The sequence below is a fragment of the Streptomyces sp. NPDC043738 genome, from assembly GCF_056436545.1.
Genome location: NZ_JBWKCJ010000016.1, coordinates 130,331 through 188,001 on the forward strand (window position 1 = coordinate 130,331; position 57,671 = coordinate 188,001).

At 72.8% G+C, this 57,671-nt stretch carries 47 protein-coding genes (2 of these 47 running past the window's edge); 24 read left to right on the forward strand and 23 right to left on the reverse strand.

Annotation, left to right across the window (positions count from 1 at the left end; translation table 11 throughout):
- The 7 genes from cysC to AC0680_RS21790 all read left to right on the forward strand — a co-directional run.
- Positions 1–215, forward strand: partial view of an adenylyl-sulfate kinase gene (gene cysC / locus AC0680_RS21760; RefSeq protein WP_384486513.1) — the 3' end only. The gene continues 319 nt to the left of window position 1, outside the view; the window shows 215 of its 534 coding nt (coding positions 320–534); its start codon lies beyond the left edge, outside the window; it ends in the stop codon at positions 213–215.
- Positions 212–1,162 carry a sulfate adenylyltransferase subunit CysD gene (cysD, locus tag AC0680_RS21765; protein ID WP_478631159.1) on the forward strand — a complete coding sequence of 317 codons (951 nt, stop codon included), beginning with the start codon at positions 212–214 and terminating at the stop codon, positions 1,160–1,162. Before cysC ends, cysD begins: the two co-directional genes overlap by 4 nt.
- Before the next feature lie 2 nt (positions 1,163–1,164).
- Complete coding sequence (locus AC0680_RS21770) at positions 1,165–2,508, forward strand: sulfate adenylyltransferase subunit 1 (RefSeq protein ID WP_478631160.1); 1,344 nt, start codon at positions 1,165–1,167, stop codon at positions 2,506–2,508.
- A 224-nt stretch (positions 2,509–2,732) separates the two neighbouring features.
- Positions 2,733–3,836 (forward strand): aliphatic sulfonate ABC transporter substrate-binding protein, encoded by a 1,104-nt coding sequence (locus tag AC0680_RS21775; protein ID WP_478631163.1) that lies wholly within the window; start codon positions 2,733–2,735, stop codon positions 3,834–3,836.
- A gap of 37 nt (positions 3,837–3,873) precedes the next feature.
- The gene (locus AC0680_RS21780) at positions 3,874–4,701 is read left to right on the forward strand and encodes an ABC transporter ATP-binding protein (RefSeq protein ID WP_478631165.1); all 828 of its coding nucleotides are present in this window, start codon (positions 3,874–3,876) and stop codon (positions 4,699–4,701) included.
- Complete coding sequence (locus tag AC0680_RS21785) at positions 4,688–5,638, forward strand: ABC transporter permease (protein WP_478631167.1); 951 nt, start codon at positions 4,688–4,690, stop codon at positions 5,636–5,638. Before AC0680_RS21780 ends, AC0680_RS21785 begins: the two co-directional genes overlap by 14 nt.
- A 5-nt stretch (positions 5,639–5,643) precedes the next feature.
- Entirely contained in the window at positions 5,644–6,423 is a 780-nt protein-coding gene (locus AC0680_RS21790) for a sirohydrochlorin chelatase (RefSeq protein WP_478631169.1), read from the forward strand.
- A gap of 79 nt (positions 6,424–6,502) precedes the next feature.
- On the opposite strand, the gene AC0680_RS21795 is transcribed toward AC0680_RS21790, so the two are convergent.
- Entirely contained in the window at positions 6,503–7,432 is a 930-nt protein-coding gene (locus AC0680_RS21795; protein WP_478631171.1) for a LysR family transcriptional regulator, read from the reverse strand.
- Between the two features lie 161 nt (positions 7,433–7,593).
- Between AC0680_RS21795 and AC0680_RS21800 the strand changes: the two genes are divergently transcribed.
- Positions 7,594–8,838 carry an MFS transporter gene (locus AC0680_RS21800; RefSeq protein ID WP_478631173.1) on the forward strand — a complete coding sequence of 415 codons (1,245 nt, stop codon included), beginning with the start codon at positions 7,594–7,596 and terminating at the stop codon, positions 8,836–8,838.
- Between the two features lie 205 nt (positions 8,839–9,043).
- Positions 9,044–10,897, forward strand: coding sequence for a glycoside hydrolase family 35 protein (locus AC0680_RS21805; RefSeq protein ID WP_478631174.1), 1,854 nt, complete (start codon positions 9,044–9,046; stop codon positions 10,895–10,897).
- 17 nt (positions 10,898–10,914) lie between these two features.
- On the opposite strand, the gene AC0680_RS21810 is transcribed toward AC0680_RS21805, so the two are convergent.
- Positions 10,915–11,592, reverse strand: a complete 678-nt coding sequence (locus AC0680_RS21810) for a macro domain-containing protein (protein WP_478631177.1) — start codon at positions 11,590–11,592, stop codon at positions 10,915–10,917.
- 335 nt (positions 11,593–11,927) lie between these two features.
- Here AC0680_RS21810 and AC0680_RS21815 point away from each other — a divergent pair, with 335 nt between their 5' ends.
- Positions 11,928–13,544, forward strand: a complete 1,617-nt coding sequence (locus AC0680_RS21815; RefSeq protein ID WP_478631179.1) for an ADP-ribosyltransferase domain-containing protein — start codon at positions 11,928–11,930, stop codon at positions 13,542–13,544.
- 45 nt (positions 13,545–13,589) lie between these two features.
- Here AC0680_RS21815 and AC0680_RS21820 read toward each other — a convergent pair whose 3' ends face one another.
- The 7 genes from AC0680_RS21820 to AC0680_RS21850 form a co-directional block, all read right to left on the reverse strand.
- Complete coding sequence (locus tag AC0680_RS21820) at positions 13,590–14,681, reverse strand: glycosyltransferase family 2 protein (protein WP_478631181.1); 1,092 nt, start codon at positions 14,679–14,681, stop codon at positions 13,590–13,592.
- Positions 14,682–14,735: 54 nt separating this feature from the next.
- Entirely contained in the window at positions 14,736–16,223 is a 1,488-nt protein-coding gene (locus AC0680_RS21825) for an MFS transporter (protein ID WP_478631184.1), read from the reverse strand.
- Entirely contained in the window at positions 16,220–16,810 is a 591-nt protein-coding gene (locus AC0680_RS21830; protein WP_478631186.1) for a TetR/AcrR family transcriptional regulator, read from the reverse strand. Before AC0680_RS21830 ends, AC0680_RS21825 begins: the two co-directional genes overlap by 4 nt.
- Positions 16,811–17,017: 207 nt before the next feature.
- Complete coding sequence (locus AC0680_RS21835; protein WP_478631187.1) at positions 17,018–18,223, reverse strand: S8 family peptidase; 1,206 nt, start codon at positions 18,221–18,223, stop codon at positions 17,018–17,020.
- Positions 18,224–18,717: 494 nt separating this feature from the next.
- Positions 18,718–20,046, reverse strand: a complete 1,329-nt coding sequence (locus tag AC0680_RS21840; RefSeq protein WP_478631189.1) for an ABC transporter substrate-binding protein — start codon at positions 20,044–20,046, stop codon at positions 18,718–18,720.
- A complete protein-coding gene (locus AC0680_RS21845) occupies positions 20,046–20,876 on the reverse strand; it encodes a carbohydrate ABC transporter permease (RefSeq protein WP_478631191.1) in 831 nt (276 codons plus the stop codon). The genes AC0680_RS21840 and AC0680_RS21845 overlap by 1 nt, the downstream gene beginning before the upstream one ends.
- A gap of 101 nt (positions 20,877–20,977) precedes the next feature.
- On the reverse strand, positions 20,978–21,916 hold the full coding sequence (locus AC0680_RS21850; RefSeq protein ID WP_478631194.1) for a carbohydrate ABC transporter permease: 939 nt from the start codon (positions 21,914–21,916) through the stop codon (positions 20,978–20,980).
- Between the two features lie 227 nt (positions 21,917–22,143).
- Between AC0680_RS21850 and AC0680_RS21855 the strand changes: the two genes are divergently transcribed.
- On the forward strand, positions 22,144–23,034 hold the full coding sequence (locus tag AC0680_RS21855) for an aminoglycoside phosphotransferase family protein (RefSeq protein ID WP_478631195.1): 891 nt from the start codon (positions 22,144–22,146) through the stop codon (positions 23,032–23,034).
- A 115-nt stretch (positions 23,035–23,149) separates the two neighbouring features.
- Here AC0680_RS21855 and AC0680_RS21860 read toward each other — a convergent pair whose 3' ends face one another.
- Positions 23,150–23,875, reverse strand: a complete 726-nt coding sequence (locus AC0680_RS21860; protein ID WP_478631196.1) for an exonuclease domain-containing protein — start codon at positions 23,873–23,875, stop codon at positions 23,150–23,152.
- A 200-nt stretch (positions 23,876–24,075) separates the two neighbouring features.
- Here AC0680_RS21860 and AC0680_RS21865 point away from each other — a divergent pair, with 200 nt between their 5' ends.
- On the forward strand, positions 24,076–24,903 hold the full coding sequence (locus tag AC0680_RS21865) for an SDR family NAD(P)-dependent oxidoreductase (protein WP_478631198.1): 828 nt from the start codon (positions 24,076–24,078) through the stop codon (positions 24,901–24,903).
- Between the two features lie 37 nt (positions 24,904–24,940).
- On the opposite strand, the gene AC0680_RS21870 is transcribed toward AC0680_RS21865, so the two are convergent.
- The 4 genes from AC0680_RS21870 to AC0680_RS21885 all read right to left on the reverse strand — a co-directional run bounded on the left by AC0680_RS21870 (position 24,941) and on the right by AC0680_RS21885 (position 31,880).
- Complete coding sequence (locus AC0680_RS21870) at positions 24,941–28,312, reverse strand: AfsR/SARP family transcriptional regulator (RefSeq protein WP_478631200.1); 3,372 nt, start codon at positions 28,310–28,312, stop codon at positions 24,941–24,943.
- A gap of 20 nt (positions 28,313–28,332) precedes the next feature.
- Positions 28,333–29,583, reverse strand: coding sequence for an SAV2148 family HEPN domain-containing protein (locus AC0680_RS21875; RefSeq protein WP_384431645.1), 1,251 nt, complete (start codon positions 29,581–29,583; stop codon positions 28,333–28,335).
- Between the two features lie 100 nt (positions 29,584–29,683).
- Complete coding sequence (locus tag AC0680_RS21880; RefSeq protein ID WP_478631203.1) at positions 29,684–31,021, reverse strand: copper amine oxidase; 1,338 nt, start codon at positions 31,019–31,021, stop codon at positions 29,684–29,686.
- Positions 31,022–31,076: 55 nt separating this feature from the next.
- On the reverse strand, positions 31,077–31,880 hold the full coding sequence (locus tag AC0680_RS21885; RefSeq protein WP_478631205.1) for a Tat pathway signal sequence domain protein: 804 nt from the start codon (positions 31,878–31,880) through the stop codon (positions 31,077–31,079).
- A gap of 240 nt (positions 31,881–32,120) precedes the next feature.
- On the opposite strand from AC0680_RS21885, the gene glgX reads away from it, so the two are divergent.
- Positions 32,121–34,334, forward strand: coding sequence for a glycogen debranching protein GlgX (gene glgX, locus AC0680_RS21890; RefSeq protein WP_478631207.1), 2,214 nt, complete (start codon positions 32,121–32,123; stop codon positions 34,332–34,334).
- 267 nt (positions 34,335–34,601) lie between these two features.
- Positions 34,602–37,154 carry a malto-oligosyltrehalose synthase gene (gene treY / locus AC0680_RS21895; protein WP_478631210.1) on the forward strand — a complete coding sequence of 851 codons (2,553 nt, stop codon included), beginning with the start codon at positions 34,602–34,604 and terminating at the stop codon, positions 37,152–37,154.
- 7 nt (positions 37,155–37,161) lie between these two features.
- Here treY and AC0680_RS21900 read toward each other — a convergent pair whose 3' ends face one another.
- A complete protein-coding gene (locus tag AC0680_RS21900) occupies positions 37,162–38,070 on the reverse strand; it encodes a LysR family transcriptional regulator (RefSeq protein ID WP_478631212.1) in 909 nt (302 codons plus the stop codon).
- A gap of 120 nt (positions 38,071–38,190) precedes the next feature.
- Between AC0680_RS21900 and lpdA the strand changes: the two genes are divergently transcribed.
- Positions 38,191–39,627, forward strand: a complete 1,437-nt coding sequence (lpdA, locus tag AC0680_RS21905) for a dihydrolipoyl dehydrogenase (protein WP_478631214.1) — start codon at positions 38,191–38,193, stop codon at positions 39,625–39,627.
- A gap of 175 nt (positions 39,628–39,802) precedes the next feature.
- Complete coding sequence (otr(A), locus tag AC0680_RS21910; protein WP_478631216.1) at positions 39,803–41,734, forward strand: tetracycline resistance ribosomal protection protein Otr(A); 1,932 nt, start codon at positions 39,803–39,805, stop codon at positions 41,732–41,734.
- Here otr(A) and AC0680_RS21915 read toward each other — a convergent pair.
- Positions 41,731–42,276, reverse strand: a complete 546-nt coding sequence (locus AC0680_RS21915; RefSeq protein ID WP_478631218.1) for an FHA domain-containing protein — start codon at positions 42,274–42,276, stop codon at positions 41,731–41,733. The two genes, otr(A) and AC0680_RS21915, sit on opposite strands and share 4 nt — an antisense overlap.
- 199 nt (positions 42,277–42,475) lie before the next feature.
- On the opposite strand from AC0680_RS21915, the gene treZ reads away from it, so the two are divergent.
- The 4 genes from treZ (at position 42,476) to AC0680_RS21935 (ending at position 47,589) form a co-directional block, all read left to right on the forward strand.
- Complete coding sequence (gene treZ / locus AC0680_RS21920; RefSeq protein ID WP_478631220.1) at positions 42,476–44,248, forward strand: malto-oligosyltrehalose trehalohydrolase; 1,773 nt, start codon at positions 42,476–42,478, stop codon at positions 44,246–44,248.
- A gap of 27 nt (positions 44,249–44,275) precedes the next feature.
- Entirely contained in the window at positions 44,276–45,919 is a 1,644-nt protein-coding gene (locus tag AC0680_RS21925; RefSeq protein ID WP_478631223.1) for a PucR family transcriptional regulator, read from the forward strand.
- Between the two features lie 63 nt (positions 45,920–45,982).
- Entirely contained in the window at positions 45,983–46,933 is a 951-nt protein-coding gene (locus AC0680_RS21930) for a metallophosphoesterase family protein (protein ID WP_478631290.1), read from the forward strand.
- On the forward strand, positions 46,930–47,589 hold the full coding sequence (locus tag AC0680_RS21935) for a 4'-phosphopantetheinyl transferase family protein (RefSeq protein ID WP_478631226.1): 660 nt from the start codon (positions 46,930–46,932) through the stop codon (positions 47,587–47,589). The genes AC0680_RS21930 and AC0680_RS21935 overlap by 4 nt, the downstream gene beginning before the upstream one ends.
- Positions 47,590–47,702: 113 nt before the next feature.
- Here the strand turns inward: AC0680_RS21935 and msrB are convergent, their stop codons facing one another.
- From msrB to AC0680_RS21955, 4 genes are all read right to left on the reverse strand, one after another.
- Positions 47,703–48,110 (reverse strand): peptide-methionine (R)-S-oxide reductase MsrB, encoded by a 408-nt coding sequence (gene msrB / locus AC0680_RS21940; RefSeq protein ID WP_478631227.1) that lies wholly within the window; start codon positions 48,108–48,110, stop codon positions 47,703–47,705.
- Between the two features lie 20 nt (positions 48,111–48,130).
- Complete coding sequence (murC, locus tag AC0680_RS21945; protein ID WP_478631230.1) at positions 48,131–49,534, reverse strand: UDP-N-acetylmuramate--L-alanine ligase; 1,404 nt, start codon at positions 49,532–49,534, stop codon at positions 48,131–48,133.
- 139 nt (positions 49,535–49,673) lie between these two features.
- Positions 49,674–50,351, reverse strand: coding sequence for a response regulator (locus AC0680_RS21950; protein ID WP_478631232.1), 678 nt, complete (start codon positions 50,349–50,351; stop codon positions 49,674–49,676).
- On the reverse strand, positions 50,348–51,583 hold the full coding sequence (locus AC0680_RS21955; protein ID WP_478631234.1) for a sensor histidine kinase: 1,236 nt from the start codon (positions 51,581–51,583) through the stop codon (positions 50,348–50,350). Before AC0680_RS21955 ends, AC0680_RS21950 begins: the two co-directional genes overlap by 4 nt.
- 184 nt (positions 51,584–51,767) lie before the next feature.
- On the opposite strand from AC0680_RS21955, the gene AC0680_RS21960 reads away from it, so the two are divergent.
- Both AC0680_RS21960 and AC0680_RS21965 read left to right on the forward strand, forming a co-directional pair.
- The gene (locus AC0680_RS21960) at positions 51,768–52,868 is read left to right on the forward strand and encodes an ABC transporter permease (RefSeq protein ID WP_478631237.1); all 1,101 of its coding nucleotides are present in this window, start codon (positions 51,768–51,770) and stop codon (positions 52,866–52,868) included.
- Positions 52,865–53,551: an ABC transporter ATP-binding protein gene (locus AC0680_RS21965; protein WP_478631239.1), complete on the forward strand. Its 687-nt coding sequence runs from the start codon at positions 52,865–52,867 to the stop codon at positions 53,549–53,551. Before AC0680_RS21960 ends, AC0680_RS21965 begins: the two co-directional genes overlap by 4 nt.
- A 113-nt stretch (positions 53,552–53,664) precedes the next feature.
- Here the strand turns inward: AC0680_RS21965 and AC0680_RS21970 are convergent, their stop codons facing one another.
- Together AC0680_RS21970 and AC0680_RS21975 are read right to left on the reverse strand one after the other, a co-directional pair.
- Positions 53,665–54,138, reverse strand: a complete 474-nt coding sequence (locus AC0680_RS21970) for an indole-3-glycerol phosphate synthase (protein ID WP_384431734.1) — start codon at positions 54,136–54,138, stop codon at positions 53,665–53,667.
- Positions 54,139–54,294: 156 nt separating this feature from the next.
- Complete coding sequence (locus AC0680_RS21975; protein ID WP_478631241.1) at positions 54,295–55,119, reverse strand: pyrimidine reductase family protein; 825 nt, start codon at positions 55,117–55,119, stop codon at positions 54,295–54,297.
- A gap of 67 nt (positions 55,120–55,186) precedes the next feature.
- On the opposite strand from AC0680_RS21975, the gene zapE reads away from it, so the two are divergent.
- On the forward strand, positions 55,187–56,311 hold the full coding sequence (gene zapE, locus AC0680_RS21980; protein ID WP_478631244.1) for a cell division protein ZapE: 1,125 nt from the start codon (positions 55,187–55,189) through the stop codon (positions 56,309–56,311).
- 39 nt (positions 56,312–56,350) lie between these two features.
- Here zapE and AC0680_RS21985 read toward each other — a convergent pair whose 3' ends face one another.
- The gene (locus AC0680_RS21985) at positions 56,351–57,349 is read right to left on the reverse strand and encodes a hypothetical protein (RefSeq protein ID WP_478631246.1); all 999 of its coding nucleotides are present in this window, start codon (positions 57,347–57,349) and stop codon (positions 56,351–56,353) included.
- A gap of 52 nt (positions 57,350–57,401) precedes the next feature.
- Here AC0680_RS21985 and AC0680_RS21990 point away from each other — a divergent pair, with 52 nt between their 5' ends.
- Positions 57,402–57,671, forward strand: partial view of a TetR-like C-terminal domain-containing protein gene (locus AC0680_RS21990; RefSeq protein ID WP_478631249.1) — the 5' end (the start) only. 384 nt of this gene lie beyond the right edge of the window; only the first 270 of its 654 coding nucleotides appear in the window; the start codon lies at positions 57,402–57,404; the stop codon falls past the right edge of the window.

Consider the following 57,671-nt stretch of genomic DNA (forward strand, 5'->3'; position numbering starts at 1 on the left):
TGCATGTGGCCACGCCCGTGGAGGTGTGCTCCGAGCGGGATGTGAAGGGGCTGTACGCCAAGCAGGCGGCCGGCGAGATCTCCGGTCTGACCGGCGTGGACGACCCCTACGAGCAGCCCGAATCGCCCGATCTGCGCATCGAGTCGCACACCCAGACCGTGCAGGAGTCCGCGGCGGCGCTGCATGCGCTGCTGACCGAAAGGGGACTGGCGTGACCACCGCGACCGTTCGTACCGAGACCGGCGGCGAGCCCGGAGGCGACAACCCGTACGCGCTGTCGCACCTGGACGCCCTGGAGTCCGAGGCGGTGCACATCTTCCGCGAGGTGGCGGGCGAGTTCGAGCGGCCGGTGATCCTCTTCTCCGGCGGCAAGGACTCCATCGTCATGCTGCACCTGGCGCTCAAGGCGTTCGCGCCCGCCGCGATCCCCTTCTCGCTGCTGCACGTCGACACCGGGCACAACTTCCCCGAGGTCCTCGACTACCGCGACCGCACCGTGGAGCGGCACGGCCTGCGGCTGCACGTCGCCTCCGTACAGGACTTCATCGACCGCGGCGAGCTGCGCGAGCGCCCCGACGGCACCCGCAACCCGCTGCAGACCGTCCCGCTGCTGGACGCCATCGACAGCAACCGCTTCGACGCGGTCTTCGGCGGCGGCCGCCGGGACGAGGAGAAGGCACGCGCCAAGGAGCGGGTCTTCTCGCTGCGCGACGAGTTCGGCGGCTGGGACCCGCGCCGGCAGCGCCCCGAGCTGTGGCAGCTCTACAACGGCCGCCACTCGCCCGGCGAGCACGTCCGGGTCTTCCCGCTGTCCAACTGGACCGAGCTGGACGTGTGGCAGTACATCGCCCGCGAGAAGATCGAACTGCCCGCCATCTACTACGCCCACCAGCGCGAGGTGTTCGCCCGCAGCGGCATGTGGCTGGCGCCCGGCGAGTGGGGCGGCCCCAAGGACGGCGAGAGCCTGGAGGTCCGGCAGGTGCGCTACCGCACCGTCGGCGACATGTCCTGCACCGGTGCCGTCGACTCCGACGCCGACACCATCGAGGCCGTGATCGCGGAGATCGCCGCGTCCCGGCTCACCGAGCGGGGCGCGACGAGGGCGGACGACAAGATGTCCGAGGCCGCCATGGAGGACCGTAAGCGCGAGGGGTACTTCTAACCATGAGCACGATCAACACCGTGGACGCGGGTGCCACCTCACTGCTGCGCTTCGCCACCGCCGGCTCCGTCGACGACGGCAAGTCCACCCTGGTCGGACGGCTGCTGCACGACTCCAAGTCGGTGCTCGCCGACCAGCTGGAGGCCGTCGAGCGGGCCTCTCTGGGCCGCGGGCAGGAGGCGCCCGACCTGGCGCTGCTGACCGACGGGCTGCGCGCCGAGCGCGAGCAGGGCATCACCATCGACGTCGCCTACCGCTACTTCGCCACCCCGCGGCGCCGCTTCATCCTCGCCGACACCCCCGGGCATGTGCAGTACACCCGCAACATGGTCACCGGCGCCTCCACCGCCGAGCTCGCCGTGGTGCTGGTCGACGCCCGCAACGGCGTGGTCGAGCAGACCCGCCGGCACGCCGCGGTCGCCGCCCTGCTGCGCGTCCCCCATGTCGTCCTCGCGGTCAACAAGATGGACCTGGTCGACTACGCCGAGCCGGTCTTCGCCGCCATCGCCGAGGAGTTCACGACCTACGCGGCCTCGCTGGGCGTCCCGGAGATCACCGCGATCCCGATCTCGGCGCTGGCCGGCGACAACGTCGTGTCGCCGTCGGCCAACATGGACTGGTACGGCGGCCCGACCGTGCTGGAGCACCTGGAGACCGTGCCGGTCGTCGCCGACCCGTCGGACGACCCCGGCCGCTTCCCGGTCCAGTACGTGATCCGCCCGCAGACCGCCGAGCACCCCGACTACCGCGGCTACGCGGGCCAGATCGCCTCCGGCGTGCTGCGCGTCGGCGACGCCGTCACCGTGCTGCCCTCGGGCCGTACGACCACCATCGAGGCGATCGACGCGCTCGGCCAGGCCGTGGACGTCGCCTGGGCACCGCAGTCGGTGACCGTGCGCCTGAGCGACGACATCGACATCTCGCGCGGCGACCTGATCGCGCCGACCGCCGCGGCCCCGGCCGTCTCCCAGGACATCGAGGCGACGGTCTGCCATGTGGCGGACCGTCCGCTGACCGTCGGCCAGCGGGTGCTGCTCAAGCACACCACCCGTACCGTCAAGGCGATCGTCAAGAACATCCCGTCCCGGCTGACGCTGGACGATCTCTCCCAGCACCCGGCGCCCGGTGAGCTGGCCGCCAACGACATCGGGCGGGTGGTGGTCCGTACGGCCGAGCCGCTGGCCCTGGACGCCTACGCCGACTCCCGCCGCACCGGCTCGTTCCTGCTGATCGACCCGGCGGACGGCACGACGCTGACCGCGGGGATGGCGGGCACCGCCTTCGCCGAGGCGGCCGCGGACGCCGCACCGGCGACGGCGGCGGACGACGAGGGATGGGACTTCTGACCATGCCCGAGACGACCCAGGACATCTTCTCGACCTTCGCGAAGGAGGGCGGCCGCATCGGCAGCGGCGCCCTAGGGAGCGGTCAGGGCGGAGTCGGCCGATGTGTGTGCTGACGATGCACGACTCCGTACCCCCCACGCCTCCCTTCCGAAGATCCATAGCTCCGCCGGGCGCGCCTTAGTACGGGCGCGGACTGCCCCGGCCCTCCGAGAGGAACTCCTCCCGTGTCTGCCGTTCGACACCGCCTGCTGGCGGCCGCCGCCACCGTCCCGCTCCTGATCGGCGCGCTGGGCGCCTGCGGCTACGGCTCCGAGGCCAAGAAGGAAACGTCCGCCGGCGTCGCCCCCAAGGGCGCCAAGACCGACGGGCTCGATCAGGTCAAGATCGGGTACTTCGGCAACACCACGCACGCCACCCCCCTGATCGGCCTCCAGAAGGGCCTGTTCCAGAAGGAACTGGGCGGCACGGCGGTCAAGCCCGCCACCTTCAACGCGGGCCCCGCGGAGATCGAGGCGCTCAACTCGGGCGCCATCGACATCGGCTGGATCGGCCCCTCCCCCGCGATCAACGGCTTCACCAAGTCGCAGGGCAAGAGCCTGAAGATCATCTCGGGCTCGGCCTCCGGTGGTGTCTCGCTCGTCGTCGACCCCAAGAAGGTCAAGGGTCTGGACGACCTCAAGGGCAAGAAGATCGCCACCCCCCAGCTCGGCAACACCCAGGACGTGGCGCTGCTGAACTTCCTGGCCGGCAAGGGCTACAAGGTCGATGCCACCACCGGCAAGGGTGACGTCACCGTCCAGCGCACCGACAACAAGGTGACGCCGACCGCCTTCGAGCAGGGCTCCATCGACGGTGCCTGGGTGCCCGAGCCCACCGCGTCCAAGCTGGTCGCCGCGGGCGGCAAGACGATCCTGGACGAGAAGAAGCTGTGGAAGGACGGCAAGTTCGTCATCACGAACGTGATCGTCTCGCAGAAGTTCCTCAAGGAGCACCCGAAGGCCGTCGAGGCCGTGCTGCGCGCCTCGGTGAAGACCAACGCCTGGATCCGGTCGCACCCGGCGGAGGCGAAGAAGGCGCTCAACGACAAGCTGGCGGAGGTCGCCGGCAAGCCGCTGCCGAACGGCGTCCTCGACCCGGCGTTCAAGAACGTCGACATCACCGACGACCCGCTGGCCGCCACCCTTGAGCAGGAGGCCGACCACGCCGTCAAGGCGGGTCTGCTGCAGAAGCCCGACCTCAAGGGCATCTACGACCTCACGCTGCTGAACAAGGTGCTCAAGTCCGAGGGCAAGCAGCCGGTCGACGACGCCGGCCTCGGCAGCAAGTAGCCCTCACCGCACCGCACTCCCCCAGGAGGTGACACCGATGACGACCACCACGCTCACCAAGCAGCAGCCCGCCACGGCGGACACGGGCACCACCGTGCCGTACGCGGCTCGCATCGACCATGTCTCGAAGTCGTTCGGCCGCACCGGCGCACAGCAGCATGTGCTGGACGACATCAGCATCGATGTGGCACCCGGCGAGTTCGTCTGCCTCCTGGGGGCCTCGGGCTGCGGCAAGTCCACCCTGCTCAACCTCGTCGCCGGCCTCGACGCGCCGTCCGCCGGCGCCATCGAGACGCCCGGCGGCCGGCCGGCCCTGATGTTCCAGGAGCACGCGCTGTTCCCGTGGCTGACCGCGGGCCGCAACATCGAGCTGGCGCTGCGGCTGCGCGGGGTGCCGCGCGCCGAGCGCCGTGACGAGGCCGAGCGGCTGCTCGAACTCGTCCGTCTCAAGGGCGCGTACGGCAAGCGGGTGCACGAACTGTCGGGCGGTATGCGCCAGCGCGTCGCGATGGCCCGTGCGCTCGCCCAGGACAGCCAGCTGCTGCTGATGGACGAGCCGTTCGCCGCGCTGGACGCGATCACCCGCGATGTCCTGCACGACGAGCTGACCCGCATCTGGCAGGAGCAGAACGCCAGCGGCTCCGCCGGCAACCTCTCGGTGCTGTTCGTCACCCACAACGTCCGCGAGGCCGTACGGCTGGCCGAGCGGGTGGTGCTGCTGTCCTCGCGGCCGGGCCGGATCGCGCGCGAGTGGCGGGTGCACATCCCGCAGCCGCGCCGCATCGAGGACGCCGCGGTCGCCGACCTTTCCATCGAGATCACCGAACAGCTCCGTGGGGAGATCCGCCGCCATGGCCAGCACTGAGACCTCGGCCGAGTCCGCCGCCGCATCGACCGGCGACGCCCCGGCCACCGACACCACCGTCGTCCAGAAGCGCGACGCCTCCGGCGACATCGCCGGTCTGGAGGCCGGCCTCGACGCGCTGGAGTCCACGGTCGTCGCCCGGCAGCCGTGGCTGCGCACCACCGCCTCGAAGGCGCTGCCTCCGCTCGTCGCCATCGCGATCGTGCTGGGGCTGTGGCAGCTGGCCTACCACTTCGAGCTCAAGGCGCACTACCTGCTGCCAAGTCCCGTGGACGTCGCCCGCTCGCTGCAGCAGAAGTGGCTCGAGGGCACCCTGCTGAACTTCGTGTGGACCAGCGTCTCCCGCGGCGCCCTGGGCTTCCTGGCCTCGGTCGCCCTGGGTACGGTCCTCGGCCTGATCGTCGCCAAGGTCAAGGCCGTACGGGCCGCGATCGGCCCGATCCTGAGCGGTCTGCAGTCGCTGCCCTCGGTGGCCTGGGTCCCGGCGGCGATCATCTGGTTCGGGCTGAGCGACGCCACCATCTACGCGGTGGTGCTGCTGGGCGCCGTCCCGTCCATCGCCAACGGCCTGGTGGCGGGCGTCGATCAGATCTCCCCGCTGTATCTGCGGGCGGGCCGCACCATCGGTGCGACGGGCCTGGCCGGGGTGCGTCATGTGCTGCTGCCGGCCGCGCTGCCCGGCTACATCGCCGGACTCAAGCAGGGCTGGGCGTTCTCCTGGCGCTCGCTGATGGCCGCCGAACTGATCGTCAACGCGCCCGATCTGGGCACCGGTCTGGGGCAGTTGCTGGAGCAGGGACGCGAACTGCAGGACATGTCCTGGGTGCTGGGCGCGATCCTGCTGATCCTGATCGTCGGCATCGGCATCGAGCTGCTGATCTTCGCGCCGATCGAGCGGCGGGTGCTGCGCAGCCGCGGCCTGCTGGTGAAGAGCTAAGAGCCATGGACATCCGCCCCGCCTCCCCCACGCTCGTCGTCGTCGCCCACGGCAGCCGCGACCCGCGGCACGCGGCGACCGTCTCCGCGCTCTGCGCGCGGGTACGGACGCTGCGGCCGGGGCTGCGCGTCGAGGTCGGCCATCTCGACTTCAACGCGCCCCGGGTGCCGCGGGTGCTGGAGCGCCTGGCCGCCGACGGGGTACGGGATGTGGTGGCGCTGCCGCTCCTGCTCACCCGCGCGTTCCACGCCAAGGCCGACATCCCGTCGGTGCTGCGTGAGGCCGCCGCGCGGCTGCCCCTGCTGACCGTCCGCCAGGCCGAGGTGCTCGGCCCGTCCCCCCTCCTGACCGGTGCGCTGGAGCGCCGGCTGGCCGAAGCCGGGCTGCGGCCCGGCGACCGCCGCTCGACCGGGGTCGTACTGGCCTCGGCGGGCTCTTCGGACCCGGAGGCGATCGCAGTGATCGCTGAAATCGCGCGGGAGTGGCGGCGCACCGCTGGTTGGTGTGCCGTGCGACCTGCGTTCGCCTCCGCATCTCTTCCCCGCACGGCCGACGCCGTACGGGCACTGCGCGCCGAGGGCGTGCACCGGGTGGCCGTCGCCCCGTACGTCATCGCCCCCGGCTTCCTCCCGGACCGGATCGCCGCCGGTGCCCGGGAGGCCCGCGCCGACGTCCTCGCCCCCGTCCTCGGCGCCGCTCCCGAACTGGCCCGGCTGGTGCTGCGCCGCTACGACCAGTCGGTCCTGGCCGGCGTCCGCGGTGAGCTGCCGGCACTGATCGCCTGAGCGCGCCGCGCCCGGGGCGCCGGGACTTCGGCCTCCGGCCCCGGCCCCGGTACGGGGGTCGGACCGGTACCGGTGGGGGTCACTGCGCCCATTCCGGTCGCCACGTCCCGGCGTCGTGCGGGCCGGGACGCCTGGCGCCGAGGTAGTCGCGGAGCGTGCGGAGCGCGGGGTGCGGGTTGTCGCCGCGCCAGATCAGCGAGTGGGGGTAGACCGGTGTCGGGTCGTGCAGGGCGATGCGCCGCAGGTCGCAGTCGGCGGGCCAGACCAGGCGGGTCTGCTCGCCGACGAAGGTCGCCAGCACCGCCGAGCCGGCGATCGTGTCGAGCAGCGGCTCGGTGCCGAAGTCGGGGCCGGTCACCTCGATGGTGAGGCCGAACGCGGCGGCGAGGTCGTCGTAGTAGACGGCCCACTCGGTCCCGGTGACGAGGCCGGGCATCCAGATCCGGTGGCCGGCGAGCTGGGCGGGGGCGACCGAACGGGCGGCGGCGAACTGGTGGGCCGGCCCGGTGAGGAGTTGCAGGGGCTCATGAAGGACCCGGGCGGCCTCGATGCCGTCGGGGAGCTGCCGCGTGGGCTGGGTGATGGCGCGGAAGGACGCGTCGATCGTGCCGGACCGGACGGCGGCGAGGGCCGCGTCGGCGTCGAAGAGGGTCACGACGTCGAGTGCGGTGCCGGGATGCGTGCGGTGGAAGTCGCGCAGCAGCGCCGCGGGGGCCAGCTGCCGCCCGATCACGTCGACGCGCAGCGCGCGACTGCCGGGGCGCACCGAGGCGGCGGCCCGCTCCTCGGCCCGCAGGAGGTCGCGGGCGTGCGGCAGGAACGCCTGTCCGTCGATGGTGAGCCGGGCTCCGCGCGCCGTACGCGTGAACAGCCGCACCCCGAGGTCCCCCTCCAGCGCGGCGACCCGCTTGGAGACGGCCTGCTGGGTGATCGACAGGTGGGCGGCGGCCTCCTGGAACTGCCCCGCGTCCGCGACGGCGACGAAGGTGCGCACGGCATCGAGATTCACGCCGACCACCATAGGGCCGGCTCCACCTCTGCGTACAACGCATGGTTGTACTCCACCACGTACAGCGGTTGTTTGATCGGCGGGCCTGCCCCTGGCTTGGATACGTCTCGGCAACGCGAGGTTGTCCGGGTTGGGTGAGGGCGACGGCCAGGGGGCTGGGCATGGGGGCAAAGAGGTCGCTGGGGCGGAGTTTCGGGTGGCTGTGGGCGGCGTACGCGGTCAGTGCGTTCGGCACCCGGCTCGCGTTCGACGCGTTCCCCATGATCGCGATCCTGGTGCTGCACGCCGGGCCGGCACAGGTGTCGGCGCTGGCCGCCGCGGGGCTGGCGGTGGGGGCGGTGGTGGCGGTGCCGCTCGGGCCGTGGGTGGAGTTCCGCCGCAAGCGGCCGGTGATGGTGGGAATGGACCTGGCCCGGTTCGCGGCGCTGCTGAGCATCCCGGCCGCGCACGCGCTCGGCCGCCTCGGCTTCGCCCAGCTCGTGGTCGTGTCGGTCGTCGTGGCCGCGGCCGACATCGCCTTCAGGGCGGCCAGTGGGGCGTACCTGAAGTCGCTCGTACCGCAGGAGGATCTCCTCGTCGCGAACGGGCGGTTCGAGGGCACGACGTGGACCACGACCCTGCTCGGTCCGCCGCTCGGCACGACCGCGATCGGACTGCTCGGCCCCATGGCGACCGTGGTGGCCGATGCCGTGAGCTATCTGCTCTCGGCGGCCGGGATCCGCGCGATCGGCGGCAGCGAGCCACGCCCCGCGCGCACCGCCGCGCCGCGCCGCCGGGCCGGCGGCCTGCTCGAAGGATGGCGATACGTGCTCGCCCACCCGACACTGCGTCCGCTGCTGTTCAACACGGCCCTGGTCAACGCGCTGATCATGGCGACCATGCCGCTGCTCGCCGTCCTCATGCTCGGCCGCCTCGGCTTCGCCCCCTGGCAGTACGGCCTCGCCTTCGCGGTGCCCTGCGTCGGCGGCCTGATCGGCGCCCGGCTGGCCCGCCGGCTCGTCGCGCGGTTCGGGCAGCGCACGGTGATGCTGACCTCTGGGACGCTGCGCGCCTGCTGGTCGCTCGGCTTGGCCTTCGTCGGCCCCGGGGCCGCCGGGATGGCGCTCGTCATGGCCGTCGAACTCGGGCTGATCACCTGCTCGAGCGTGTTCAACACGGTGTACGCCACCTATCGGCTGGAGCGCACCGCGACGGACCAGGTCGCCCGCACCCTGTCCGCGTGGTCGGTCACCGGCAAGGCCGCCACCGCGGCCCTGACCGGGCTGTGGGGCCTGCTGGCCGGCCTCACCGGCCCCCGCACCGCGATCGCCCTCGCCGGTCTCCTCCTCCTGGTCACGCCGTTCCTCCTCCCCCGCCGCGACACCGCACCACGGCACGAAGGGGAACCGGCACCGGTCCCGACCTGACCTCGGCCCGCGGACCCGACAGCACGTGCGGCAGCAGATACCGGTTGCCGCACGCGCTCTTGCGTATGAGGAGCCGGCCACCGCGCTCCACCACGAACCCTTGTGTTCCTTTCTGTTCTACACAACACTCTCAATGCACAGAAACGCGCACCGCTGAACATGTTCGCACCTTGGACGACGACCGATCGAGTCGAGGAGAGCAGAGATGACGCAGTTCAGCCGACGTGGATTCGTGAGCGCGGCCATGGTGGGCGCCGCGTCGGTGGGTGTCGCCCTGGGCAGCGGCCGTACCACCCTCGCCCAGGCCGAGAGCCCGCGGGGACTGACCGTCCGCGGCACCGAATTCCTGTTGGACGGGGAGCCGTTCCGGATCCTCTCGGGCGCCTTCCACTACTTCAGAACGCATCCCAAGGACTGGCGGGACCGGTTGCTGCGGATGCGCGCCATGGGCCTGAACACGGTGGAGACCTACGTCGCCTGGAACTTCCACCAACCGTACGAGAGGAAGCCCGACTTCACCGGATGGCGCGACGTCGCCGCCTTCGTCCGGACCGCGGACGAGGCCGGGCTGAAGGTGATCGTGCGACCGGGGCCGTACATCTGCGCGGAGTGGGACTTCGGCGGTCTGCCCGCCTGGCTACTGAAGGACAAGGACGCGCCGCTGCGCCGCTCCGACCCCGCCTACGAACGAGCCGTCGACACCTGGTTCGCCGAACTGCTCCCCCGCTTCGTCGATCTGCAGGCCACCCGCGGCGGGCCCGTCATCGCCCTGCAGGTCGAGAACGAGTACGGCAGCTACGACGACGACCACGCACACCTGGAGCATCTGCGGGACACCATGCGGGCGCAGGGCATCGACAGCCTGCTGTTCTGCTCCAACGGAGCCACCCAGGAGGCGCTCGAGGCCGGCAGCCTTCCCGACCTGCTGTCCACCGTCAACTTCGCCGGGGACCCCACCGGGCCCTTCGCGGAGCTGCGCAGGTTCCAGCCGGGCAAGCCCCTGTTCTGCACGGAGTTCTGGGACGGCTGGTTCGACCACTGGGGAGAGCGGCACCACACCACCGACCCGGCGCGGACCGCCGGCGACGTACGAAAGATCCTCGAAGCAGGAGGGTCGATCAACTTCTATATGGCGGTGGGCGGAACGAACTTCGGCTGGTCCGCCGGGGCCAATCTGCACGGCAGCGCCTACCAGCCCACCGTCACCAGCTACGACTACGACTCCCCGATCAGCGAATCCGGCGAACTCACCGAGAAGTTCCACAAGGTGCGCGAGGTGCTCGCCGAATACACCACGCTGCCGCACACGCCCCTGCCGGCCACACCGCGCCGGATGCCGGCCCAGAAGGTCACCGTCCGCGAGTCCGTACCGCTGATGCAGGCCCTCGACGTACTGAGCGGCGCCCCCGTACGCCGTGCCGCCCCCGTCCACATGGAGGCCCTCGGGCAAGCGCACGGACTGATCCACTACCGCACCCGGGTGCGCGGGCCGCAGGGCACCAGGCGCCTGCGGATCACGGGACTCGGCGACCGTGCGCTGGTGTACGGCGACGGCCGGCGCATCGGCACCTTCGACCGCAACCAGCCGGCCCACACCGTCGACTTCACCGCTTCCGGTGCCGCCAGCACCCTCGATCTGCTGGTCGACCCCACCGGGCGGGTCAACTTCGGCCAGGGCCTGAACGACCCCAAGGGCATCAGCGGACAGGTCCTCCTCGACGACGAAGAACTGCGCGACTGGGAGATCCGCCGACTGCCCCTGGACGATCTCTCACCGCTGAAGTTCGGCAGCGGAAGCACCCCGACCGGCCCCGCGTTCCACCGGGCCCGGGTCCATGTCGAGACCCCCGCCGACGGCTTCCTCGCCTTTCCCGGCTGGGACAAGGGCATGGTCTGGCTCAACGGATTCGCACTCGGCCGGTACTGGTCCCTGGGACCGCAGGTCACCCTCTACGCACCAAGCCATCTGTGGCGGCGAGGCCGGAACGAACTCGTCGTGCTGGAGATGGAGCGGACGGGCGACGGGATCGAAGTACGGTCGACGCCCGATATCGGCTGAGGAAGCACACGAGCCCGTCAGCGACGAGAGGCGGGGCGCTGGGGCGCGGCGATGCGTACCCGCCTCTCGTCGGGTGCGTTCTCGATGTCGTCGAGCTGCGCGATGATCGTGCTGCGCAGCTCGTCGTAGTCCTCGAAGTGGAAGTCGTGGAACAACGTGTGGCCCGTCCACATCAGGTTGGCGCACACCTGCGCCGGCACCCGGCCCGTATGGGCGCCCATGCCGACCAGCACCACCGACTCGATGCTTCCCGGCGCCTGCCTGTTCTGCCGGTGGATCGCCTGGAACGCGGCGGCGCATGCGAGGGCCACATTCAGGGTCTCGCTCACGTCTTGGTGAGAGGCTTCCATCGTCGGCGTCGAGATCAGGAACTTCGGGTTGACCGCCCCGGACCGCACACACACCGCGCTGCCCACCGGGAGCCTTCCGCCGAACTGGTCGCGGATCGCCCGCTGCACCCGCAGTTGGATGCCCGCCCCGATGTGCCGCTTGATGACCGCGTCGACCCCGCCGTCCATCCGGCCCCGGGAGTTGGTCGGACTGACCCACGCATCGACCTCCTCATCGAGGATCGAGCCCTCGCGGATCTCGATCCCGGGGGTGTCGGCGAACGCCGCCCGCCAGGCCTCCACCACCTGCGTGTTGATGTCGGTCAGCACGACCCTGAGCGGCGACTGAACGCGGTTGACGGTCATCATGCACTCCCCCTGAGAGACGGTCCTTCCACCGCTCACGACGCTACCCTGCGCCACTGACAACGCCGCTGCCGGCGAAGGTTCGTGACCTCTCGTCACGATTGCCAGCGCACGGACCCGGTGTTAGCCTGCCGCCAGACTTCTGCCGGTCAGGCCTTGGATTCCCACACCTTCGACGAGAGTCGACGCCTGCCCACATGCATGGCTTTTGAGGTTTTCCAGCATCACATCCAGCGCGCTGCGCCGAAATCGACTACCTCATCGCACCACGCCTCCATTCCACCGCGCCCCATCATGCCCTGAAACACGTTTCGACAATGCGGAGTTCCTCCACAATGAGCGATGCCCACACGCCTGCCACGCCCGACCCGAATGACCCGCTGGCCCTCGCCGAACTGTTCAAGGACGGCGGTGAGCCGTGGCTTCCCCTGCTGAAGCCGGTCATCGAGGCACAGCCGGACGCGGCCGCGTTCATGGGCTCGGACCGCGGACCGGAAGTCGTCCCCGTCCGTGAATTGACCTTCCAGGCGCTCAAGCCCAATCCGCCGCACAAATGGAAGGTCGTCGTCTTCGGCCAGAATCCGTACCCGCGGCCGGAAAGCGCCACGGGTATCGCCATGTTCGACAACACCTTCCACGACTGGAAAGACAGCCAGTTCGGCAGGGTCGTCAGTATCCGCTGCATCATCAAGGCCGCGGCGATGTGGAAGTACGGCATACCCAAAAAGACCCCGATCGCCGATGTTCGCGCGCTGTTGAAGGAGCAGGACGCCGTCCAACCACCGGAGTGGTTCCAGGCGATGCTCACGCAGGGTGTCCTGCTGTTGAACGCGGCACTCACCGCCAGCAGTGACGGGGCGACGGGGCCCGACCGGCACACCGCGTTCTGGCGTCCGGTCGCCGAGCGGATCGTCGAAGAGATCCTCAGGGCCAAACAGCGCGCCGACGAGGAGGACCGCGGTGTCGTCTTCGCATGGTGGGGAGCCCACGCGCGCAATCTCAAGAAGGTCGTCCTCCGGCTCCAGGAGAAGTACCCCGAGGTCGAGGTCCGGCATATCGACCACCCCAATCCCGCGGCGCAGGGCGACATCTTCTGTGAAGGCGACCATTTCGGAACGGTGAACGCGGCCCTCGCGTCGCTGGGCGCCGATGAGATCGACTGGCTGCCCAGCACAGGGTGGAACGAGCTCGCGGCGGAGGCCGACGGGACCAACGGCGACCTCGCCGCACGCATGGGCGCCTTCATCGCCTCCACCATGGAGCTTCATCAGCTCTACCTCGACCGCCTCGCCGGCGTCAAAGACGAGGGGCTCGTCCTCCCCGCGATCACCGGTGTGTTCGACACCCCGCTCATGGACTTCCGCGACGCCGTCGGCCCGGTGGCCAAGCTGCTGTCCGGGCTCGATCGACACGTCGAGCTGTCCCATGAATTCGGCAAGAGGCGGGCGGACGAGCTGGCCGACAGCCTGTCCGCCGACGCGATCGCCGCCCTTTACCTCTATACCTGCGAGTCCGCGTTCTACCGGGAGATCAACGCCATCCTCCGCTCTCCGGACCGGACCAGGATCATTCCCTACCTCCCCTATCTGCGGCTGCTGTTCTCGGCGATGTCACGGCTGCCCGCCCGTACGGAGTCGTTGTGGCGCGGGGTGTCGCTGGACCTGCGTGCGCAGTACCCACTCGGACGGACCGTGACCTGGTGGGGCGTGTCCTCCTGCACGTCCAAGCTCAGCGTGGCCCGGGCCTTTCTCGGCAACCGCGGCAAGCGGACGCTCTTCGAGGTCCTCCCCGTCCGGGCCGTGGGAATCCACAGATTCTCCGCGTTCACCGACGAGGAGGAGTTCATCCTCTCGCCCGGCACGCAGCTCAAGGTGACGAACGTGCATGCCGAGCGCGGCGGCTTGTGCACCGTGAAGCTGACGGAATTGGCCGAGCAGACCCTCGTGTCCTGAGCAGGCAGGCGCCGCCCCGGCGGCTTGCCTGATGACCTTTCGTACTCACCCCGCTCCCGCCATCGCCGTCCGTCCGGCCGGAGTGTCGGCCCGCCCCTTCTCGTACACCGTCAGACCCCGCGCCAGATGGAGCGGCACCAGGAGAAGTTCCACGACGAGGGCCTTCCAGGCATAGACGAGGTTGACGGCCTTGGTGGCGTAGACGCAGGGGAGGTTCAACAGGACGCCGGTCAACGGGAGTTTGCGGCGGTGGGCGGCGTAGATCAGGGGCGGGGTGGTGAGGAGGAGTTCGGCTCCGGCCCACCAGGTGACGGTCAGCGGGAGCGGCTGACCGGTGGTGGCGGCGGCCAGGAAGGGCGTTGCCCACCACAGGGGGGCGGTGACGATCTCGAAGAGGGCGAGGAGCACCCAGAGCGCCAGGAGGGGCTTTCTCAGGATCAGGCGGCCCAGGTGGAGACGGACGTTCTGGCAGAAGCCGGCCATCCAGCGCCATACCTGTTTGCGGAGGTAGGTGAGGTCTTCCGGGTCGGCGGCGAGGGCGACCGCGTCGGGGACGTAGACCGCGCGTCTGCCGGCGAGTTGCTGGGACCAGGTGTAGTCCATGTCCTCGACGATGGTGCGCTCGGGGAAGCCGCCGAAGGACATGAGGTCGTCGCGGCGGAAGACGGAGCAGCAGCCGGAGCAGACCATGGGGCTGTTGGCGCGGGCCTGGATGGGGCGGTGCCAGTGGAAGCCGAAGAGGTATTCGGTGGAGCGTCCGCGCTCCCAGATCGTGCGGGTGTGACGGGTGCGGACCATGCCCGCGGCGACGGAGACGGTCGGGTCGTCGAAGACGGGGACGACGGTCTCGATGTAGTCCGGGGCGAGGACGGTGTCCGCGTCGACGGCCAGGACCAGGTCGGTGGTGCAGTGCGGAAGGGCGTAGTTCTGGGCTTTGGCCTTGCTGCCGAGGTTGCGCGGCGGGCGGAGCACCGTCACGCCGTGTGATGAGGCGACCTCGCCCGTGCGGTCCGTGGAGGCGTCGTCCACGACCAGGATCCGGTCAGGCCGGAGCGTTTGGCACGCGAGCGACTCCAGCGTGGCCGGTAACCCCTCCTCCTCGTTGTGAGCAGGGACGATGACGGTGATGGTGTGCATGACGAGCTCCCCCCGTGGTACGGATCGCGCCGGTTGCGGCGGCGGTCAGGCCGATCAGGCCGTAGATGATGGTGCTGATGCCGATGAACGGCAGTCCTCCGTGCATGTCACCGACGGTAGCGAAGTCGAGCGGGGAGCGGTTCCGGAGGTCGCCTCCTGTGGATAACTCTCGGGGGCCGCGGGCGAGTTGCCCGTGTGACGCGAGGGCAGTGCGCGGGCGGCCAGGGCGCCGAGTGCGGCGACGACCGCCAGAGCCACCAGCGTGCGGCTCGTCGCGGCGGTGAGGCCGGTCAGCATGGTCGCGGTGGCGACGCCGAGCGTGGGGCCGATGTTCATCGCGGTCTGCTGGAGCCCGCCGGCCACCCCGGCGTCGCCCGCGGACGCATGCCGCACGATGACGGCGGTCGCGGTGACCATCACGGCGCCGAAGCCGGCCCCGAGCAGGAAGCAGCCCGCGCCGATCATCAACGCCGTTGAGCCCCGGTCGAGTTGGGCGAGGAGGAGGATGCCGGCGGTCACCAGGGCCATCGCCACGGCGGAGGTGCGGCGAGGGCCGTACCGGCGCTGCAGCACGGCCGCGGCCGGTGCGCTCAGCACCATCATCACGGCCAGCGGAAGCACCCGCAGGCCGCACTGGAGCGGGTCCAGACCGAGGACGTCCTGCAGGAAGTAGGTGGCGACGAAGAGGGTGCCGAACAGGGCGGCCGAAGCGGACAGGAGGATGCCGAGCGCGGCGGCAACGGTCCTTGAAACCAGCACACTTGGCGGCACCAGCGGGTTCGCCGTGCGCCGCTCGTGCCGGACGAAGGCGGCACCGGCGACCGCCGCCGCGACCGGCGCCAGCACGACGGTCGTCGTCCACCCCGTCTCCGGCAGGGCGACGAGGGTGTGGACCAGGCACACCAGGGTGATCGCGAGCAGGCCGGCGCCGGGCAGGTCGAGCCGGGTGGCGGCGGCACGCCGCGGCGCCTGCGGGGCCCCCGCGGGCAGGCGTACGACGAGAGCCAGTACTCCGGCCAGCGCCGCAGGTGCCACGTTGAGGAAGAAGACTGCCCGCCAGCCCAGGTGGGCGACGAGTGCGCCGCCGACCACCGGGCCGGCGGCGGCCGACAGTCCGATGGCGCTGGTGCGCAGCGCGAGGGGCATGCCGAGCCGGTCGGGCGGGTACGCGGCGCGCAGCATCCCCAGCGTGGCCGGTTGCAGCAGCGCGCCGAAGACCCCCTGGGCGACGCGCAGACCGATCACCCAGCCGACACCGGGTGCCAGGCCGATACCCGCCGAAGCGGCGCCGAAGCCGAGGATCCCGGTGGCGAAGACCTTTTGGTGACCGTACCGGTCGCCGAGGCGGCCCGCGAAGACCAGCAGGCCGGCCACGGCGATGAGGTAGCCGGTGCTGGTCCACTGGACCTGTGCGAACGAGGCGTGCAGGTCCCGCTGCAGGGTGGGTTGGGCGACCGTCAGCACGGTGCCGTCCAGGGCGACGATCGCGGCTCCGGTGATGCTGCCGGCGAGGGTGAGGCGCCGATGGCGGATCGAGGTCATCGCTCCTCCAGCCCGAGGTGTGCGTCCAGTACTGCACGCAGCAGCGGTTCGACGTCGTCGGCCTGTGTCGCGAGCTGGAGGCTGCCCCATCCCCACAGCTGGGCGATGCCGTGCAGATTCGCCCACAGCGCGCCCGCGACCACCGGTGGCGCCTGGCCGGTGGACGGCCGCACGCGGGCGACGAGGTCCACGAGGAGGCGGAACAGCGGCAGGCTGGTCTCCCGCAGGCCGTGCTGGTTGCTCTCCAGCAGGTCGTGACGGAACATCAGCTCGTACATGCCGCGGCGGGTCCGTGCGAAGTCGAGGTAGCACCTGCTCAACGCCGTGAGCTGGGACCGCGGGTCCGTCCGCCCGGTGCCGAGGGTCTCGGTGGCCGCGGCGGCCAGCTCGGTGAAGCCCTGTCGCGCGATCGCGGAGAGCAGGGCCAGGTGGGTCGGGAAGTACCGGCGCGGGGCCCCGTGGGAGACCCCGGCCCGGCGGGCGATCTCCCGTAGCGACAGGGCTTGTGCGCCCTGGCTGTTCACCAGGTCGACACCGGCCTCGACCAACCGGGCACGCAGGCCCGGGTCCTGTGCGGGTTCACTCATGGACACTGTCTACCAGAGTGCGTAGACAGTGTCTACGCGACTGGGACGACTCGGGACGGCCGAGCCCCGCACCCCGTCAGGCGAACGAGCCCCGCACCCCGTCAACGGTGAAGCGGTGACGGCGTGCGGGGCTCGCGGCATACAACGACGCCGGCCGCCGCGCCCCGTGGGGGCGAGCGCGACGGCCGGCGCATGGAGCTGAGGCGACTACTCGACGACCTTCAGCAGCTTGTTGGGCGTGCCCTCGCTCGGGTTGGAGATCTTGTCGGGCGTGGCACCTTCGGTCAGGGCCTTCTCCACGTCCGCGGGCTTGGCGTCCTGGTGACCGGCCAGGTAGACCGCGGCGGCACCGACGACGTGCGGGGTCGCCATGGACGTACCGGAGATGGTGTTGGTGGCGTCGTCGCCGGTGTTCCAGTCCGAGGTGATGTCGGAGCCGGGGGCGTAGAGGTCCACCACGCTGCCGAAGTTGGAGAAGTCGGACTGCTCGTCCTTGTCGGTGCTGGAGGCCACCGTGATGGCCTCCTTCACGCGCGCCGGGGAGCCCTGGCCCGCGTCGGCGGACTCGTTGCCCGCCGCGACGGCGAAGGTGACACCGGAGTCGATGGCCTTCTTCACGGCCGCGTCGAGGGCCTCGTCCGCGCCGCCACCGAGGGACATGTTGGCGACCGAGGGGCCCTTGTGGTTCTTGGTGACCCAGTCGATGCCCGCGACGACCTGCTCGGTGGTGCCGGAGCCCTGGTCGTCGAGCACGCGGACGGCGACGATCTTCGCCTTCTTGGCGACACCGTGCGCCTCGCCGGCGATGGTGCCCGCGACGTGCGTGCCGTGGCCGTTGCCGTCGTCGGCGTTGTCGTCGTTGTCGATCGCGTCGAAGCCGGAGCTGGCGCGGCCGCCGAAGTCCTTGTGGCTGATGCGGACACCGGTGTCGATGACGTACGCGGTGACGCCCTCACCGGCGCTGTCGGGGTAGTTGTACTTCTTGTCGCCCTTGGTGTCCGCCTGGTCGATGCGGTCCAGGCCCCACGACGGCGGGTTGTCCTGGGTGGCGTCGATGTGGAACTTCTTGTTCTGGACGACCTTGTCGACGGCCGGGTCGGCGGCGAGGCGCTTGGCCTCCTCCTCGTTCAGGCCGGTGGTCGAGAAGCCGCCGACGGAGGAGTAGTTCCGCTTGACCTCGCCGCCGTACTTGGCGGCCAGGTCGCCGCTCTGCGCGGTGCGGACCGACTTCTTCATCATGACGATGTAGCTGCCGCTCACGGCACCCTTGGCCTCGGCTCCGTAGATCTTGCCTTCGGCCGGGGCCGGGGATGCGCCCGCGGTGACGGCGGTGACCGCGGCGACACCCGTCGCGGCGACCGCGGCGGCTATCGACGTGATCAGCCGCTTCTTGCTGGAACGCTTGTGAGCCATTGCGAGGGTTCTCCTCGTTCTTGGTGTGGGGGGAAAGCGTTGCGTCAACAGCCCGTGTACACAGGAAAATCTGCGTCGGGCTGGCTCGAAACCCTGTCTGATTGACGAGTCCAATTCAAGGGGGACCCGGCCGTGTGAGATAAGCAACAAGCCTGCAAAAATCTCAAAGGGCGCCAGAACCGGGCAAAAGATCTTGCGACTTGAAGCATTCAGGCTCAACTCCGTTTACTTTCACGCAACAGAGGGCAGGTTCGGGCCCATTTGAGGACCGTTCCGGACCCATTCGGGCAACGCGGACGCGATGAGGTCCGCCGCCCGACGGGTGCCGCCCTCGCTCGCCACCTGGCGGGTCAACCGCACGGCCCACGCGGCCACTTCGGGGTCGCGCACCGGAAACGGCACCGCCTCGCGCAGCGCCCGCGCGCCGGCCTCAGCCGCCCTGGTGCGGGGCGGACCACTGCGCCCCGTCGGCGTGGCCGGCCCCACCGCCTCCTTCAGCGCTGATACCGCGCCAGCACCACGTTGCCGTCCTCGACCAGTCGCTCCCGCAGGGTGTTCAGGCCGATGGCGCCGCTGTAGTACTCCTGCAGCCCGGGAGTCGCGATCTTGTCCTTCCACTCCGGGTAGCCGCGAACGGACTGCGCGGGGGCGGAACGCAGTGACCCGGCCAGTGCGGTACCCGTCGCCCAGTCGTGACGCCGCATCCGCAGCGCCGGGTCCGCCAGCGCCTCCTGACCCGTCGGCAACATCCAGTCCCCCAGGGCGAGCCGGACCATGTTCGCCGGCCGGAGGAGGAAGTCGATGAAGGCCATCGCCTCTTCCTTGTACGGGCAGTCCTCGGCGACCGACAGGGTCTGCGGGCTGACGCCCTGGGCGAGCGCGGTGCCCTTGGGGGCGGGCAGCACCGTCCAGTCGAAGCCCTTGGGGGCCTGCTGAGCGATCTGCTGACGGTAGGAGAAGCCGAGCGGCACCATCGCGTAGCGGCCGGCGAAGAATCCCGGGAGGGTGTCGGAGCCGCCCATGCCCAGCGTCGCGCGGGAGGCGCTGCGGTCGACGTTCAGCTGGTCGTGGATGGTGCGCGGCACCACCTGGTCGACGGCGTCGAAGCGGACCTCCACCTTGCCGTCGGGGTGGCGGTGGAAGATCCGGCCGCCCGTGGACAGGGCGAGGTTGAGGGTGGCCGAAACGGGCTCCTTGAGCGGCCAGGCGACCCCGTGGCCGGTGCCGCGGGTCAGCCGCTGGGCCGCCTCGGCGAACTCCTGCCAGGTCCAGGGGTGTTCGGGAGTGGGGATACGTACCCCGGAGCGCCGCAGCCTGCCGCGGTCTGCGATCAGCACCCGGGGCTCCTGGAGGAACGGGACACCGTAGATCCGGCCGTTGAAGGTGCCGCTCTCCCAGCTCCGGCGCGGGATGTCCTGCTTCAGGCGCGGCGGCAGGAGGTCGGTGAGGTCGGCGAGATCACCGCCGTAGGCGAAGTCCGCGAGGTCGTCGGAGGCGTCGTGGATGATGTCCGGGGCCTCGCCGCCCTCGAAGGAGGTCAGCAGCTGGTCGTGGACGGTGGGCCAGGCGCCCTGCACATACTGCACCTGGACCTTGGGGTGCCGTCGGTTCCACTCCGCGACCAGTTGCCGGTTGGCCTTGAGGGAGTCCTGCTGCCAGGCGAGCGACTGGAAGCGCAGCGTGATGCGGCCGCCGGCCCCACGGCGGCGCCGGTCGTCCGCACAGCCCGGCAGCAGCGCCGCGGCGGGCAGTGCGGCGGCGGCCGCGAGCAGCCTGCGACGGGTGATGGGGGCGGCCGTCGTCGTCTCGTCGCCGGCCCGCATCAGTGCTTCACCGCCCCGGCGAGCATCCCGCCCGTGATCCGCCGTTGGATCACGGCGAAGAGGAGCAGGCTGGGGAGGGTGGCCAGCAGCGCCGCGGCGGCGAGCGGGCCGAGGTCGGCGACGCCCTCCGCCCCGAGGAAGTGGGTCAGCACGACCGGCAGTGTCTGCTTCCCGGGCGACTTGAGCAGGACCAGGGCGAAGAAGAACTCGTTCCAGGCGGTGATGAAGGCGAACAGCGCGGTGGCCACGATGCCCGGCGCGAGCAGCGGCGCGGTCACCGAGACGAGCGTACGCACCCGGCCGGCGCCGTCCACGGCGGCGGCCTCCTCCAACTCGGGCGGCACCGCCCGGACGTAGCCGGTCAGCATCCACAGGGCGAACGGCAGCGACCAGACCACATAGACCATGATCAGACCGATTCTGGAGTCCACCAGATGCAGGCCCTTCAGGACCAGGAACAGCGGGATGATCACCAGCACCAGCGGGAAGGCCTGGCTGATGACGACCCAGCCCGTGGCGGCCCGCGAGAGCCGGTTGCGGTAGCGCGCCAGGACGTACGCCATCGGGGTCGCCAGCACGACCGCGATCAGCGCGGAGACCGCGGCGGCCAGCAGGCTGTTGCCCGCGGCGGCCAGCAGCGGCTGCTGCTCGAAGGCCTGCCGGAAGTTCTCCAGGGTCGGCGCCTTCGGTATCCACGTGGGGTGGATGCTGCCCAGCTCGCGCGGTGGCTTGAACGCGGTGGAGAGCAGCCAGAGGAAGGGGAAGGCGAGGAAGAGGAGGTAGGCCAGGAGCGCGGTGTACTGGCCGGTGCGGGTGGCGGTGCGCCGCACGGCAAGAGCGCCTGCCGTCCGGCGCGGGGCGCCGCGCTCCGTCCGGCTCGTCGCCGCCGTGGCGCTCCTTCGCGGTCTCCCGCTCGTCCGCCGCGCACCGTTCACCGGTCGTCCTCCCCCTTCAGCCGGCCGACCAGGTAGCAGGCCAGGAGTACCGAGATCACCGCGACCATCGCCAGGCCCATCGTGGCGGCGTACCCGAACTGCCCGTAACGGAAGGCCTCTTCGTAGGCGAAGAGCATCGGCAGCCTGGTGCGGCCGCCGGGTCCGCCGTCGGTCAGCACATAGACCAGGGCGAAGGAGTTGAAGTTCCAGATGAAGTTGAGGGCGGTGACGGCGAGCGCGACGGGCCTGATGGCCGGCCAGGTCACCGTGCGGAAGCGGCGCCAGGCCCCCGCACCGTCCATGGCCGCGGCCTCGTGCAGCTCGTGCGGCACGTTCTGCAGACCGGCCAGGAGGGTGACGGTGGTCTGCGGCATCCCGGCCCATACGCCGACGACGACGACCGCGGGGAGGGCGGTGGCCAGCCCGCTCAGCCAGTCACGTCCGTCGGCTCCGGACAGGCCGACGCCGCGCAGCGTCTCGTTCAGGACACCGGCGTCCGGGTGGTAGACCAGCCGCCACATGATGCCGACGACGACCTCGGGCATCGCCCACGGAATGATCGCCAGCGCCCGGGCCAGCCAGCGCAGCCGCAGGTTCAGATGGAGCAGCAGGGCGAGGCCGAGGGCCAGGAAGAACTGCGGGACGGTGACACCGAAGGCCCATAACAGGCCGATCCGGAACGAATCCCAGAACAGGGAGTCCTGGAAGAGGTCGGAGAAATTCAGCAGTCCCACGAACCGGGTGGCCTGGACCCGGCCCGACTGGGCGTCGGTGAAGGCCAGCCCGATGCCGTACAGCAGCGGCCCCACGCTCAGCACCAGGATGGGGAGCAGGGCGGGCAGCACGAGGAACCACGCGCCGTGGTCGCGCCGCGCGCTCCCGGCGCGGCCCGTATCCGCCGCGGTGGACCGCCGGGGCGCGGTCGCGAGGGTCACAGCGGGGGCTCCCCGCCGCGTGTGCCCGTCTTCGGCGCCTGTGCCATCGCGCTCCCCCGTCCCCGTTCGCCCGCCGTCGTGTCCCCAGTCGGCCGCCGTCATCGTCGTGAGGGCCGCCACGGCAGTCAAGGTCCCGGTCGCGATCCACGGCGGAACTCCCCGCGGGAAGGGTGTGGCGAGGTGTCCTGCGACACTGGTCGCGATCGCGCACCGCAGGAGGCATCACCATGACCGAACCGAGCCCCGCCGCCTTCACCGAGGCACGCGCCCGGGACGTACTGGCCGCGGCCGGGCGGCCGGACGCGGCGGCCGACGCCCGGCTGCTCGCGCTCGGCGAGAACGCCGTCTTCGCCCTCGGCGACGGCGGTCCGGTGGTACGGGTGGGCCGCAGCGCCGAACTCCTGGAGCGCGCCGAGCGGGAACTGGGCGTGGCGCAATGGCTGGCGGCCGCGGGCGTACCGGCGGTGCGGGCCGCGGAACCGGTGGCCACGCTCGTCGACGGGCACCCCGTGACGTACTGGGAGCGGCTGCCGGAGGCCGTCCGCCCGGCCGGGCCGCAGGATCTCGCCGCGCTGCTGAAGCTGGTCCACGCCCTGCCGGAGCCGCCGTTCGCGCTGCCCCGGCGCGAGCTGCTGGGCGGTGTCGAACGCTGGCTGCGGCTGGCGGGCGACGCCGTGTCCGCGCCGGACGCGGAGTATCTGCGCGGGCGGCGCGACGCGTTCGCGGCCGCCGCCACGGCGCTGGAGCCGCATCTGCCCCGCGGCCCGATCCACGGCGACGCGCTGACCCGCAACGTCCATGTCGGACCCGACGGTCCGGTACTGGTGGACCTGGAGACCTTCTCCTCCGATCTGCGCGAACACGATCTGGTCGTGATGGCGCTCAGCCGGGACCGCTACGGCCTGGGCCCGGACGCCTACGACACCTTCGTGTCCGTCTACGGATGGGACGTACGGGACTGGGAGGGCTGTGCCGTGCTGCGCGGGTCGCGGGAGACGGCGAGCTGCGCCTGGGTCTCGCAGCACGCACCCGGAAACCCGTCGGCGCTCAAGGAGTTCCGCCGCCGGATCGCCTCACTGCGGGAGAAGGACGCGACGGTGCGGTGGTATCCCTTCTGAGGCCGGGAGCGAGGTGGCGCGTCCGTGCCGCGGGCAGGAGCGGTGTTACGGCATCCGCGCCGCGGCCCGGCCCATACGAGGACGGACCGGGGCGCGCCGCGGACGGGCGGCCGCGCTACCGGACCGGACCGGCCTGGTACGGAATCAGCGGCCAGGCCGGTTCGACTATCGCCCGGGGGTCGCCGGAGCGCCGCAAGTACGCCTGGAACGAGGCGGCTTGCTCGGCGGCGGCCTGCTCCTGGAGGGCGTGCAGAGCGCGGGGCGAGGGGAGGGCGACGGCCGGGTACTTCTCCCCGATGCGGCGGGCGACACCGGCGGCGGCCGCCGCGTCCGCGCCCGCTTCGTGTGCGTCCTCCAGCCGGACGCCGTAGTGGCCGCACAGCGCCTGCAGCGCGCGCTTGCCCTTGCGGTAGCGGTCCACGTGCTTGTCGAGGACGAGTGGGTCGATGACCGGCGCGGGGGCCTGGCCCAGCCGGTCGGTCAGCGTCCGCAGGCCGTGGCGCCGGCATTCGCGGTCCAGGAGGGAGAGGTCGTAGCGGGCGTTCATCACCACCAGGGGGATCTCCGCGCGCAGAGCCTCGGCCAGCTCCTCGGTGATCTCCTCTATGGCCGCCGCCGGCGACTGCCCGTGTTCTTGGACATATGCGGTCGAAATGCCATGTATGGCCGCGGCCTCATCGGGAATCGGCACGCCCGGATCCAGCAGCCAGGTCCGCTTCGCGGCGGCCCGGCCGTCCCCCTCCAGCCGGACCAGGGCGGCGGTGACGATGCGGTCCTGCTCGACGTCTGTGCCCGTCGTCTCCAGGTCGAAGCCGACCAGCAGCTCCTGATGCCAGCTCATGCCGAAACCTCGCTTCGCTCGGCCTCGCACTCGCGCGGCACGCACCCGCGTTCCCTGCGCTCGCTGCCCTCGCTCATGCGGCCTCCTTCGGTGGTACTTCCCCCGTTGCTCGCCCACTCTCCCACGCACCACTGACAATCCACCGGCCACCCGTCGCGGCACGGGCGCCCCTGTCGCGCGGGCCCCCTAGGCTGACCGCCATGGACCTACGGCTGGCAGGACACGGCGCGCTGGTGACGGGCAGCAGTTCGGGGATCGGCGCGACCATCGCCGAGACGCTGGCGGACGAGGGCTGCGAGGTGCTCGTCCACGGGCGGAACGCCGGGGCCGCGGCGGCCGTCGCCGAGCGGATCGCGCGCCGCGGGGTACGGGCGGAGGTGGTGCTCGGCGACCTGACCGAACCGGGCGTCGCCGAACAGGTCGCCCTCACCGCACGCGACTTCGGGGCGCACATCCTGGTCAACAACGCCGGTCCGTTCACCGAGCACGACTGGGAGAGCTCCCGGCCCGCCGACTGGCGCGCCGCCTTCGAGGGAAATGTGCTGCCGACGGTGCGGGTCAGCCAGACGCTGCTGCCCTCGCTGCGCGCGCACGGCTGGGGCCGGGTGATCACCATCGGCAGCCGGGCCGTACGCACACCGCTGCCCAACATGGTGACGTACTCGGCGGCCAAGGCGGCCGTGGTGAACATGACCACGAGCCTGGCCAGGCACCTCGCGGGGAGCGGGGTGACCGCGAACTGCGTGAGCCCGGGAGTGATCGTCACCCCGTCGATGCACCGCATGTGGCAGGAACGGACCGCGGCGGGCGACGGGGGCGGCAGCGGGTCGGACGCGGCGGGCGAACTCGGCGAGCAGGACGAGCCGGACGAGGCGGACATCGTCGCGCGGTACGCGCCGAATCCGGTCGGGCGGCTGGGGCGGCCGGAGGACATCGCGTCCGCGGTGGCCTATCTGGCGAGCCCGCGCGCCGATTACGTCAACGGAATCGAGCTGCGGGTCGACGGGGGCATCACGGGGACACCGTAGGACGCCGCCGCCGCGCCGCCGTCGCCGCCGCGCCCCCTCACCGCCCGCCCTCCAGCGCCGTCCGCGCCTTCCTCTCCCCCACCGCCTCCCCCGCCGTCCGCGTCCTGCCCGCTCCGACCGCCGCCGTCCCCTCGCTCGCCTCCGCCGGCGTGCTCACCTCCGCCACCAGCGCGTCCGGTGCCGTCTCCGCGCCGCTCGCGTACGCCGCCGCGAAGGCCTGCCCGCCCAGGCCCCGGAGCGCCGCGGCCGTACCGCGCGCGACGTCACCGCGCTCCGCGACGGGCTGCGGCGCCCCGGCCGCGGCGCGCAGCGCGCCGGCGCCGCCCAACAGCCGGGCCGCGGAGGCGAAGCGGCCGCCCAGCGCCTGGGCACCGGCCAGGCCTTCCAGCGCCAGCGCGACGGCACGGGGATCGGCGGTGGCGCGGGCCGCCGCGAAGCCGTCCAGGTGGCGGCGGCGGGCGACCGGCGCATCGCCCCGCAGCTCGGCCACGAAACCCAGCTCGGCCAGGACGAACGCGGTACCGGGGTCGCCGTCCCGCCCTCGGCACCACTCCAGCCAGGGCAGCAGATGCGCCTCGGCGTCCTCGAGGCGGCCCTCCCTTCTGGCGCCGAGCGCGAGTCCGGTCTCGGCGAACATCTCGCCGCGCCGGTGCGAGTGTTCGGCGGCCAGCCGCAGGCCCCGCTCGTGGAAGTCCCGGGCAGCGGCCACCTCGCCGGTCAGCAGCGCGATCCGGCCCAGGCCGGAGAGCTGGTACGAGGCCTGGATCCCCAGGCCGAGTTCCTCGGCGATCCGCAGCCCGTCCCGATGGAGCCCGGCCGCCCGGGTGTAGTCGCCGGTGATCTCCGCGATCGCGCCGAGCGCGTCGGCCGCCTGCAACTGGCCCCAGCGGTCGCCCAGTTCGGCGAAGAGGGCGGCGCTCTCCTCCGCGTCGCGGCGGCGCGCGGCCGGCTCCCTGCCGCCCGCCAGCCGGGCGCGGCTGCTCAGCGCAGCGGCGGTGCCCCAGCGGTCGCCCAGCGCACGGAAGGCGGCCAGCGCTTCCGACAGCCGACGCGCCGCCACCGCGCTGTCGCCGAGGCCCACCTGGGCGTACCCCAGGAACCACTGTGCCCAGGCCCGGTCCCGCGGCTCCTCGTGCTCCTCGTACCGCCGCAGTACGTCGGCCGCCCGCCGCACGGGGTCGGCGTCGCCGCCCGCCAGGGACGCCATCCCGACCTGCCAGGCGGCCGCTCGCAGCCGGCGCCCCGCCAAGGCCGTGGTGCCGTCCCCCTCGGGGTCCGCACCGGGCGGCGCGGGGACCGCGAGCGCCGCCTCCAGCGAGCGGCCCGCCTCCGCGAGCCGGCCGCGCAGGAACCAGTACCAGGCCAGTGCGTCGACCAGGCGCAGCGCACGGTCCGCCGCGCCGCCGCGGACCCAGCCGTCCAGCGCCGCCCGCAGATTCGCGGCCTCCTGGTCGAGCCGTTCCAGCCACTTCCGCTGGTCCGCCCCGTACAGCAACGGCTCGGCGCGCTCGGCCAGTTCGGTGTAGTAGTCGTGGTGGCGGCGGCGCACCGCGGTCAGCTCTCCGGCCTCCCGCAGGCGTTCGAGGCAGTACGCCCCCACCGTCTCCAGCAGGCGGTAGCGCACTCCGTACGGCGTGGGGGCCACCGCCACCAGGGAGCGGTCCACAAGACGGACCAGGAGATCCAGTACCTCGTCGGGCCGTATGCCGTCGCCCGCGCAGACCGTCTCGGCGGCCTCCAGGGTGCAGCCGTCCGCGTGTACGGCCAGTCTGCGCAGCACGGTGCGCTCGGGGAGGCCCAGCAGCTCCCAGCTCCAGTCGATCATCGCGCGCAGGGTCTGCTGCCGGGCCGGCGCACCGCGCCGGCCGGCCGCCGGCAGCCGGAACCGGTCGTCCAGCCGGGCGCTCAACTCCCGCACGCCCAGCGCGCGTACGCGGGTGGCGGCCAGCTCCAGGGCGAGCGGGATGCCGTCCAGGCGGCGGCAGATCTCCGCGACGACGGGGGTGGTGTCGGCGTCCAGCGCGAAGCCGGGGTCGGCGGCGCCGGCGCGGGCGGCGAACAGCGCGCGGGCGCCGGCCGGCTCCAGCGGCGGTACGGTCCACACCACCTCGCCCGCCAGGCCCAGCGGTTCCTGGCCGGTCACCAGCGCCCGGAGCTCCGGCGCGGCGGCGAGGAGCGCCGCGGTGACCTCGGCGGCCGCCTCGACGACATGCTCGCAGTTGTCCAGGACGAGCAGCAGGCGCTTGCCCCGTACCGCGCCGACGAGCCGCTCCGCCACCGGGCCGGCCGCGGCGCCCTCCCGGATACCGAGCACGGCCAGTACGGCCTCGGCCACCTCGGCGGCGGTGCACTTGGCTGCACGCCCGCCCGCGGCGTCGTCCGCGCGGCTCAGCGCGGCCAGTTCCACGAGCCAGACGCCGTCCGGGAAGGCGTCGGCGGACCGGCCGGCGGTCTCCAGGGCGAGCCGCGTCTTGCCCACGCCACCGGGGCCGGTGAGCGTCACCAGGCGGGTGGTCGCGAGGAGCCGGCCGACCCGGTCCACGGCGTCCTGGCGACCGAGGAGTTCGGTGAGGGGGGTGGGGAGGTTGGTGCGCGGGCGCGGGGCGGGGCCGGCGGCCGCCACCGCCGCGGCCCCGGAGTGCCCGGCACCCGCGCCGCTCGCCTCCCAGGGTTCCTGCCGCAGAATCGCCTGATGGACCGCGGTCAGCTCGGCACCGGGGTCCACCCCCAGCTCCTCGGCCAGTTGCGCGCGTACGGCGCCGTACGCGGCCAGCGCCTCGCTCTGCCGTCCGGCCCGGTACAGGGCGGTCAGCTGCAGCGCACGCAGCCGTTCCCGCAACGGGTGCCGGGCCGCCAGAGCGGTCAGCTCGCCGGTCAGGGCGGTGTGCTCGCCCAGCTCCAGGCGTGCCGCGGCCCGCTCCTCCAAGGCGGTCAGCCGCTGCTCCTCCAGGCTCTCGGCCACCGGGCGCACCAGGTCGTCGTCGGCGAATCCGGCGAAGGCCGGGCCCTGCCACAGCGCCAGGGCCTCACCGAGCAGGCCGGCCCGCTCCCGCGCGGTGGCGGCCGCGTGGGCGCGGGCCGTCAAGGCGGTGAAGCGGGCGGCGTCCAGGGCGTCGGCCGGGATGTCCAGCCGGTAGCCGGGCGGGGCCGCCGTCACCAGTTTGCGGGCGCCGGGCTCCGCGGTGTCCAGGGCGCGGCGCAGCTGGGAGACCTTGCTCTGGAGGGAGGCGGTCGGGTTCGCGGGCGGCCGCCGGCCCCAGAGGTGGTCGATGAGCCGGGTCGCGGACACCGGGCGGCCGCGGTGCGCGAGCAGCGCGGCGAGCAACGCCCGTACCTTCTTCTCCGGGACGGGGGCGCGAGCGCCGTCGGCGGTCCGCACGTCCAGCGGAGCCAGTACGCGGAATTGCATGCGTCAACCGTACGAGGTGGTCAGGAGACCGGCCGCGAGTCCGCCCAGATGCTCTCGAACTCCTCCCGGTAGGTCTCGAAGAGGCCGTGGTCGCCGTCGCGCCCGTCGCGGGCGTCCTGGCGGACGACCTCGCGGGAGCCGCCGCGCAGCACCAGGACGGGGGACTCCATGCCCCGGCTCTTGCGGAGGTAGGGCTGTACGACGGCCAGACCGTCGGGGCCGTCGCCGTCGACGAGGTAGGCGGTGAAGCGCGGGGTCTCGTCGAAGACCTGGATCTCGAAGGCGCCGGGGTCCCGCAGACGGGCGCGCACCCGCCGCATATGGAGGATGTTCATCTCGATGGAGCGGCTCATCTCGCCCTTCTTCAGGCCGATTTCGCGCTCCCGGCGGCGGACCGCGCTGCTCGCGGGGTTCAGGAAGAGCAGCCGGACCCGGCAGCCGGATTCGGCGAGCCGCACCAGGCGTCGGCCGGAGTAGTTCTGGACGAGGAGGTTCAGGCCTATGCCGACGGCGTCGAGGCGGCGGGCGCCGCCGAAGAGGTCCTCGGCGGGCAGCTGCCGCTGGAGGCGGACCCGGTCGGGGTGCACGCCGACGACATCGGCGTAGCGGTCGCCGACCAGGTCCTCCACCGCGTCGATCGGCAGCCGGCCGGAGATCCGGGTGCCGGTGCCGGAGCCGAGGATGTCCAGGAGCCGGGCGGAGGCGCGCTCGGCCTGGGCGAGGACGGTCTGCGACAGGGCGCGGTTGCGGGAGACGATGTTGCGGGCGACCTCCAGCTCGTCGAGGGCCAGCTCGACCTCGCGGCGGTCGTCGAAGTACGGCTCGAAGCAGGGCCAGTGCTGGACCATCAGTTCGCGGAGTTGCGGCAGCGTCAGAAAGCTGACGATGTTGTCGTCGGCGGGGTCGAGGAGGTATCCCTTGCGGCGGCTGACCTCGCGGACGGCGACCGCGCGCTGCACCCACTCCTGCCCGGCGGGGCCGGCCGCGGCGACGACCCATTCGTCGCCGTGCACCGGTTCGTAGATGGGCCGCAGGACCGCCGCGACCACGGCCCGCAGCCGCTGCTCCACGAGATTCAGCCAGATGTAGGCACGACCGGCCCGGCGGGCCCGGGTACGCACCTCGCTCCAGGCGTCGGCGCCCCAGTCCAGCTCCGCCCCGATCTCCAGCGGCCGTGCCAGGGACACCGCGCCGGGCGGTGCGTCGACGGAGCCGCCTTCTTGAGCCTCGTGACTCTCGTCACCAGGGGGCAACTCCAGCCCGCCGCTCACCTGCCACCGCCTCCCGAACCCCCGTGCCAACGATCAAGGCAGACTACTGCGGTGCGGGAGACGGTGCAGCAGGATGGGTCGAGTCGGCTGTCAACTCCCCTTATTCATAGTGCCCGTTGTGACCGGACAGCGCGGGCGGAGTGAGCGGATTCATAGCCGTGACGTCGCGCGGAGCCAGCTGGAAGCCCTGCCAGTGGACGGGCATCGGCTCCTGGTCCTCATCCCTGGCGACATGATGGAACCCGATGTTGACCCACGCGATGGGGTGTTTCAGCGGCTGGCCGTTGACCCAGGCGTCGACACTCTTGCCGCCGCGCGCACCGCAGTTGGCCAGGTTGTTGCTGGCGAACTGCTCACATTTCTTGTAGTCGGTGAAATAGATGTCGTGCTTGGTGTAGCCGCGGCCGGTGTACTTGCTGGTGTGCCCCGGCACGATCTCGTACGAGCGCGGGTGGCCGTCCTTGTTCTTGCCGGTGGCGCTCACCACCCGCCACCAGCGCATCGGGCCGGCGTCCCCGGCCAGCTCCTTGGTGACGGGGGTGCGGGTGGTGCGGATGGTGGGAGTGCGGCCGCCGGTGCGGGTGGTGGTGGCGGAGTCGAACTGCTCGACCTTGTTGCCGGAGGAGCCGTCCAGGCCGAAGTTCAGCCGCCAGAAGACATTGTGGCTGTGGCTGGTGGCGTAGTCCTTGGCGCCCTTGCCGATGGGCATGCCGCGGCCGTCACCGGCGTCGTAGTCGCCCGGTGAGACGGTGCCGGTGGCGCCGACCTGCATGGTCATGGTGCCGTCGCCGGAGAACCGCCACTCGGTGATGTACTCGTACCAGCCGACCTTGTTGACGGTGTAGAGCAGCAGGTCGTTGCCCTGGAGCTGGTAGGTCTTGGTGTTCTCGCCGGGGTAGGCGCCCAGCCGGTAGGCGTGGCCGCGGGCCCGGGTGGTGGCGCACAGTCCGTTGACCTCGGGGTGCGCGGGGTCCCAGGCGCCGGGCACCTTGACGGTCTTGATGGTGCCGCCGGGGCATTCGGCGGGGGCGAGCTTCTGCAGGCCCTGGGCGAAGCCCTGGCCGGTGAGGTCGTCGTACTCGTTCGTGCCGTCGTCGTAGGGGACGTGGATCTGGGCGAGCTTGGCGGTGGTGAGCACCTTGATCGGTGCGGGTTCGCCCTTGGGCTGGTAGGAGATGTCGTCCAGGACCAGGCCGGCGTTGCCCTCGTAGTGCCAGCACATCCGCCAGACCGTGCCGCCGTCGAGCGCCTGGGTGATGCGGTAGGCGGCGCTGCACTGGGGCGCGGGGGCCGGCGCGGCGGCGGGGGTCTCGGGGGCGGCCTGGGCGGCCGGGCCGGTCAGCAGGGCGGTCGCGGCGAGCAGCGGGGCCGCGGCGAGGGCGGCGGCGCGCCGGTAAGGGCGGTGGGTCGGGGTGCCGGTGGTGCGTCTTTGGCGCATGGTGGCGGCTCCATTGCGAAGGAGTGGAGGTCGATGGCGGGCCCGCTCGACGCGGTCAGCCCAGGCGGGCGACGGTGCGGGCGCTGAGGTCGATGACGAAGCGGCGGGTGTCGATCCACTGACCGTTTTTGATCTTGGTGAAGAGGCGGACGCAGCGGTGCTCCCCGCAGGCGGCGAGGGCGCCGGGCGCCTCGCCCTCCGCGCGCCCCCGGTAGACGAAGCCGGTCACGGCGAGCGGATCGGGGCCGGTGAGGTCGCGTCCGGTGGCGTCGCGGTAGTCCTGCCGCAGACCGGAGCCGAGCGGGGCGGCGATCAGCAGCCGCGCCGCCTGGACGGCCTCGTCGTGGCTTGGCGGCGGCTGGACGCCGTGCTGGGTGTCGGTCGACTCCACCTTCGAGGTGGTGAGGTTGACGGTCTTGGTGATGTAGCGGTCGCTCGCGTAGTCGTAGTACGAGACGTTCGCCCGGCGCGGCGGGTCGGCGAGCCCCACCTCCGACGGGCCGAGTTCGGCCAGGTCGGTGGTGAGCGGCTCGGGCCCCGGCTTGCCGGTGACGTCCTTGGCGACGCCGCGCACGGGGCGCGGCAGCGCCAGCTCCCGGGCGCGCCGGAGCTCGTCGTCGGTGAGCGGGTCGCGTCCCTGGCCGCGCTCCCCCTGGGCGCGGACCTGCTCGACGACACCGGGCGGCGGCTGCCCCGGGTCGCGCCCCTGTGCGGCCGCGCCCGCCGCGGCGGGCCGGGCGCTGCTTGCGTCGTCGGCGCCGGCGGGCAGTGTGACCGCCACCATGACGGCGGTGCCCGTCAGTGCGATGGCGGCGCTCGCGACGACCTTGCCGAGGTGGCGGTGCATCAGTTGGTGCACGGTTCCCCCCTGCTGTCACATTCCATGACACGCATCTCGGATCCCCCGTCAGTCCTCCAGTAGGACGTCCAATAGGACGAACCGACATCGCGACAGGTTGCCCACCATTCAGCCGAGATCCCAGGAAAAGACCGCTGTGTACGACAAGTTGCGACAGCTTGCGGAAGATTTTGCTTCGGTCCGCGGACGCGTGTCGTGGAGTCGCCGCAGCGCCCGACGAGAAAGTGGAAGAGTCTACGCATGCAGGTCTGGCCGGGACAGATGTATCCACTGGGTGCCACCTATGACGGGGCGGGCACCAATTTCGCGGTGTTCTCCGAAGCCGCGAAGCGCATCGAGCTGTGTCTGCTGCACGACGACGGCTCGGAGACCGCCGTCGAGCTGCGCGAGAGCGACGCCTTCGTGCGGCACGCCTACCTTCCGGGGGTGATGCCGGGGCAGCGCTACGGCTTCCGGGTGCACGGTCCCTACGAGCCGCAGCGGGGGCAGCGCTGCAACTCGGCGAAGTTACTGCTCGACCCGTACGCACGGGCCATGAGCGGCCGGATCGACTGGGACGAGGCGGTCTACGGCTACCACTTCGGGCGCCCCGAGGTGCGCAACGACCTGGACTCGGCGCCGCACACCATGGCGTCGGTGGTGGTCAATCCGTACTTCGACTGGGGTGACGACCGCCCGCCGCGCACCGCGTACCACGAGACGGTGCTCTACGAGGCCCATGTCAAGGGCCTGACGATGCTCCACCCGGAGCTGCCCGCGGAGCTGCGCGGCACCTACGCGGCGCTGGCGCACCCGGCGATCATCGACCATCTGACGGAGCTGGGGGTGACCGCCCTGGAGCTGATGCCGGTGCACCAGTTCGTCCAGGACCACCGGCTGGTGGACGCGGGCCTGACGAACTACTGGGGCTACAACACCATCGGCTTCTTCGCCCCGCACAACGCCTACGCGTCCTGGGGCGACCGCGGGCAGCAGGTGCTGGAGTTCAAGACCGCGGTACGGGCGCTGCACCAGGCCGGCATCGAGGTGATCCTCGATGTGGTCTACAACCACACCGCCGAGGGCAGCCATCTCGGCCCGACCCTGTCGTTCCGGGGGCTGGACAACGCCTCCTACTACCGGCTCTCGGACGACCGGCAGTACTACATGGACACCACCGGCACCGGGAACTCGCTGCTGATGCGCAGCCCGCACGTGCTCCAGCTGGTGATGGACTCGCTGCGCTACTGGGTGCAGGAGATGCGGGTGGACGGCTTCCGCTTCGACCTGGCCGCGACGCTGGCCCGGCAGTTCCACGAGGTCGACCGGCTGTCGTCGTTCTTCGACCTGGTGCACCAGGACCCGGTCGTCAGCCAGGTGAAGCTGATCGCCGAGCCGTGGGACGTCGGCGAGGGCGGCTATCAGGTGGGCAACTTCCCGCCGCTGTGGACCGAGTGGAACGGCAAGTACCGGGACACCGTCCGGGATCTGTGGCGGGGCGAACCGCGCACGCTGGCGGAGTTCGGGTCCCGGCTGACGGGGTCGTCGGACCTCTATCAGGAGGACGGGCGGCGGCCGCTGGCCTCGGTGAACTTCGTGACCTGCCACGACGGCTTCACGCTGCGCGACCTGGTCTCGTACAACGACAAGCACAACGAGGCCAACGGCGAGGACAACCGCGACGGCGAGCGCTACAACCGGTCGTGGAACTGCGGCGCCGAGGGGCCGTCCGACGATCCCTCGGTGCGGCGGCTTCGGTCCCGGCAGATGCGCAACTTCCTCGCCACCCTGATGCTGTCGCAGGGCGTGCCGATGCTCAGCCACGGCGACGAGTTCGGGCGCAGCCAGCAGGGCAACAACAACGCCTACTGCCAGGACAACGAGCTGTCGTGGGTGCACTGGCCGCAGGGCGTGCCGGGGGCGGGCACCGAGCCGCGGGCGGCCGACGACCCGGACGGGGCGGATGCGACGGATGAGGCGGCCGGGCCGCAGGAGGCACCGGAGGCGGACGAGGAGCAGCGGGCGCTGCTGGCGTTCGTCCGGCAGATGGTGTGGCTGCGGCGCGACCACCCGGTCTTCCGGCGCCGGCGGTTCTTCCAGGGCCACCCCATGGAGGGCACCCACGACGAGCTGTCGGACATCGCGTGGTTCACGGCCGGCGGCGGGGAGATGGGGCCGCGCGACTGGCAGTCGGTGCACGCCAAGTCGCTGACCGTCTTCCTCAACGGCAGCTCGATCTCCGAGCCGGGTCCGCGCGGTGAGCCGATCACCGACGACTCGTTCCTGCTGATGTTCAACGCCCATGACCAGGAGAAGGAGTTCGTGATCCCCGAGCACCTCGGCCGGCAGTGGCAGGTCGTGGTGGACACCGACCGGCCGGAGGGGGTGGCCGACGGCGCCGGCGCCAAGGTCAAGGCCGGCGACCGGCTGACGCTGACCGACCGGAGCCTGCTGGTGCTGCAGCGGCCGGCGTAGCCGCGTGGCATCCGGTCGGGCCGACCCCAGACGCCAGGCGGCCATCGAGCCGACGGACCGGTCGGGGTCGGCGAGCAGGGCGCGGGCCCGGACGTACCAGGCGGTGCCCCGGCGGGAGCGGGCGCACAGCGCGACGCTCCGGGTGCCGGCGTGGGTGTCCGACATCCACGGGCGCCGGGGCCGGCCCGGGCGGGCGGAGGCGTTCGGGTGACGCCATTGCCGGAAGGAGATGACAGATCGGGCCCCCGGCGGGGTACGGGTGTTCCCATGACGCAGCCATCGAGTCCGTCGCCGACCGCCACCTACCGGCTGCAGCTCCAGCCGGACTTCCCGTTCGCCGCCGCCGAGCGGGCCGTCCCCCATCTGGCCGCGCTGGGCGTCTCCCATCTGCATCTCTCCCCGGTTCTGGAGTCGGTGCCGGGGTCCACGCACGGCTATGACGTGGTCGACCACGCGGCGGTACGGGCCGAGCTGGGCGGTGAGCGGGGGCTGCGGGCGCTGGCCGCGACGGCCCGTGCGCACGGGCTCGGGCTGGTCGTCGACATCGTCCCGAACCACATGGCCGTGCCGGAGCCGGTGGCGCTCAACGGCCCGCTGTGGCAGGTGCTGCGCGACGGGCCGGTCTCCCCGTATGCGCGGTGGTTCGACATCGACTGGGACGGCGGGCACGGCGGGCGCCTGCTGCTGCCGGTGCTCCACGGGCCGCTCGGCGACGAGGCGCAGCACTTCCGCGTCGACGCCGAGGAGGGGGTGCTGCGCTATCACGCGCACACCTTCCCGCTGCGTCCCGGTACCGAGGACCTGCCGCTGGAGCGCCTGCTGCCGGCGCAGTGGTACCGCCTCGCCTGGTGGCGGCTGGCCCGCAGCGAGCTCAACTACCGCCGTTTCTTCACCATTTCGGAGCTGATCGGGGTGCGCGTGGAGGACCCCGAGGTCTTCGCGGCCACGCACGAAACGGCGCTGCGGCTGGTCCGTGACGGCGTCGTCGACGGGCTGCGGATCGACCACCCGGACGGCCTGGTGGACCCCGCCGCGTATCTGGCCCGGCTGCACGAGGCGACCGGTGGCCGCTGGACCGTCGTCGAGAAGATCCTCAGCGGCGACGAGCGGCTGCCCGCGAGCTGGACCTGCGCCGGCACGACGGGCTATGACGCGCTGCGGCACATCGACGGGCTCTTCGTCTGCCCGCAGGGCTCCGGGCGGCTCTTCTCCCACTACCGGGACTTCGTCACCCCGCTGGCCGACGAGGGCGGCGACTGGGAGGAGACGGTGCGCCGGGCCGCGTACGAGGTCGTCACCCACGATCTGGCCGCGGAGGTCGAGCGGCTGGTGCGGACCGCGGCACGGATCAGCGCGCGCGACCCGCGGCCCGGTGACCACGCGCCCTGGGCGCTGCGGCAGGCGATCCGGGAGCTGCTGGTGCGGCTGCCGGTCTACCGGCCGTACGCCGCCGACGCGACGCGGGCGGTGACGGACGCGGCGATGCTGGGGCGGGCGGCGGTGCGGGCGCGCGGCGCGTTCCGGGTGCCCGAGGAGGCGCGGGCGGTGGACCTGGTCCACGATCTGGCGCTGGGCCGGTGGACGGACGAGGGGGCGGGGAGCGACGGTCCGCAGGAGCCCGCCCCCGAGCGGCACGAAGCGGACCGCGCCGACTTCGCCGCCCGCTTCGCCCAGACCGCTTCCGCGCTGCGCGCCAAGTCCGTCGAGGACACCGCCTTCTACCGCTATCCGGTGCTGCTGTCGGCCTGCGAGGTCGGCGGCGACCCCGGGGAGCCGGCGCGCAGCCCCGCGGCCTTCCACGCCTACTGTGCCCGGATCCAGCGGGACTGGCCGGCGACGGCCACGGTGCTCTCCACGCACGACACCAAGCGCAGCGCCGATGTGCGGGCGCGGATCGCGGTGCTGTCGGAGTGCCCGGACCGGTGGCGGGACGCGCTCGGCGCGATGGGTGAGGCGGCGGTGTGCGGGGCCGCGGGCGGCTCGATGGACGGCGCGGGCCCGGCGGACCCGATGGTGTCCTGGCTCGCCTGGCAGACCGCGTTCGGCCTGGGCGCGCCCGCCGGGGAGTCCGCGGCGACGGGGACGCTCCCCCGGCTACCGCTGGGGGCACCCCCACCCGGCGACAGCTGGGGGAGGGTGGCGGCCGCGGTCCTGAAGTCCGTACGGGAGGCCGGGCTGCGCACCTCGTGGACCGAGCCGAACGCGGACTACGAGGAGGCGGTGGCGGAGTTCGTCCTGGGCGGGCCGTGCGGCCCCCCGGCCGCCCCGCTCGCCGCGCTGGGCGAGGAGCTGGCCCCGTTCATCCGCGCCAACGTACTGGGGGCGACGCTGCTGCACCTGACCATGCCCGGCGTCCCCGACCTCTATCAGGGCACCGAGCTCGGCTACGCCGCGCTGGTCGACCCGGACAACCGGCGGCCCGCCCGGTTCCGTCCGGAGCTGCTGGCCGAGCTGGACGGCGGGGCCGCGCCGCGCGATCTGTCCGGCGAGAAGCTGCGGCTGACGGCCACGGCGCTGCGACTGCGGCGCGAGCACCCCCGGTGGTTCGGCGCCGGTGCGACGTACGAGCCGGTGGAGGCCGAGGGGCCGGCGGCCGAGCACTGTGTGGCGTTCTGCCGTGGCGGGCGGGTGCTGACGGTGGTGACCCGGCTGTCACTGCGGCTGGTGGAGACCGGCGGCTGGTGGGACACCGGGCTCCGGCTGCCCTCCGGGGGGACCTGGCGCGGGCTGCTGAGCGGGCGGGAGCTGCCGGGCGGTGCGGTGGTGGGGCTGAGCGAGCTGCTGGAGGAGTCGCCGGTGGCGCTGCTCGTCCGCGAGTGACGCCCCGTCAGCCGCCGGGCGGGCCGGGCCGGCGGCCGTCGCCCCCGGCCCCGTCGGCGGCCCTCAGCAGCTCGGTGAACTCCGCGGCGGCACCGGTCAGTTCGACGCGCGAGAAGACCGTGATCTCACGCTGCCACAGCGGATCGGTGGTCACCGACGCACAGTCCAGGCCGCGCAGCTCATGGGCCGCGGTCAGCAGTACGCCGACGCCCGCCGACGCCATCCGCACGGCGGTCGAGCTGTGCTGGGTGCGCACGGCGGTGCGCGGGGTGAAGCCCACCCGCTCGCACTCCAGGTCCAGCCAGCGCCGGCCCTCGACCATCGGCTCCAGGCTGCACCGCACCCAGGGCCGGTCGGCCAGCTCGGCCAGCCGCACCGATTCGCGGGCGGCGAGCGGATCGCCGTGCGGCACGACCAGCACCATCCGCTCCCGCCCCACGACGGTGACCGGCCCCTGCCAGTCCTTGGGGCCCGGCCCGAGCGCCATGTCGGCGACACCGCGCGCCATGTGCTCCTCCAGCTCCTCGGTGGTGGCGTACTCGTGGAGCACCAGGCGCACACCGGGGTGCTCCCGGGCCCAGCGTGCGCAGACCTCCGGCAGCACCCCGATCGCCTGCGCGTGCACCGTCGCGATATGCAGCTCGCCGCTCTGCGCACCGCCGGCGGCCAGCGCGGCGCGGCGGGCCTGCCGGGCGCTGCGGACGGCGAGTTCGGCGTGCGGGAAGTAGGCCCGGCCCATCGCCGTCAGCCGCACCCCGCGGGGCATCCGCTCCAGCAGCGGGCCGCCGACCTCCCGCTCCAGCGCCTTGATCTGGTGCGAGAGCGCGGACTGGGTGACGTGCAGCGCCTCGGCGGCACGAGTGAAGGACTCCTCCTCGATGACCGCCACCAGATACTCCATCTGCCGCAGGCTCATCGTCCCGCCCCTCCCCGCCGCACGCCCGGCCTCCCATGACGATCCTTCATCACCACCATAGAAACATTGCCTTGGACTCATCGCCGCAGGTGGGCGGAGTCTGAACACATGCCTGATCGCATGAGTGAGACAGACTCGAACACCACGGACGTCATCGTCATCGGCGGCGGCACGGGCGGCTACAGCACCGCCCTGCGCGCCGCTTCCCTGGGCCTGCGGGTGGTCCTGGCCGAGCGCGACCTGATCGGCGGCACCTGCCTGCACCGCGGCTGCATCCCCAGCAAGGCCATGCTGCACGCCGCCGAGCTGGTGGACGGCATCGCCGAGGCCCGCGAGCGGTGGGGCGTCAAGGTCACCGTCGACGCCCTGGACTGGCCGGCGCTGGTGGCCACCCGCGACGACATCGTCGCCCGCAACCACCAAGGCGTGGCCGGGCACCTGTCGACGGCGCAGGTCCGGGTCGTCAAGGGCACGGCGCGGCTGACCGGTCCGCGCACGGTCCACATCGAGGGCGCCGGGGAGGTGACCGCCCGGCGCGGCATCGTGCTGGCCACCGGCTCCCGGCCGCGCCTGCTGCCGGGCCTGCAGGCGGACGGACGGCGGATCGTGACCAGCGACGACGCCCTGTTCGCGGCCGAACTCCCGGCGTCCGTACTCGTCCTGGGCGGTGGCGCGATCGGCGTCGAGTACGCCTCGTTCCACCGCTCCATGGGCGCCGAGGTCACCCTCGTCGAGGCGGCGCAGCGGCTGCTCCCGCTGGAGGACGAGGACGTCGGCCGCCACCTGGCGCGCGGTCTGAAGAAGCGCGGCATCACCGTCCGTACGGGTGCCACCCTCACCGGCACCGAGCTGCTGCCGGACGGGGTCCGGGCCACCGTGACCACCGCCGGCGGCGAGGAGCTGGTGATCGAGGCCGAGCGGCTGCTGGTCGCGGTGGGGCGCGCCCCGGTGAGCGACGGGCTCGGCCTGGAGGCCGCCGGACTGTCCACGGACGCCCGGGGGTTCGTCGTGCCCGCGGACTGGTCGCGGCTGGAGACCGCCGTACCGGGCATCCACGTGGTCGGGGATCTGCTGCCGCCGCCGTCGCTGGGGCTGGCCCACGCCTCCTTCGAGGAGGGCCTGCTGGTGGCCGAGACCCTGGCGGGCGTCCCCACGCGGCCGGTGGACTACGCGACCGTCCCGCGGGTGACGTACTCCTCGCCGCAGACCGCCTCGGTCGGTCTGACCGAGGCCGAGGCGCGCGCCCGCGGCCTGGAGATCAAGGTCAACTCGATGCCGCTCGCCGCCACCGCCAAGGGCATGGTGCACGGTCAGGGCGGCATGGTGAAGGTGATCGCGGCGGCCGACGGTGCGGGCGGCGAGGCCACCGGTGTGGTGCTCGGCGTGCATCTCGTCGGGCCGCACGTCTCCGAGATGATCTCGGAGAGCCAGCTGATCGTGGCCTGGGACGCCGAACCCTCCGACGTCGCCCAGCACGTCCACGCGCACCCGACCCTGTCGGAGGCGGTCGGCGAGGCCTTCCTGACGCTGGCGGGCCGCGGTCTGCACCAGCACTGAGCGACGGGTTCGCCCCCGCGGACCGGACGATCAATTCGGTTGCGCGGGGGCGCGCCACTGGTCAGCATGGCCCGGTCAGCACGACCCTCACTGAAGCAGGAGCACGGAATGCGCGGATTCCTCGGAACGACCCCTCGCCCCGTCCGGACGACCGTTCTTGAGGAATCCACCTTCCATGCTTGTCTCGCACACCCTGAACATCGGCATTCTCGCCCACGTCGACGCAGGTAAGACCAGCCTCACCGAGCGGCTGCTGTTCGACACCGGCGCCATCGACCGGCTCGGCAGCGTCGACGCCGGCAGCACCCGTACGGACACCGGCGAGCTGGAGCGGCAGCGCGGCATCACCATCCGCTCGGCCGTCGCCTCCTTCACCGTCGGCGAGGTCCAGATCAACCTCATCGACACCCCCGGGCACTCCGACTTCATCGCCGAGGTCGAGCGTGCCCTGGGGGTGCTCGACGGCGCCGTGCTGCTGCTGTCCGCGGTGGAGGGCGTCCAGGCCCGGACCCGGGTGCTGATGCGGACACTGCGGCGGCTGCGGCTGCCCACCCTGCTCTTCGTCAACAAGATCGACCGGGTCGGCGCCCGGGGCGAGGCGCTGCTCGCGGACATCCGCCGCCTGCTGACGCCGGTCGCCGTCCCCATGACGTCGGTGTCCGGCCTCGGCACCCCACGGGCGCGCTCGGTGCCGTACGCGCTGGAGGACCCGGGGGTCCGCGACCGGATCGCCGAGGCGGTGGCCGAGGCGGACGAGTCCGTGCTGGCCCAACTGGTCGAGGGCCCGCCGCCCACCGCTGACGGGCTGCGCGCCGCCCTCGCCGCGCGCACCGCCGACGGTTCGCTCCACCCCGTGTACTTCGGTTCGGCACTCGGCGGCCAGGGCGTCGGCACGCTCATCGACGGCATGGTCCGGCTGATCCCACCGGCCCCGGTGGTCACGGGCACCGAACCCCGCGGCACGGTCTTCGCCGTCCACCAGTCTCCGCGGGGCGAGCGCACGGCCCATATCCGGCTCTACGAGGGCGAGTTGCGGCCCCGGCAGCGGATCGAACTGCACCGCCCGGGTGCGCCGGACGGTGCGAGCGGCCCGCTGACCGGCCGGATCACCGCACTCGACGTCATCGGGCGGCCGCCCGGCGACGACGGGCCGCTGACCCCGGGAAACATCGCGGTGCTCCGCGGACTGCCCGGCGTCCGGACCGGCGACCGCCTCGGCCCGCCCACCGGCGCCGGCGCCGAGGCCGGTCTCTTCCCCTCCCCCACCCTCGAAACCCTCGTCCGGGCCGGCGATCCGGCACGCGCCGCCGCGTTGCGCGCCGCGCTGCTGGCACTCGCCGACCAGGACCCGCTGCTGCAGGTCCGCCCCGCGCCCGACGGTGCCACCTCGGTGCTGCTGCACGGCGAGGTGCAGAAGGAGATCATCGCGGCCACCCTGCGTCAGGAGTACGGCATCGAGGCCGCGTTCGCACCGAGCCGGGTGGTGTGCGTGGAGCGGCCGTGCGGCGTCGGCGAGGCGCTCCACGAGATCGCCCGGCGCGGCCACACCGGGCCCTGGGCCACGGTCGGACTGCGCGTCGAACCGGGCGCCCGCGGCTCCGGCCCGGTCTTCGCCTACGAGACGGAACTGGGGGCGCTTCCGCACGGCTTCCACCAGGCCGTCGAGGAGACCGTACTGGCGACCCTGCGGCGCGGCCCGCGCGGTCTGGCGGTGACGGACTGCCGGGCGGTGCTGACCCGCTCCGGCTTCATCGGCCCGGTCAGCACGGCCGGGCACTTCCGCGCGGTCACGCCCGGCGTGCTGCTGCGCGCCCTGGAGCGGGCCGGCACCCGGGTGTACGAGCCGTACCACGCCTTCGAGGCCGAGGTCCCGCTCGCCGCGCTCGCGCCCGTGACCGCCCGGCTGGCCGCGCTGGGCGCGGAGTTCGGCGAGACCTCCGGCGGCCGGCGCTCCTGGCTGCTCGGCGGCGCCCTGCCGGCCCGCCACGTCCAGGAGTTCGAGGGGCTGTTGCCGGGGCTGACGCACGGCGAAGGGGTGTGGATGTCGTATCCGTCGGGCGACCGCCCGCTACGACAGGACGCGGCGTCGCTCGGGGAGGGGAGCTAGCGCTCCGTCAGCACGTAGTCCACCCTGCCGAAGGTGATGTGGTCGCCGGGGCCGACGGGGACCTCGCCGACCACCCGGCGGCCGTTGACGCAGGTGCCGTTCGTGGAGCCGAGGTCGCGCAGCAGCCAGCCCTTGCCAGTGCTGCGGAGTTCGGCGTGGGCGCGGGAGACCGTCTCGTGGTTCAGGCGCAGGCCCACTCCCGGGGCCCGCCCTATGAGCAGGGGGAACGGTCCCGGCTCCGGCAGCAGGAGCTTGGGCAGCCGCTCCGTGCGCCAGGCCCTGCGCACCCGTATGTGGAAGGCGGATACCCGGCCGACCATCCTCAGCAGGGTGCCCTGGACCTTGCCGTGGCTCTCCAAGTCGGCGGTGGCCAGGTCGAGTTCGGAGTGCTGTTGGGCGGTGAGGACGAGTTCCAGGCGCCGCAGGAAGGTGTCCTGGGACAGCCGTCCCTGCGCCGCGCCGTCGCGCAGCAGATCGAGAGCGCGTTCCCGGTCGGCATCCGACGGGCGCGCCGGGCGCGCGGGGAACTCGAGCGAAGTCATGCCGTGATTGTCCGACCACCGCGAGCCGCTGTCCAGGCGATGTAGGTGCGCGGGGCGGTCGACCCGGTCACGTCGGCCGGCTCCCCGGAACGGCCCAGCGCGATGGCGCATTGTCGGCCCGCACCGCCCCGCCGGGCTGTGCGGCGGCGCGACGACATGCTTGGCTCGTGGGAACCGCCGCGATCGAAGGAGGACGGCCGTGCTGTTCGAGGTATGGGCGCCGAGGGCCGGGCAGGTCGTCCTCCAGTGGGCGGGGGACCGGGCCGGTGAACCGCCGGTCGCGATGGAACGGGACGAGGCCCGCGCGGGCTGGTGGCGCGCCGAGGCGCCGGCCCGCGACGGCGACCGCTACGCCTTCCGGCTCGACGGCGGGCCGCCACGGCCCGATCCGCGCGCCGCACGGCTGCCGGACGGCCCCGGCGGGCCCGGCGCGGTCGTCGAGCACGACCGGTTCGGCTGGCGGCATCCGTGGTCCGGCCGCCCGCTGCCCGGCGCGGTCCTCTACGAGCTGCACATCGGGACGTACACCCCCGAGGGCACCTTCGACGCCGCGGCCGCGCGGCTGCGGCACCTGGCCGACCTGGGGATCAGCCATGTGTCGCTGATGCCCGTCTGCCCGTTCCCGGGCACCCACGGGTGGGGGTACGACGGGGTCGCGCCCTGGGCGGTGCACGAGCCGTACGGCGGGCCCGACGGGTTCAAGCGGTTCGTGGACGCCGCGCACGGCCTCGGCCTCGGAGTCGTCCTCGACGTGGTGCACAACCACCTCGGCCCGTCGGGCAACCATCTCCCGGAATTCGGGCCGTACTTCACCGAGACCCATCACACGCCGTGGGGAGCGGCGGTCAACCTCGACGCGCCCGGCTCCGACGAGGTGCGCGGCTACCTCGTCGGCAGTGCGCTGGCCTGGCTGCGCGACTACCGACTCGACGGGCTGCGGCTGGACGCCGTCCACGCGCTGCACGACGACCGGAGCCCGCACTTCCTGGCCAAGCTGTCCGCCGCCGTGGACGGGCTGGCCGGCCGCCTGGGGCGCCCGCTGTTCCTGATCGCCGAGTCCGACCTCAACGATCCGCGCACCACCGCGCCCCGGGAGAGCGGCGGCCAGGGCCTGCACGCCCAGTGGAACGACGACTTCCACCACGCCCTGCACACCGCGCTCACCGGCGAATCCCAGGGCTACTACGCCGACTTCGCGCGCGCCCCGCTCGCCGCCCTCGCCAAGACCCTGACCGGCGGCTTCTTCCACGACGGTACGTACTCCAGCTTCCGCGGCCGGGTGCACGGCGCGCCGCTGGACCTGCGCGGCACGCCCGCGTACCGGCTGCTGGCCTACGCCCAGACGCACGACCAGGTCGGCAACCGCGCGCTCGGCGACCGGCTCGGCGCCGGCGTGCCCCCCGGGCTGCTCGCCTGTGCCGCCGCGCTGGTGCTGTGCTCGCCGTTCACCCCGATGCTGTTCATGGGCGAGGAGTGGGGGGCGAGAACCCCCTGGCAGTACTTCACCGATCACACGGATCCGGAGCTGGCGGAGGCGGTACGGGCCGGCCGGCGGCGCGAGTTCGCCGCGCACGAGTGGGCGGGCGAGGTCGGCGACTGGCCCGACCCCCAGGCCCCGGCCACCCGCGCCCGCTGCGTCCTGGACTGGTCCGAACCGGCCCGCCCGCCCCATGCCCGCCTGCTGGCCTGGCACCGTACGCTGCTGACGCTGCGCCACGAGCTGCCCGCGCTGACCGACCCCGATCCGCGCCACACCGACGTCCGCTTCGACGAGGACGCCCGCTGGCTGCTGCTGCGGCGCGGCCCGCTGCGGGTGGCGGTCAACCTGGGGCGGGACACCACGGCGGAGATCGCGGTGGCCGACCGGGACACCGACCTGCAGGCACTGGCGGGCTGGCCCGAGGCCCGGCTCCCCGGCACGGACGGCGTGCTGCGGCTCCCGCCGGAGTCCGTGGTGGTCCTGGGCCCCTAGGGGGTGGCTGTGATGGACACTGGAGCTGTGCCCCTGCGTATCTCCGACCTCCTGGCCAGGCCCGATCTCCGTCTGTCGGTCACCTACGAGGTGCCGCCGCGGCTGCTGGACCGCACGGTCGAGGCGGCGACCGTCTCGGATCTGCTGACGCCGGGCAAGTGGCTGCAGGGCGGGGAACTGCTGATGACCATCGGCCTGTTGCTGCCGATGGAACCGGCCGCCTGCCGGGCCTACGTCCGGGACGTGGCCGAGGGCGGGGCCGCGTGCCTGGCGCTCGGGCTGGGGCAGGGACTGCCGTACCAGGAGGCGCCGCGACCACTGGTGGCGGCGGCCGAGGAGGCGGGCCTGCCGCTGCTGACGGTGCCGGACGAGGTGCCGTTCATCGCCGTCACCAAGGCCGTCTTCGACGCGCGGGCCGATGAGCAGCGCGCGGCGCTGCACCGGGCGTTCGCGACCCAGCGGCGGCTGACGGCCGCCGCGGCGGCCGGCGACGGGCTGCGGCCGATGCTGGCGGAGTGGACGGCCGCCACCGGGGTCGGCGCCGCGGTGCTCGACCCGCTGGGGCGCCTGCTGGCGGCGGGCGGGCGCGCGCCGCAGCCACCGCCCGCGCAGGCCCGCGAGCTGATCGAACGGGTCGCCACGCGCGGACTGCGCGGCAGCGCGTCCAGTACGGCCGCGGGGCAGCAGCTGGAGGTGCAGCCGCTGGGTGCGCGGCGGCTGCGCGGTCTGCTGCTGCTCACCGGCAGCCCGGACGAGGCCGCCCGCTCGGTCGTCCCCGGCCTGGTCTCGCTGCTGTCCCTGGAACTGGAGCGCCGGCATCTGCGCGACGAGCCCGAGCGCCGCCGCAGGTCGGCGCTGCTCTCGGAGCTGCTGGCCGACGAGGATCCGTCCGCCGACCGGGCCCGGGACATCCTGCACTCGGTGGGGCTGACCGCCGAGCGGGTGCGGGGGGTCGTGGTGGAGCCGGGCGGCGGGGACGGTGCGGCCGGTGCCGGGCGGCCTGTGGGAGACACGGCGCAGGACGCGGCTGCCGACGCCGCCCAGGAGACGGCCGCCGATCTGGCCCTGGCGATGCCCGGCGGCCTGGTCCGGGTCACCGACGCGGCGCCGGGCGGCGCGCCGGGCCGGCTCATCGAGGCGGTGATCGGCGAGGAGCTGGACATCCGCGATGTGCTCGCCCGCTTCGCACCGCACTGCCCCGCGGGCATCGGCCCGGCCACCGCCCCCGAAGCGGTACGGGTGTCGCTGCGTCAGGCCGCCGGTCTGCTCGCCGTCAGCCGGTCCAGCGGTGAGCCGGAGGAGGCCCGGCAGAGCCGGTCCAGCCGGCTGCTGCTCGACCTCGGTGACCGCCGTACGCTGCACGGCTACGCCGACTCCGTGCTGGGTCCGCTCGACCTCGCGGACAACGGCGAGGAGCTCATCGCCACCCTGGCGGCCTGGCTGGAGACCGGCGGCGCCTGGGACGCCACCAGCCGCCGCCTCGGCGTCCACCGGCACACCGTACGCAACCGCCTCGACAAGGCCATGGACCTCACCGGCCGCCGCCTCGACGACCCCGACGACCGCTTCGACCTGTGGCTGGCCACCCGCATCCGGCGCGGCGGCGCACCGTCCGCCCACGCCGCCGCCCGACCCGCTCCCCCGCCGCCCCCCACACCACCAGCCCGGTGACCGACGCCGCTGTGTGCCCGCCCCGCCTTTCGTTCTCCCCTCCACACCGTCTTTACTTCGATGGTGACCTACGAGATCCGCACCCTAGAACCCGGCGCCGCCGGCCCAGCCCCCACCGCCCCCGCTCTCGGCTCCGTGCGGGGCGGCGGACGCGGCACCCTGGTGGCCGTCAGCGACCTGCACATCCGCTACAAGGAGAACCGCGAGATCGTCGAGCGGTTAAGACCGCAGTCCCAAGACGACTGGCTGCTGGTCGCCGGCGACGTCGGCGAGTACGTCTCCGACATCCGCTGGGCGCTCGGCCTGCTCAGCGAACGGTTCGCCCAGGTGGTGTGGGTGCCGGGCAACCACGAGCTGTGGACGCCGCCGGACGACCCGGTGCAGCTGCGCGGCGTGGCGCGCTATGAGCATCTGGTGGACATCTGCCGGGAGTTGGGCGTCCTGACGCCCGAGGACCCCTATCCGGTCTGGGAGGGCGTCGGCGGACCCGCGGTCATCGCCCCCCTCTTCCTCCTCTACGACTACACCTTCCGCGAGCCGGGGCTGACGTCGAAGGCGGAGGCGCTCGCCCGGGCCGAGGAGGCCGGGGTGGTGTGCACCGACGAGTTCCATCTGCACCCGGACCCCTATCCGACGCGGGAGGCCTGGTGCCAGGCGCGGGTGGCGGCCACCGAGGCCCGGCTCGCCGCCGTCCCGGAGGAGCTGCCGACCGTCCTGATCAACCACTGGCCCGTGGTGCGCGAACCCACCCGGCCGCTGTGGTACCCGGAATTCGCGCTGTGGTGCGGTACGGAGGCGACCGCCGACTGGCCGCGCCGGTTCCGCGCCGCCACCGTCGTCTACGGCCATCTGCACATCCCCCGGCTGCTGATGTGCGACGGAATCCCCCACCAGGAGGTGTCGCTCGGCTACCCGCGTGAGTGGCAGCGCCGCTCCGGCGAACCGGGCCGCCCGGTCCAGATCCTTCCCGCCCCGGTCGCGGTCGCGCCCGGCGTCACGGGGAGCCACGCATGATCGACAAGTTGCTGCCCGCGCCGATCGTGACCGCCGAGGCCTTCCAGGACGCGCCCCTGTCCGAGATGTTCCCCGAGGAACGGGCGCTGGTGGCCAAGGCGGTGCCCAAGCGCCAGCTGGAGTTCGGCACCGTACGCAGCTGCGCCCGCAGTGCGCTGTCCCGGCTGGGCTTCGCCCCCGCGCCGCTGCTGCCCGGCCGCGACCGGGCGCCGCAGTGGCCGGCCGGTGTCGTCGGCGCGATGACGCACTGCGCCGGCTACCGCGCGGCCGCGGTGGCCCAGCGGCGGGACATGGTGACCGTCGGTCTGGACGCGGAGCCGAACCTGCCCGTGAACGACCCCGGCGTCCTCGATCTCGTCACCCTGCCCGAGGAGCGCGCCCAGCTCCGCCATCTGGCGGACCTGGAACCGGAAGTCAGCTGGGACCGGCTGATCTTCAGCGCCAAGGAGAGCGTCTACAAGGCCTGGTACCCCCTCGCCCAGCGCTGGCTGGGATTCGAGGACGCCCTGCTCACCCTCGACCCCACGGACGCCACCTTCACCGCCCGTCTCCTCGTCCCCGGACCCGTCGTCGACGGCAGGGAGGTCACCGAGTTCAGCGGGGGGTGGCTGGTCGAGGCCGGGTTCGTGGTGACGGCCATCGCCATGACGGCATGAGGCGGGGCTGACGGCCGACGGCCGACAACGGCGGGGCCGGCGGCGGGAAGGGGTGGATCCCCGCCCGCCGCCGGCCCCGCGTGTCGTCCGGTGTCAGCCGTCGTGGTCGGCCCTCAGTCCTCGTCCGCCGTCAGCCGCAGCGAGATGCTGTTGATGCAGTACCGCTGGTCCGTGGGGGTCGGGTAGCCCTCACCCGCGAAGACGTGCCCCAGGTGCGAACCGCACTTCGCGCAGCGGACCTCCGTCCGCACCATGCCGTGGGAGCGGTCCTCGATGAGCTCGACCGCCTCGGAGTCCTTGGGGTCGTAGAAGGACGGCCAGCCGCAGTGGCTCTCGAACTTGGTGTCGGAGCGGAAGAGCTCGGCGCCGCAGGCACGGCAGGAGTAGGCACCGGCGGTCTTGGTGTCGGTGTACTCGCCGACGAACGCGGGCTCGGTGCCGGCCTGCCGGAGCACCTGGTACTCGGCGGGGGTCAGCTCGGCGCGCCACTGCTCATCGGGCTTGTCGATCTCGTACGGCATCTGGGTGCCTCCTCCTCAGCTCAGCTGCCCAGGCGGGTCAGGACGGCGGGGCCGAGGTCGGTCACATCGCCCGCGCCCATGGTGAGAACAAGGTCACCGGGCCGGGCCATTCCGGCGATCACGTCCGGGACGGCGGCCTGGTCGCTCTCGGCGGTGACCTCGGCGCCGGCGGCACGCGCGGCGTCGATGATCAGGGAGCTGGTGACGCCGGGAATCGGGTCCTCGCGGGCCGGATAGATGTCCAGGACGACGGAGGCGTCGGCGAGGGCCAGCGCCTGGCCCATCTCCACGCCCAGCTCCTGGGTGCGGGAGAAGAGATGCGGCTGGAAGACGACGAGGATGCGGCTGTCCGATCCCTGCGTGGCGCCGCGGATGGCCTCCAGGTCGGCGGTCATCTCCGTGGGGTGGTGGGCGTAGGAGTCGATGACCTGGACGCCGGCGGCCTCGCCCTTGAGCTGGAGGCGGCGCTTGACGCCGGTGTACTTGCCGAGGGCGGAGGCGAGGTTGTGCGGCGGCAGGTCCAGGGCGACGCCGGCGGCCAGGGCGGCGACGGCGTTGTGGGCGTAGTGCCGGCCGGGGACGGAGACGGTGAAGGTGAGGATCTTGCCGCTGGTCAGGGTGACGGTGACGTCGCTGGTCAGGCCGCGGGGGTTGACCTTGAGGATGCGGACGTCGGCGTCCGGTGACTCGCCGTAGGTGACGACCTCGATGTCGTAGCGGCCGGAGATCTTGGCGGTCAGCTCGCGGGCGCCGGGGTGGTCGGCGGCAATGACCAGGGTGCCGCCCGGGCGGATGCGGCCGACGAAGGTCTCGAAGGACTCGTAGATCTCGTCCATCGAGGCGTAGTTGGCGTGGTGGTCCAGCTCGACGTTGAGGACGATGGCGACCTCGGGGGCGTACTTGTGGAAGCTGCGGTCGCTCTCGTCGGCCTCGGCGACGAAGATCTCGCCGGAGCCGTGCTCGGCGTTGGAGCCGGGGGCGTCGAGGTCGCCGCCGATGGCGTAGGACGGCTTGAGGCCGAGGGCGCCGAGGGAGACCGCGAGCATGGAGGTCGTCGTCGTCTTGCCGTGGGTGCCCGCCACCGCGATGGGGCGCAGGCCGTCCATGAGGGAGGCGAGGGCGTCGGAGCGGTGCACGACGGGGATGCCGCGCTCATGGGCGGCGGCCAGCTCGGGGTTGTCGGGGCGGATCGCGGAGGAGACCACGACGCTGGTGGCGTCGGCGGCGAGATGCCCGGCGGCATGGCCGATGTGGACCGTGGCGCCGAGGTCGCGCAGGGCCCGAGCCGTCGCGGAGTCCTTGGCGTCGCTGCCCGCCACCTGGGCGCCGCGCTGCGCGAGGATCTTGGCGATGCCCGACATGCCGGCTCCACCGATGCCGATGAAGTGCGGCCGTTCCATCGAGGCTGGGATGGCGGGTGCCATGGTGCGTCTCCCTGATCGTCGATCATCGCGAGCGGTACTGCTGTCGTTCTGTCGTGCTGCCGATGATTCTCGCACCCGGCACCGACAGCACCGGTCCGCGGACCCCGGCCGGCGACGGCACCGGCCCGCGGGGCGCCGCTCAGCGGCGGATCAGGCCCTGGGCGGTGGCGGCGGCGACCGCGGACGTGCGCGAGTCCACGCCCAGCTTGGCGTAGATGTGGACGAGGTGGGACTTGACGGTCGCCTGGCTGAGGAAGAGCCGCTTGCTGATCGCGGCGTTCGACAGGCCGTCGGCGACCAGCTGCAGGACCTCGGTCTCCCGGCGGGAGAGCGCGGTGGCGGGGGTCCGCATCCGGTCCATCAGGCGCAGCGCGATGGTGGGCGCGAGCGCGGACTTGCCGGCGGCGGCGGTGCGCACCGCGGCGGCCAGTTCCTCCGGCGGGGCGTCCTTGAGGAGGTAGCCGGTGGCGCCGGCCTCGATGGCGGCGAGGATGTCGGCGTCGGTGTCGTACGTGGTCAGCACCAGGACCCGGGGGGCACCGGGGCGGGCGGCGATCGCGGCGGTGGCCTGGGAGCCGAGCATCCGGCCGCCGAACTGGAGGTCCATGAGGACCACGTCGAGGTCGCGCCCCGCGGCGAGCTCGACGGCCTGCTCGGCGGTGGCGACGTCGGCGACGACCTCGAAGTCGGGCTCGGTCTCCAGGACGGCGCGCAGCCCGGCGCGCACGACGGGGTGGTCGTCGGCGAGCAGCAGCCGGATGACGCAGGCCCCGCCCTGGGGCGAGGCCGGCGTCCCGGGAGAGTCCGTAGGGGTCACGAGGCGGCCTCCGGGGTGGCGGGTGCTGCGGTGCAGGGCAGGGTGACGGCGATGGCGGTGCCCTCTCCGGGGGCGGACTCGACGGCGAGGGTGCCCTGGAGGGCGCGGGCTCTGGCGCGCATCGCGGCGAGGCCGAAGCCGGTGCCGGAGGCCGCCGCGGAGCCCGGTGCGGGCACCTCCGCGGGCACGAATCCGGCGCCGTCGTCGACGACGTCCAGGGCGACCTCGGTGTCCATGTAGCTGAGGGTCAGCTCGACCCGGTCGGCGGCGGCGTGCTGCACGGTGTTGGCGAGCGCGGACTGGGCGATGCGCAGCAGGGCCACCTCGTGCGGGGTGGGCAGGGCGGTGGGCGCGCCGGAGACCTGGCAGTGCACGGCGAGACCGGACGTACGGGCGGTGGTGGCGCAGAGCCGTTCCAGGGCGGCGGGCAGCGTGCCCGCCTCTAGGTCGGGTGGGCTCAGCGCGCGCACGAAGCGGCGCGCCTCGGCGAGGTTGTCCACCGCGGCGGTACGGGCCTGCCGGACATGGCCGAGGGCCGTGCCGGGCCGCTCCGGCAGGGCGCGTTCGGCGGCCCGCAGCAGCAGCTGGATGCTGGACAGGCCCTGGGCGAGGGTGTCGTGGATCTCGCGGGCCAGCCGCTCGCGCTCGGCGAGTACTCCGGCGGCGTGTTCCGCCGCGGCGAGTTCGCTGCGGGCCGCGGTCAGCTCCTCGATGAGGCGGCGGCGCTGTTCGCTCTCCCGATAGAGGGCCTCGTAGCCGAGGACGACGGCGACGGCGACGGCGGCGCCCAGCGCGGGCCCGAGCACGGTGCCGACGCTCAGGGTGTGGGTGTGCCAGCCGAATCCGGCGACGGCGACGGCGGTGGTGGCCACGACGGCGGGCAGCGCCCAGCGCAGCGGCAGCAGATGCAACTGGACGAAGAAGAGCGGGAAGGCCAGCCAGACGCCGTCCGGGGTGAGGGCGAGCAGCACCAGCCAGAGCAGGCCCACGGCGCCCAGCCAGAGGGCGGCGGCGCCCGTGGAGCCGCGCAGACGGGGCAGCCTGGGCCCGATCGCGTACACGGCGAACAGCGCGACGGCGGTGGGGATGACGGCCGCGGCGTCCGGCGCGTGGTCGGCGACGGCGCGTACGGCGGCCAGCCCGAGCAGCGCGGCCACCATCAGATGCAGGCAGCTGCGCAGGACCCGCAGGACGGGGGTGAGGGAGTGATCGGTCACGGCTTCTTCGGTCACGGCCTCTTCAGGCTAAGGGCCACCTTCACCTGCGGCATCAATCGAAGGGTTGATCCCGGGGCGCACCTTTCGACGCCGGTGAACCACTCCGCGGCGCGATGCCGCGGCCCCACCCGGGAGGCGACCGTGGACGCCAGCCGCCGGGCAGTGGGTCCGGCGCCCGGATCCGAGGAGAGCTGCGCCGGTGTTCGTCGCCTGGAGAGACCTGAGATTCGCCAAGGGGCGGTTCGCCCTGATGGGCACCGTCGTCGTGCTGATCACGGTGCTGGTGGGACTGCTGTCCGGCCTGACCGCGGGCCTGGGCCGGGAGAACACCTCGGCGATCACCGCGCTGCCCGCCGACCACCTGGTGTTCTCCGCCCCCGCCGGGGACGACGCCGTTGCCTTCACCGGTTCGCGGCTGCCGGAGCGGACCGTGGGGCAGTGGGCCCGGGTGCCGGGCGTACGGTCCGCCGAACCGTTGGGGATCACCACGACGAAGGCCGGTGCGGACGGGCGGACGGCCGCGGTGTCGGCGTTCGGGGTCCGCCCGGGTTCGCGGCTGGGCCCGGACACCGGGCAGGTCGGCGAGGGTGCGGTGGTGCTGTCCGAGAAGGCCGCCGAGTCGCTCGGTGTGCGGACCGGGGGATCACTGACACTGGGCGGCCGTACGGTGCGCGTCGCGGCGGTGTCGAGCGCGGCGATGTACAGCCACACACCGGTGGTCTGGACGACGCTGGGCGACTGGGCGCGGCTGTCGGGCGGCTCCGGGGGCCGGGGCGGCGGCTCCGCTCCCACCCCGGAGGCGACCGTGCTGGCCCTGTCCACCACCGGGAGCGCCGATCTGGCGGCCGCCGACAAGAAGCTGGGCACCCGGACCGTCACGACCGACGACGCGCTGCGGGCGATCGGCTCGTACTCCGCCGAGAACGGCTCGCTGCAGCTGATGCGGGGCTTTCTATTCGCCATCTCCGCGCTGGTCATCGGGGCGTTCTTCACGGTGTGGACGATCCAGCGCAGCGGCGACGTGGCCGTGCTGAAGGCGCTGGGCGCCTCGACCCGCTATCTGCTGCGGGACGCGCTCGGCCAGGCCGTCGTCCTGCTGGTGATCGGTACGGGCCTGGGCACCGCCGTGGCGGCGGGGGTGGGTGCCGGGATCGGCGGCGCGGTGCCGTTCGTGCTCGATCCGTCCACCGTGCTGATCCCCGCCCTGATCATGATCGCGCTGGGTGCCGTGGGCGCCGCGCTGTCCATCCGCCGCATCACCTCCGTAGACCCGCTGACCGCCCTGGGAAGTGCCCGATGAGCCTCGAACTGACCGATGTGACCCTCACCTACCCCGACGGCGGGGCTCGGCTGACCGCGCTGGACGAGGTCTCGCTGTCCGTGCCCGCCGGGTGTCTGACCGCGGTGATCGGGCCGTCCGGGTCCGGGAAGTCCAGCCTGCTCGCGGTCGCCGCGACGCTGATCGGCCCCGACAGCGGGCGGGTGGTGATCGACGGTACGGACACCGCGGGCCTGGGCCGCGGCGAGCTGACGGCGCTGCGCCGCACCACGATCGGCACGGTCTTCCAGCAGCCGAACCTGCTGCCCTCCCTGACCGCGGTCGAGCAGCTGCAGGTGATGGCCCATCTCGACGGCCGCTCGCCCCGTAGGGCACGCTCCCGGGCCCTGGAGCTGCTGGCGGCGGTCGGCCTGGACGGGCAGGCCCACCGGCGCCCGCACCAGCTGTCGGGCGGGCAGCGCCAGCGGATCAACATCGCCCGGGCGCTGATGAACGAGCCCGCCGTGCTGCTGGTGGACGAGCCGACCAGCGCACTGGACCACGAACGCGGCGCCGCGGTCCTGGATCTGCTGCTCACCCTCACCCACCAGCGCGCCACCGCGACGGTGCTGGTCACCCACGACGCCGCGCATCTGGGCGCGGCCGACGAGATCGCGGAGGTGCGGGACGGACGGCTGCGTCCGCGGGTGGGAGCCCGCTCCTGACGGACGCCGCTGCACCGTTTGGGACGGCCGCTGGGGCGGTGCGCCCCGCCCCGTAACCCGCGCGGGGTGCGGGTACGCCAACCGGGTGGCGTACCGGCACCGCGCACACGAGGTCAGGCAGACCCCTGGGGCTGGTCGTCCGCGGCGTGCGAGAAGAGCTTGAGCACCGGGACGCCGACCTTGTGGCGGGCGCGGGAGGCCCAGTCTCGGTGGAAGAACTCCTCGACGAAGTGCGGTGTGGTCAGCACGATCACCTCGTCCGCGCCGGTCTCGTCGACGACGGAGCGCAGCAGGTCCAGCGGGTGAGCCTCGACCACCTGTCCGATGGCCTCCGCACCCGCGTCGCGCAGCGCTTGCAGGGTGTGGGACAGGGCGAGGTCGGCGGGGGCGTCCGCCGCGCTGCCGCCCGGTTCCTCGCCCTCCCGTACGGCGTCGTCGAACTCGCCGAGGGCCACGTCGTCGATGGCCCGCAGCAGTACGTCCTGCTTGCCGCGCGGCTGCATCAGGACGACGAACGACATCGGGTCGTCGCCGTGGAGGGTCGTCACGAACTCCACGTCGGCGGGCGTCAGTGGCTTCTCGATCATCAATACGCTCGTGAACACGACGGACGCCCTTCTTCTCTTCGGGGCACTGCGGTGCGCGGTGCCCGACAGAAACCATCCTGCCCCGTCGCCACACGGGACTGCTGGCTTTTAGTGTGCCCAAAGGAAGCTAAGCGGAACAGATAATTCCGCCGATTGTCAGGACCGACGGTAGCGAGTGAAGAGAAACCCGGCCTCCTCCAATACGGACGCCAGGACGAACCGCTCGGGAACCGGGACGGCCGGTCCGTCCATGATCCTCGGCGCGGCACCCACGGCGACCACCGGGGCCAGCGTCAGACACATCTCGTCCACCGCCCCCGCCGCCGCGAACTGCCCCAGCAGCCGCGGTCCGCCCTCCGTGAGCAGCCGGGCGTACCCCTGTGCGGCCAGCACCCCGGCCACCCGGGCCGGATCGACACCCAGTCCCTCACCGGCGAACAGCACCTCGGCCCCCGCCTCCCGGGCCTTCGCCACCCGGTCCGCCGGCGCGCCCGCACCGGTCAGCACGAGGGTGGGGACCAGCGGCTCGGTGAACAGGGGCAGACCGAAGTCCAGCCCGAGACCGGCGGTGACCACGGCGATGGCGGGGGCCGGGCCCTGGCCGGCGGCGGCCCGCCGGGCGGCGAACGCCTCCCGAGCGCGGGCCGGCCGGTAGCCCTCCTGCCGTACCGTTTCCGCACCCACCACCACGACATCCGCGAGCGCCCGCAGCACCCCGAAGATCCGCATGTCGGCGTCGCCGGAGAGCGGCTGCGAGCGGCCCTCGTGATGCGCCGCGCCGTCCATCGACGACACCATGTTGGCGCGCAGCCAGCCGCCCCGCCGCGCGCGCGCCGGATCGTCCGGCGCCGGATACGCGTAGGCCTCGGCCAGCTCGTCCAGGGTCCACTCGCGGTCCTCCGGACCGGGCGGCGGCGCCGCGGCGTGGGTGCCGTCAGGAGAGGTCGCGGGCGGGGTGGGGAGGGGGAACAGGCGTCGCATGGCGGCAGTGTGACATGCCTCGCCCGGCGGCCCGGCGGATACCGCCGAGGAGATAGGCTGGACGGCTGTGTCGCCTTCCCAGCCCTCTTCCCCTCAGCCCGACCCGATAGCCGGACCGCCGGCCGACGGGGACGACGTGGCGCCCACCGCGCTCACCTCCCGCGCCCCGCACGTCCCGGCCGACCGCCTGGTCGCCGAGATGGTGCCGCCGCCACGCTTCCAGGACGCCCGCTTCGACACCTACATCCCCGACGCCCGGCAGCCCAGCCAGGCCGAGGCCGTCCAGGTGCTGAGCGACTTCGCGGACGGCATCGAAGCCGGGACGGGCGCGGGCACCGCGAAGCGGCGCTGGTTCGCCAGGAAGCCGGCGGCCCCCAAGGGTCCGCGCGGCGTCTATCTGGACGGCGGCTACGGCGTCGGCAAGACGCACCTGCTCGCCTCCCTGTGGCACGCCACCCCGGCCCCGGCCGAACGCAAGGCCTTCGGCACCTTCGTCGAGCTGACCAACCTCGTCGGCGCGCTCGGCTTCCAGCAGACCGTCCGCACGCTCGGCGACCACAAGCTGCTGTGCATCGACGAGTTCGAGCTGGACGACCCCGGCGACACGGTCCTGGTCTCCACCCTGCTCGGCAAGCTGGTGGACGCCGGCGTGGCGCTGGCCGCCACCTCCAACACCCTGCCCGGCAAGCTCGGCGAGGGCCGCTTCGCCGCCGCCGACTTCCTGCGCGAGATCCAGGGCCTGAGCGCCCACTTCCGTCCACTGCGGATCGACGGCGAGGACTACCGCCACCGCGGTCTGCCCGAGGCCCCCGCCCCGTACGACACCGAGACCGTCACCCGCGCCGCCTACCGCACGCCCGGCGCCTCGCTCGACGACTTCCCCTCCCTGCTGGAGCACCTGTCGAAGGTCCACCCCAGCCGCTACGGCGCGATGTGCGACGGCATCGAGGCGGTCTGCCTCACCGACGTCCAGGCGGTCCCCGACCAGTCCACCGCGCTGCGCCTGGTGGTCCTCGCCGACCGGCTCTACGACCGCGAGGTGCCCGTACTGGCCTCCGGCAAGGCCTTCGACGAGCTGTTCAGCGACGAGATGCTGCGCGGCGGCTACCGCAAGAAGTACTTCCGGGCGATCTCCCGCCTGACGGCGCTGGCCCGCGACGCCAAGCCGCTGGTCGCCGACGAGGCGCCGTAGGGGAACTCCGGGCCCTGGCCGGCCGGTCCACCGGGAGGTCTACGACTTCCGGTAGTGCCGGGCCAGGGCGTGGAAGGCCTCCTTCGGCTCCCAGGGCACGGCGGCGTCGCCGCGCTCCCCGTCCAGCACCTTGACGATGCCGTACGACCCCAGGTCCTCGTCCCGGAGCGGATCCTTGCGGTGCGGCAGGGCGTAGCAGACGAAGCTGAACCAGAAGGTCGTGTCGACCCCCTCCTCCTCGAAGAGCGGCAGCAAGTCGTCCATGTAGCGGACCTGTTCGCCCTCGTCGCGCACGGTCCCCGGTGTGACGGTGCCGTCCGGCTGGACGACGAGCCAGCCGGCCGCACCCATGTCCCCGGCTCCGCGGTAGGCGCAGCAGCCGGCCTCGGTGACCACGACCGGCTTGCCGTGCGCGAAGTACGCCCGCAGGTCCTCGCGGTAGGTGGCGGCGTTGCGGCTGCTGCGGTACGCGTCGACGCCGACGAGGTCGAAGGGCGTCCAGTCGACGTGCTCGATGGGGATCGACGCGTAGCTGAGCGGGCCGCCGAACCGCGGCCGGACGGCCCCGGCCACCTCGGCGAGGAAGGCGTTGACCGGCTCCGGGATCGCGGCGAGCGCCTTCTCACGTACCTCCGGTGCGGCCCGCAGCGGCTCCATACGGTCGTTGAAGGTCTCGCCGGGCAGGTAGCCGCGGTTGAAGATGCTGATCTCGCAGCCGGTGGCCAGTACGACATCGGCCCCTTGGCGCCGCAGTTCCTCGGCGCGGTCCGCGCACTCGACGAAGTACGGCAGGAGCTGATCCTCCGTCATCTCGCAGGGGAACGGCGAGTACCAGACCGCGAGCCCGACCTCCGCCGCGGCCTCGGCCGCCGCGCTGAGCCGCCCGGGGTCGCCGCCGGTGATGCGCACGGTGTTGCAGTGCAGGTCCTCGGCGATGACCCGCATGTCGCGCGCCGCGAGGTCGGGGGTGAATCGGGGGTTCGTGGTGTCGCCGTTCGGAAACGTTCCGGTGTCGTACTGCACGCCCTTGCCACGCATGGCACCCCTTAAGGTTCGTCGCGTATCTTATCCGCCACGTAAGATACACACTGTGCCTAAAGATGTGAACAGTGAGGCGTCGCCCCCGGGGCGCCGACGCAGGGGCGCCGCACTGGAAGCCGCCCTGCTGGACGCCGCCTGGGAGGAACTCCTCGCCGTCGGCTACCACGACCTGACGTACGAGGGCGTGGCGGCCCGCGCCCGCACCAGCCGGACGGTGCTCTACCGGCGCTGGCCCGAGCGCCGCGACCTGGCCCTGGCCGCCCTGCGGCACCGCACACCGCCACTGCCCCCGCCGCCACCGGACACCGGCGCGCTGCGC

What these genes read in the sequence shown, in the direction of transcription:
- AC0680_RS21810 (WP_478631177.1), bottom strand. Translation starts at nt 11,592, where the DNA reads ATGACCGTCAACCGCGTTCAGTCGCCGCTCAGGGTCGTGCTGACCGAC.
- treY (WP_478631210.1), top strand. Translation starts at nt 34,602, where the DNA reads ATGACGCAGCCATCGAGTCCGTCGCCGACCGCCACCTACCGGCTGCAG.
- AC0680_RS21900 (WP_478631212.1), bottom strand. Translation starts at nt 38,070, where the DNA reads ATGAGCCTGCGGCAGATGGAGTATCTGGTGGCGGTCATCGAGGAGGAG.
- AC0680_RS21880 (WP_478631203.1), bottom strand. Translation starts at nt 31,021, where the DNA reads ATGCGCCAAAGACGCACCACCGGCACCCCGACCCACCGCCCTTACCGG.
- lpdA (WP_478631214.1), top strand. Translation starts at nt 38,191, where the DNA reads ATGAGTGAGACAGACTCGAACACCACGGACGTCATCGTCATCGGCGGC.
- AC0680_RS21970 (WP_384431734.1), bottom strand. Translation starts at nt 54,138, where the DNA reads ATGATCGAGAAGCCACTGACGCCCGCCGACGTGGAGTTCGTGACGACC.
- AC0680_RS21965 (WP_478631239.1), top strand. Translation starts at nt 52,865, where the DNA reads ATGAGCCTCGAACTGACCGATGTGACCCTCACCTACCCCGACGGCGGG.
- AC0680_RS21825 (WP_478631184.1), bottom strand. Translation starts at nt 16,223, where the DNA reads ATGACCTCGATCCGCCATCGGCGCCTCACCCTCGCCGGCAGCATCACC.
- AC0680_RS21870 (WP_478631200.1), bottom strand. Translation starts at nt 28,312, where the DNA reads ATGCAATTCCGCGTACTGGCTCCGCTGGACGTGCGGACCGCCGACGGC.
- AC0680_RS21865 (WP_478631198.1), top strand. Translation starts at nt 24,076, where the DNA reads ATGGACCTACGGCTGGCAGGACACGGCGCGCTGGTGACGGGCAGCAGT.
- AC0680_RS21935 (WP_478631226.1), top strand. Translation starts at nt 46,930, where the DNA reads ATGATCGACAAGTTGCTGCCCGCGCCGATCGTGACCGCCGAGGCCTTC.
- AC0680_RS21785 (WP_478631167.1), top strand. Translation starts at nt 4,688, where the DNA reads ATGGCCAGCACTGAGACCTCGGCCGAGTCCGCCGCCGCATCGACCGGC.
- AC0680_RS21820 (WP_478631181.1), bottom strand. Translation starts at nt 14,681, where the DNA reads ATGCACACCATCACCGTCATCGTCCCTGCTCACAACGAGGAGGAGGGG.
- AC0680_RS21975 (WP_478631241.1), bottom strand. Translation starts at nt 55,119, where the DNA reads ATGCGACGCCTGTTCCCCCTCCCCACCCCGCCCGCGACCTCTCCTGAC.
- AC0680_RS21830 (WP_478631186.1), bottom strand. Translation starts at nt 16,810, where the DNA reads ATGAGTGAACCCGCACAGGACCCGGGCCTGCGTGCCCGGTTGGTCGAG.
- AC0680_RS21815 (WP_478631179.1), top strand. Translation starts at nt 11,928, where the DNA reads ATGAGCGATGCCCACACGCCTGCCACGCCCGACCCGAATGACCCGCTG.
- AC0680_RS21790 (WP_478631169.1), top strand. Translation starts at nt 5,644, where the DNA reads ATGGACATCCGCCCCGCCTCCCCCACGCTCGTCGTCGTCGCCCACGGC.
- AC0680_RS21840 (WP_478631189.1), bottom strand. Translation starts at nt 20,046, where the DNA reads ATGCGGGCCGGCGACGAGACGACGACGGCCGCCCCCATCACCCGTCGC.
- murC (WP_478631230.1), bottom strand. Translation starts at nt 49,534, where the DNA reads ATGGCACCCGCCATCCCAGCCTCGATGGAACGGCCGCACTTCATCGGC.
- AC0680_RS21805 (WP_478631174.1), top strand. Translation starts at nt 9,044, where the DNA reads ATGACGCAGTTCAGCCGACGTGGATTCGTGAGCGCGGCCATGGTGGGC.
- AC0680_RS21985 (WP_478631246.1), bottom strand. Translation starts at nt 57,349, where the DNA reads ATGCGTGGCAAGGGCGTGCAGTACGACACCGGAACGTTTCCGAACGGC.
- AC0680_RS21915 (WP_478631218.1), bottom strand. Translation starts at nt 42,276, where the DNA reads ATGACTTCGCTCGAGTTCCCCGCGCGCCCGGCGCGCCCGTCGGATGCC.
- AC0680_RS21835 (WP_478631187.1), bottom strand. Translation starts at nt 18,223, where the DNA reads ATGGCTCACAAGCGTTCCAGCAAGAAGCGGCTGATCACGTCGATAGCC.
- AC0680_RS21860 (WP_478631196.1), bottom strand. Translation starts at nt 23,875, where the DNA reads ATGAGCTGGCATCAGGAGCTGCTGGTCGGCTTCGACCTGGAGACGACG.
- msrB (WP_478631227.1), bottom strand. Translation starts at nt 48,110, where the DNA reads ATGCCGTACGAGATCGACAAGCCCGATGAGCAGTGGCGCGCCGAGCTG.
- AC0680_RS21800 (WP_478631173.1), top strand. Translation starts at nt 7,594, where the DNA reads ATGGGGGCAAAGAGGTCGCTGGGGCGGAGTTTCGGGTGGCTGTGGGCG.
- AC0680_RS21855 (WP_478631195.1), top strand. Translation starts at nt 22,144, where the DNA reads ATGACCGAACCGAGCCCCGCCGCCTTCACCGAGGCACGCGCCCGGGAC.
- glgX (WP_478631207.1), top strand. Translation starts at nt 32,121, where the DNA reads ATGCAGGTCTGGCCGGGACAGATGTATCCACTGGGTGCCACCTATGAC.
- AC0680_RS21770 (WP_478631160.1), top strand. Translation starts at nt 1,165, where the DNA reads ATGAGCACGATCAACACCGTGGACGCGGGTGCCACCTCACTGCTGCGC.
- AC0680_RS21780 (WP_478631165.1), top strand. Translation starts at nt 3,874, where the DNA reads ATGACGACCACCACGCTCACCAAGCAGCAGCCCGCCACGGCGGACACG.